At 41.7% G+C, this 57,671-nt stretch carries 49 protein-coding genes, 1 tRNA gene and 1 pseudogene (1 of these 51 running past the window's edge); 29 read left to right on the top strand and 22 right to left on the bottom strand.

Annotated features, from left to right (window positions below):
* Positions 1–112 carry the start of an amino acid ABC transporter ATP-binding protein gene (locus V7K32_RS14785; protein ID WP_334994400.1) on the bottom strand. It extends 644 nt beyond the left edge of the window, so 112 of the gene's 756 nt are visible here — the first part of the coding sequence; the start codon lies at positions 110–112; its stop codon lies off the left edge, out of view.
* A gap of 357 nt (positions 113–469) precedes the next feature.
* On the opposite strand from V7K32_RS14785, the gene V7K32_RS14780 reads away from it, so the two are divergent.
* Positions 470–1,987 (top strand): ABC transporter permease subunit, encoded by a 1,518-nt coding sequence (locus V7K32_RS14780; protein WP_334994398.1) that lies wholly within the window; start codon positions 470–472, stop codon positions 1,985–1,987.
* A gap of 997 nt (positions 1,988–2,984) precedes the next feature.
* On the top strand, positions 2,985–3,869 hold the full coding sequence (locus tag V7K32_RS14775; RefSeq protein ID WP_334994395.1) for a lipid kinase: 885 nt from the start codon (positions 2,985–2,987) through the stop codon (positions 3,867–3,869).
* A 105-nt stretch (positions 3,870–3,974) separates the two neighbouring features.
* Here the strand turns inward: V7K32_RS14775 and V7K32_RS14770 are convergent, their stop codons facing one another.
* Both V7K32_RS14770 and pyrE read right to left on the bottom strand, forming a co-directional pair.
* Complete coding sequence (locus V7K32_RS14770) at positions 3,975–4,184, bottom strand: IS200/IS605 family accessory protein TnpB-related protein (RefSeq protein WP_334994393.1); 210 nt, start codon at positions 4,182–4,184, stop codon at positions 3,975–3,977.
* A gap of 131 nt (positions 4,185–4,315) precedes the next feature.
* The gene (pyrE, locus tag V7K32_RS14765) at positions 4,316–4,939 is read right to left on the bottom strand and encodes an orotate phosphoribosyltransferase (RefSeq protein ID WP_334994391.1); all 624 of its coding nucleotides are present in this window, start codon (positions 4,937–4,939) and stop codon (positions 4,316–4,318) included.
* A gap of 100 nt (positions 4,940–5,039) precedes the next feature.
* Here pyrE and V7K32_RS14760 point away from each other — a divergent pair, with 100 nt between their 5' ends.
* The gene (locus tag V7K32_RS14760) at positions 5,040–5,471 is read left to right on the top strand and encodes a hypothetical protein (RefSeq protein ID WP_334994389.1); all 432 of its coding nucleotides are present in this window, start codon (positions 5,040–5,042) and stop codon (positions 5,469–5,471) included.
* A gap of 322 nt (positions 5,472–5,793) precedes the next feature.
* Here the strand turns inward: V7K32_RS14760 and V7K32_RS14755 are convergent.
* A tRNA-Ile gene (locus V7K32_RS14755) sits at positions 5,794–5,866 on the bottom strand.
* A 297-nt stretch (positions 5,867–6,163) separates the two neighbouring features.
* On the opposite strand from V7K32_RS14755, the gene V7K32_RS14750 reads away from it, so the two are divergent.
* Both V7K32_RS14750 and V7K32_RS14745 read left to right on the top strand, forming a co-directional pair.
* Positions 6,164–6,865: a hypothetical protein gene (locus V7K32_RS14750; protein WP_334994387.1), complete on the top strand. Its 702-nt coding sequence runs from the start codon at positions 6,164–6,166 to the stop codon at positions 6,863–6,865.
* A gap of 118 nt (positions 6,866–6,983) precedes the next feature.
* Positions 6,984–8,381 (top strand): hemolysin family protein, encoded by a 1,398-nt coding sequence (locus tag V7K32_RS14745; RefSeq protein ID WP_334994385.1) that lies wholly within the window; start codon positions 6,984–6,986, stop codon positions 8,379–8,381.
* An 80-nt stretch (positions 8,382–8,461) separates the two neighbouring features.
* Here V7K32_RS14745 and queC read toward each other — a convergent pair whose 3' ends face one another.
* Positions 8,462–9,139, bottom strand: coding sequence for a 7-cyano-7-deazaguanine synthase QueC (queC, locus tag V7K32_RS14740; protein ID WP_334994383.1), 678 nt, complete (start codon positions 9,137–9,139; stop codon positions 8,462–8,464).
* Positions 9,140–9,844: 705 nt separating this feature from the next.
* Here queC and V7K32_RS14735 point away from each other — a divergent pair.
* From V7K32_RS14735 to V7K32_RS14705, 7 genes are all read left to right on the top strand, one after another.
* Positions 9,845–10,927 (top strand): Gfo/Idh/MocA family oxidoreductase, encoded by a 1,083-nt coding sequence (locus V7K32_RS14735; RefSeq protein ID WP_334994381.1) that lies wholly within the window; start codon positions 9,845–9,847, stop codon positions 10,925–10,927.
* 817 nt (positions 10,928–11,744) lie between these two features.
* Positions 11,745–12,368: a DedA family protein gene (locus V7K32_RS14730; RefSeq protein ID WP_334994379.1), complete on the top strand. Its 624-nt coding sequence runs from the start codon at positions 11,745–11,747 to the stop codon at positions 12,366–12,368.
* Positions 12,369–12,608: 240 nt separating this feature from the next.
* A complete protein-coding gene (locus tag V7K32_RS14725) occupies positions 12,609–13,763 on the top strand; it encodes a ParM/StbA family protein (RefSeq protein WP_334882855.1) in 1,155 nt (384 codons plus the stop codon).
* Between the two features lie 5 nt (positions 13,764–13,768).
* The gene (locus V7K32_RS14720; RefSeq protein ID WP_334994376.1) at positions 13,769–14,248 is read left to right on the top strand and encodes a plasmid segregation centromere-binding protein ParR; all 480 of its coding nucleotides are present in this window, start codon (positions 13,769–13,771) and stop codon (positions 14,246–14,248) included.
* Between the two features lie 306 nt (positions 14,249–14,554).
* Positions 14,555–15,277 carry a Uma2 family endonuclease gene (locus tag V7K32_RS14715; protein ID WP_334994374.1) on the top strand — a complete coding sequence of 241 codons (723 nt, stop codon included), beginning with the start codon at positions 14,555–14,557 and terminating at the stop codon, positions 15,275–15,277.
* Positions 15,278–15,347: 70 nt separating this feature from the next.
* A complete protein-coding gene (locus tag V7K32_RS14710; protein ID WP_334994372.1) occupies positions 15,348–15,557 on the top strand; it encodes a type II toxin-antitoxin system HicB family antitoxin in 210 nt (69 codons plus the stop codon).
* Positions 15,554–15,775 (top strand): type II toxin-antitoxin system HicA family toxin, encoded by a 222-nt coding sequence (locus V7K32_RS14705; protein WP_334994370.1) that lies wholly within the window; start codon positions 15,554–15,556, stop codon positions 15,773–15,775. The genes V7K32_RS14710 and V7K32_RS14705 overlap by 4 nt, the downstream gene beginning before the upstream one ends.
* 151 nt (positions 15,776–15,926) lie before the next feature.
* Here the strand turns inward: V7K32_RS14705 and V7K32_RS14700 are convergent, their stop codons facing one another.
* From V7K32_RS14700 to V7K32_RS14690, 3 genes and pseudogenes are all read right to left on the bottom strand, one after another.
* Positions 15,927–16,145: a hypothetical protein gene (locus V7K32_RS14700; protein WP_334994368.1), complete on the bottom strand. Its 219-nt coding sequence runs from the start codon at positions 16,143–16,145 to the stop codon at positions 15,927–15,929.
* 672 nt (positions 16,146–16,817) lie between these two features.
* Entirely contained in the window at positions 16,818–18,503 is a 1,686-nt protein-coding gene (ilvD, locus tag V7K32_RS14695; protein WP_334994366.1) for a dihydroxy-acid dehydratase, read from the bottom strand.
* A gap of 161 nt (positions 18,504–18,664) precedes the next feature.
* Positions 18,665–20,111, bottom strand: a pseudogene (locus tag V7K32_RS14690) (RNA-guided endonuclease InsQ/TnpB family protein).
* 66 nt (positions 20,112–20,177) lie between these two features.
* On the opposite strand from V7K32_RS14690, the gene tnpA reads away from it, so the two are divergent.
* The gene (gene tnpA, locus V7K32_RS14685; protein ID WP_334994364.1) at positions 20,178–20,591 is read left to right on the top strand and encodes an IS200/IS605 family transposase; all 414 of its coding nucleotides are present in this window, start codon (positions 20,178–20,180) and stop codon (positions 20,589–20,591) included.
* 446 nt (positions 20,592–21,037) lie between these two features.
* Here tnpA and V7K32_RS14680 read toward each other — a convergent pair whose 3' ends face one another.
* On the bottom strand, positions 21,038–21,736 hold the full coding sequence (locus V7K32_RS14680; RefSeq protein ID WP_334994362.1) for a calcium-binding protein: 699 nt from the start codon (positions 21,734–21,736) through the stop codon (positions 21,038–21,040).
* Between the two features lie 664 nt (positions 21,737–22,400).
* Positions 22,401–25,520, bottom strand: a complete 3,120-nt coding sequence (locus V7K32_RS14675) for an MFS transporter (protein WP_334994360.1) — start codon at positions 25,518–25,520, stop codon at positions 22,401–22,403.
* 558 nt (positions 25,521–26,078) lie between these two features.
* Here V7K32_RS14675 and V7K32_RS14670 point away from each other — a divergent pair.
* From V7K32_RS14670 to V7K32_RS14655, 4 genes are all read left to right on the top strand, one after another.
* Positions 26,079–27,455: a histidine kinase gene (locus V7K32_RS14670; RefSeq protein WP_334994358.1), complete on the top strand. Its 1,377-nt coding sequence runs from the start codon at positions 26,079–26,081 to the stop codon at positions 27,453–27,455.
* A 148-nt stretch (positions 27,456–27,603) separates the two neighbouring features.
* Positions 27,604–28,065: a BON domain-containing protein gene (locus tag V7K32_RS14665; protein WP_334994356.1), complete on the top strand. Its 462-nt coding sequence runs from the start codon at positions 27,604–27,606 to the stop codon at positions 28,063–28,065.
* Positions 28,066–28,246: 181 nt separating this feature from the next.
* On the top strand, positions 28,247–28,681 hold the full coding sequence (locus V7K32_RS14660) for a CAAD domain-containing protein (RefSeq protein WP_334994354.1): 435 nt from the start codon (positions 28,247–28,249) through the stop codon (positions 28,679–28,681).
* 441 nt (positions 28,682–29,122) lie between these two features.
* The gene (locus V7K32_RS14655; protein ID WP_334994352.1) at positions 29,123–29,530 is read left to right on the top strand and encodes a hypothetical protein; all 408 of its coding nucleotides are present in this window, start codon (positions 29,123–29,125) and stop codon (positions 29,528–29,530) included.
* A 231-nt stretch (positions 29,531–29,761) separates the two neighbouring features.
* On the opposite strand, the gene V7K32_RS14650 is transcribed toward V7K32_RS14655, so the two are convergent.
* Positions 29,762–31,324, bottom strand: coding sequence for a metallophosphoesterase family protein (locus V7K32_RS14650; RefSeq protein ID WP_334994350.1), 1,563 nt, complete (start codon positions 31,322–31,324; stop codon positions 29,762–29,764).
* Between the two features lie 142 nt (positions 31,325–31,466).
* Positions 31,467–32,438 (bottom strand): YegS/Rv2252/BmrU family lipid kinase, encoded by a 972-nt coding sequence (locus V7K32_RS14645; protein ID WP_334994348.1) that lies wholly within the window; start codon positions 32,436–32,438, stop codon positions 31,467–31,469.
* 190 nt (positions 32,439–32,628) lie between these two features.
* On the opposite strand from V7K32_RS14645, the gene V7K32_RS14640 reads away from it, so the two are divergent.
* Complete coding sequence (locus V7K32_RS14640) at positions 32,629–33,075, top strand: lysozyme inhibitor LprI family protein (RefSeq protein WP_334994346.1); 447 nt, start codon at positions 32,629–32,631, stop codon at positions 33,073–33,075.
* Positions 33,076–33,106: 31 nt separating this feature from the next.
* Here the strand turns inward: V7K32_RS14640 and V7K32_RS14635 are convergent, their stop codons facing one another.
* Positions 33,107–33,343 carry a hypothetical protein gene (locus V7K32_RS14635; RefSeq protein WP_334994344.1) on the bottom strand — a complete coding sequence of 79 codons (237 nt, stop codon included), beginning with the start codon at positions 33,341–33,343 and terminating at the stop codon, positions 33,107–33,109.
* Between the two features lie 303 nt (positions 33,344–33,646).
* On the opposite strand from V7K32_RS14635, the gene hemC reads away from it, so the two are divergent.
* The 5 genes from hemC to V7K32_RS14610 all read left to right on the top strand — a co-directional run bounded on the left by hemC (position 33,647) and on the right by V7K32_RS14610 (position 39,399).
* Positions 33,647–34,618 carry a hydroxymethylbilane synthase gene (hemC, locus tag V7K32_RS14630; RefSeq protein WP_334994342.1) on the top strand — a complete coding sequence of 324 codons (972 nt, stop codon included), beginning with the start codon at positions 33,647–33,649 and terminating at the stop codon, positions 34,616–34,618.
* Between the two features lie 241 nt (positions 34,619–34,859).
* Positions 34,860–36,299 carry a glycogen synthase GlgA gene (glgA, locus tag V7K32_RS14625; protein WP_334994340.1) on the top strand — a complete coding sequence of 480 codons (1,440 nt, stop codon included), beginning with the start codon at positions 34,860–34,862 and terminating at the stop codon, positions 36,297–36,299.
* An 803-nt stretch (positions 36,300–37,102) separates the two neighbouring features.
* The gene (locus V7K32_RS14620) at positions 37,103–37,720 is read left to right on the top strand and encodes a phycobiliprotein lyase (protein ID WP_334994443.1); all 618 of its coding nucleotides are present in this window, start codon (positions 37,103–37,105) and stop codon (positions 37,718–37,720) included.
* Entirely contained in the window at positions 37,721–38,275 is a 555-nt protein-coding gene (locus V7K32_RS14615) for a hypothetical protein (RefSeq protein ID WP_334994338.1), read from the top strand.
* Positions 38,276–38,631: 356 nt separating this feature from the next.
* A complete protein-coding gene (locus V7K32_RS14610; protein WP_334994336.1) occupies positions 38,632–39,399 on the top strand; it encodes a phycobilisome rod-core linker polypeptide in 768 nt (255 codons plus the stop codon).
* Positions 39,400–39,558: 159 nt separating this feature from the next.
* On the opposite strand, the gene V7K32_RS14605 is transcribed toward V7K32_RS14610, so the two are convergent.
* From V7K32_RS14605 to V7K32_RS14590, 4 genes are all read right to left on the bottom strand, one after another.
* The gene (locus V7K32_RS14605) at positions 39,559–40,479 is read right to left on the bottom strand and encodes an RluA family pseudouridine synthase (RefSeq protein WP_334994441.1); all 921 of its coding nucleotides are present in this window, start codon (positions 40,477–40,479) and stop codon (positions 39,559–39,561) included.
* 489 nt (positions 40,480–40,968) lie between these two features.
* Positions 40,969–41,619 (bottom strand): Uma2 family endonuclease, encoded by a 651-nt coding sequence (locus tag V7K32_RS14600; RefSeq protein WP_334994334.1) that lies wholly within the window; start codon positions 41,617–41,619, stop codon positions 40,969–40,971.
* A 154-nt stretch (positions 41,620–41,773) separates the two neighbouring features.
* Positions 41,774–42,124 carry a DUF952 domain-containing protein gene (locus V7K32_RS14595; RefSeq protein ID WP_334994332.1) on the bottom strand — a complete coding sequence of 117 codons (351 nt, stop codon included), beginning with the start codon at positions 42,122–42,124 and terminating at the stop codon, positions 41,774–41,776.
* Positions 42,125–42,140: 16 nt separating this feature from the next.
* Entirely contained in the window at positions 42,141–42,521 is a 381-nt protein-coding gene (locus tag V7K32_RS14590; RefSeq protein ID WP_334994330.1) for a KGK domain-containing protein, read from the bottom strand.
* Between the two features lie 406 nt (positions 42,522–42,927).
* Between V7K32_RS14590 and V7K32_RS14585 the strand changes: the two genes are divergently transcribed.
* Positions 42,928–43,137 carry a hypothetical protein gene (locus V7K32_RS14585; protein WP_334994328.1) on the top strand — a complete coding sequence of 70 codons (210 nt, stop codon included), beginning with the start codon at positions 42,928–42,930 and terminating at the stop codon, positions 43,135–43,137.
* Positions 43,138–43,185: 48 nt separating this feature from the next.
* Positions 43,186–43,461, top strand: coding sequence for a hypothetical protein (locus V7K32_RS14580; RefSeq protein WP_334994327.1), 276 nt, complete (start codon positions 43,186–43,188; stop codon positions 43,459–43,461).
* An 89-nt stretch (positions 43,462–43,550) separates the two neighbouring features.
* On the opposite strand, the gene V7K32_RS14575 is transcribed toward V7K32_RS14580, so the two are convergent.
* Positions 43,551–45,065, bottom strand: a complete 1,515-nt coding sequence (locus V7K32_RS14575) for a thioredoxin-like domain-containing protein (RefSeq protein ID WP_334994325.1) — start codon at positions 45,063–45,065, stop codon at positions 43,551–43,553.
* Between the two features lie 547 nt (positions 45,066–45,612).
* Between V7K32_RS14575 and V7K32_RS14570 the strand changes: the two genes are divergently transcribed.
* Positions 45,613–46,527, top strand: coding sequence for a glutaminase (locus V7K32_RS14570; protein ID WP_334994323.1), 915 nt, complete (start codon positions 45,613–45,615; stop codon positions 46,525–46,527).
* Here the strand turns inward: V7K32_RS14570 and V7K32_RS14565 are convergent.
* From V7K32_RS14565 to V7K32_RS14555, 3 genes are all read right to left on the bottom strand, one after another.
* The gene (locus V7K32_RS14565; protein ID WP_334994321.1) at positions 46,492–47,853 is read right to left on the bottom strand and encodes a sensor histidine kinase; all 1,362 of its coding nucleotides are present in this window, start codon (positions 47,851–47,853) and stop codon (positions 46,492–46,494) included. The genes V7K32_RS14570 and V7K32_RS14565 overlap by 36 nt on opposite strands.
* A 72-nt stretch (positions 47,854–47,925) precedes the next feature.
* Positions 47,926–48,309 (bottom strand): hypothetical protein, encoded by a 384-nt coding sequence (locus V7K32_RS14560; protein ID WP_334994319.1) that lies wholly within the window; start codon positions 48,307–48,309, stop codon positions 47,926–47,928.
* 550 nt (positions 48,310–48,859) lie between these two features.
* On the bottom strand, positions 48,860–50,329 hold the full coding sequence (locus V7K32_RS14555) for a hypothetical protein (RefSeq protein ID WP_334994317.1): 1,470 nt from the start codon (positions 50,327–50,329) through the stop codon (positions 48,860–48,862).
* Positions 50,330–50,871: 542 nt separating this feature from the next.
* Between V7K32_RS14555 and psaA the strand changes: the two genes are divergently transcribed.
* The 3 genes from psaA to V7K32_RS14540 all read left to right on the top strand — a co-directional run bounded on the left by psaA (position 50,872) and on the right by V7K32_RS14540 (position 56,204).
* On the top strand, positions 50,872–53,130 hold the full coding sequence (psaA, locus tag V7K32_RS14550; protein ID WP_334994315.1) for a photosystem I core protein PsaA: 2,259 nt from the start codon (positions 50,872–50,874) through the stop codon (positions 53,128–53,130).
* Positions 53,131–53,328: 198 nt separating this feature from the next.
* Positions 53,329–55,560: a photosystem I core protein PsaB gene (psaB, locus tag V7K32_RS14545; protein WP_334994313.1), complete on the top strand. Its 2,232-nt coding sequence runs from the start codon at positions 53,329–53,331 to the stop codon at positions 55,558–55,560.
* Between the two features lie 173 nt (positions 55,561–55,733).
* Positions 55,734–56,204, top strand: coding sequence for an REP-associated tyrosine transposase (locus V7K32_RS14540; protein WP_334994311.1), 471 nt, complete (start codon positions 55,734–55,736; stop codon positions 56,202–56,204).
* 83 nt (positions 56,205–56,287) lie between these two features.
* On the opposite strand, the gene V7K32_RS14535 is transcribed toward V7K32_RS14540, so the two are convergent.
* On the bottom strand, positions 56,288–57,671 hold a 1,384-nt coding region (locus V7K32_RS14535), incomplete at its 5' end, for a tetratricopeptide repeat protein (protein WP_334994309.1).

Here is a 57,671-nt window from a genome sequence, read left to right as displayed (position 1 = left end):
CTGCAACGACTTCTCCCCGGTTGATTTCGCCGGTGATTCCTTTGAGGACTTTTAGGGAACCAAAGTTTTTTTCGATATTGTCAAAAATAATGGCAGGGATAGTATTGTTCATTACTTATGTCAAACTGCTCTACAGTTGATTGTAAGGTTTTTAATGTAGACGTGCAGCAGTCCTAAAAAACGCCTCATAATTAATTTAATTTATTGGCGGGAGATTGGACAGTTGCAAGATATTAGGACTTACGCACTGTACAAATTGACTATGTTGTGAATGAACGAAAATACGTCGTTTCAGGCTTTGATCAATCATCCTTGGATAAATAGCGATCGCCTAAAAAGTGTCGAAAAATTAAGGTTAAATGCCTGAAATTCTTACTCCATATTTGGTTTTTCTTGTCAATGCGTAAGTCCTAGATATATTAAACGAACCGCAGAGGCGCAGAGAGCGCAGAGAAAGAGAGAAAATAATATGGCTAAATTTAGTTTTATCTGTTGGCTGCGCTTATCTCTAGTTATAAGTTTTAGCTGTTTGTTATTGGCTGGTTGTGGGGTGAATCCTAGTGCTGGTAAAACTCTGCGGGTTGCTACTGAACCGGCGTTTCCACCTTTTGAGTTTCAGGGAAAAGGTGGTGAGTTGCAGGGTTTTTCCATTGATTTGATGAATGCGATTGCTTCCTCTGCTAACTTTAAAGCGGATTTTCAAAGTCTGCCTTTTGATGGTATTATCCCAGCTTTGCGAGGCAAAACGGTAGATGCGGCGATTAGTTCAATCACGATTACAGAGGAGAGGGCGAAGACGATTTCTTTTTCCCGTCCTTATTTTAAGGCTGGGTTAGCGATCGCAATTCGCGCGGATAATCAAAATATTACTGGCTTTGACAGTCTCAAAAATAAAAAAATTGCAGTACAAATTGGCACAACCGGGGCTGCAAAGGCTAAGAGTATTCCTGGAGTGCAAATTCGCAGTTTTGATTCAGCGCCTTTAGCCCTGCAAGAATTGCTCAATCGTAATGTAGATGCGGTAATCAATGATGCACCAGTGACTTTATATGCTATCAATACGGGCAATCTTCAGGGAATTAAAATAGTACAGCAATTACTGACGGAGGAGTTTTACGGCATTGCTACAGCTAAAAATTCGCCGAATTTGGCATTAATAAACAACGGTTTGGATAGGGTACTCAAAAATGGTACTTATTCGCAAATTTACCAGAAATGGTTTAAAGCTGAACCACCATCACTACCAGCTAAATCACCATTTGAGAATCAAACTAACACTAACGCGCCTAAAATATTGACCTCAATTAGCGTGATTTTGCAAGCTTTTCCAACTTTATTAAAAGGTGCATTGGTAACGTTGCAATTGACGATACTTTCTGTAGTGTTTGGCTTAATTGGGGGTTCCCTGATTGGTATTGTCCGCCTTTCTCATATTGCACCTGTGCGTTGGGTGGCGAGGGCGTATGTGGACTTTTTCCGGGGAACGCCTTTATTGGTACAAATTTTTATGATTTACTTTGGATTACCTGCAATTTTGCAAGAACTTGGTTTAACATTTAGTTTTGATCGTTTAGTAGCTGGGGTAATTGCCTTAAGTTTGAATAGCGCCGCATACATTGCCGAAGTTGTTCGGGCTGGGATTCAATCAATTGAAACAGGACAAGCAGAAGCAGCACAGTCATTAGGCTTGAGTTCTGTACAAACAATGAGTTATATAATTTTTCCCCAAGCTTTCCGACGGATGATTCCACCTTTAGGTAATGAATTTATTAGTTTGTTGAAAGATACAAGCTTAGTTGCAGTGATTGGTTTTGAAGAATTGTTTCGCAAAGGACAGCTAATTGTTGCCGATAACTATCGTGCTTTTGAAATTTACGCGGCTGTGGCGGTGGTTTATTTATGTTTAACGTTACTTTCTTCACAAGCATTTAGTCGTTTAGAAGTGTGGATGAATCCGGTTAAACGGCATAGAAAGTACGATAACTAATAATTTTCAGTGATTTTTCCGAGTTACTTTAATTAATGAAATGCTCTAATCAATACGCTTGGGTTAAGGTGCAGGGCTATTTCGTTCTAGACATAAACCGCCCATAACTAAAGTTTTGCGGCTCATAGCCCAAGTCTACGCTTAGTGGACTAAAAGCCTTTCTCGTCTTTAGACGAATGAGTGCTATTAGCCTCAGAATTTATTCTGAGGTGGGCTAGATGAGAATGAAATAGCCCTGGGTTAAGGTGTATCTAATAAAATTTTGTCAAAAAACTCCTAGCAGATTCAATTTCTTCGTGAGGCTGCACTAAACTCTTTTAACTTCTTTCTTTCTTTCTTTCTTTCTTTGTATCCTTTGCGTCCTTTGCGGTTCGTTTTTCTTTCTTATACTTAAATATGGTTTAGCGCATCTTCATACATAATTGATATAAGTAGGGTAAGCAGGAGTAGCTCAGGCTCCTTATATAACTTTAGCGAAGACAGCGCAAATTACAAACAATCTTTACCATTAACTAAATAAAGTTAACTAATTGTAAATATTAATAATAATTATCTAAAAAAATGTATTTATATAAATAAACAATATTTTACTTTTAGGCATTAGATTTTTATTATTATAATATTGACATAAATGCTGTATCAAAAATACCTAAATTAAATTATTTAATGAGTAAAAAACCTATTTACAAAGTATTAAGTAAGTGGGTCAAATTAAATATAAAACCTCACCCTGCCTCTGGCTTCCCCCGACAATAATAAGGAGAGGGATTGAGAGTGAGGTTTGCTCTTATTATTTAATTACGCCTACCTACTTAACATACCGACGGTTAATAGAGATAAAATAGAAATTAAAAATTCCTAAGCACAACATAATAATCATTGACTAAATGAATTTTTGATAAGTGCCATAATAAATTCAACACTTTGTGATAGTCAACTTGAAGCAGAATACATGGATGCGGATAATTAGACATATCAACTACAAAAGGTACTACCCATGAGTTCTCGCGCACTGCTGTTAGTAAATCGTCATGCCCGCCAAGGGCAAAAAGGTTTATCGGAAGCGATTGAATATCTGAAGACACTTGGCTTTGATTTAATTGAGGAGTCTACAGAAGACCCCAAACATCTTGCAGAAGTTATACTTCGCTATCAGCATCAAGTTGACTTGGTAATCATTGGTGGAGGAGATGGGACTCTCAATGCCGCAGTAGATGCTTTAGTTGAGACTCAGTTGCCCTTGGGAATCTTGCCTTTAGGAACTGCCAACGACCTAGCAAGGACTTTGGGAATCCCGAATTCCCTCAGCGAAGCTTGCAAAATTATTTCATATAGAAATTTACACCGCATCGACTTAGGTTGGGTGAACGGCAAGCACTTTTTTAACGTTGCCAGTCTGGGATTGAGTGTAAAAATTACCCAGCGACTTACCAAAGAAGTTAAACGCCGTTGGGGAATATTTGCTTATGCCGCTACTGCATTGCAAGTGATTTTGGAAGCTAGACCTTTTACTGCGGAGATTTTAATCAATGGTGAATCAATTAGCGTGAAAACAGTGCAAATTGCTGTGGGTAACGGCCGCTATTACGGCGGCGGTATGGCAGTGGCTGACGATGCGACAATAGATGACCAAAGGCTAGACCTCTATAGCTTGGAGATTAAAGATTGGTGGCAAATTATACTACTACTCCCTGCGATGCGACAAGGGCGACATATACATTGGGAGAGTGTACGCTCTCTTCAAGGTCAAGAAATAGAGGTGCATACTCACAAACCTCGCCCTATCAATACAGATGGTGAAATCACTACCTACACACCTGCTCATTTTCGAGTTATACCTAAAGCTATAACCGTTTTAGTACCCTCAGAAATTAAAAGTTAGGAGTAATTCGATTTTAGATTTTCCTTCAATCCAAAATCCAAAATTCAAAATCTAAAATTGGCAGAGTTAGAAGTTATTCTCTCTTAGGGACTTCCAAGGAATAAATTACTCAACAAAAATCAAGAGTACATATTTAAGCAAACCAGTGATGATTATTTGCGCCGACTTACTTACTTCTTGATAAATTTTCCCTTCCACCTCTGCTTTATATTTCAGCATGGCACAAAACATTCCCCATCCAAGCTGATGAATAGATTTAGCTAGTTTTGATGAGTGCATTATGCCTTTAACGTTGAGATTTTCCACCACAATCACTTGGTTTTCGTTGCTTACGCGTCTCTAATATCGGCTGATTGTCGTCACTCACGCGCAATTCATATCATCACCTCCCTTGCGGGTAGGTGAGAGGCTTCTTGCTGTTTCAGCTAAACCGTATATTTACATGTTCATGAATTTGCAAGTTGTCGGTAGCGTTCCTGAACTTCCTGAATCGAAAACAAAGTTTCAAACTTCAACCCAGCTGACTGATACAGTTCACCTCCTCCTTGCTGTCGGTCTACCAGTGAAATTACTTCATTTACGGTATAACCTGCATCTTTAAGACGCTCAACTGCTTTTAAAGCAGATTGCCCAGTTGTAACCACATCTTCCAAAACTACTACTTTTGCACCTTCTGGTAAAGTGGGGCCTTCTATATAAGCTTTCGTCCCATAACCCTTGGCTTCTTTGCGAATAATCAGCGCTGGTATCGGTCGGTTTTCATAAACAGAAACTACACTCACTGCTGTCACAATTGGGTCAGCCCCCATTGTTAAACCACCTACAGCCTCTGTATCTATAGGTAGCAAAGGAAACAGTAAACGTCCGACTGCCAAAGCACCTTGAGGATGGAGTGTTACTTGTGTCTTGTTTACATAATAAGAACTACGCAACCCAGAAGAGAGGAGAAAATCACCTTCTTGATAAGCAAGTTGGCAAAATAAATCTAGTAGCTTGTGGCGCAAAGTAGTCAAATCAGCAGTGCTTGCCCAAATATCTGAGTGGCTAAGAGTTTCAGTAGGATACGTCATTACAAAACATTAAAAGTTGTGCTACACCAAAGGTTGAACTTATCAGAGTTCTGAAATTAAGCATAAATTAAGATTGCCTAAAAATTGAGGAGTTAGGAACGTGGGTATAAAATTTAAAACCTTTGGTGGTTTATTAATACTGCTTGCTGCTGGTATTGCTTTTCCCTCTGTTGCATCTGCCCAAACGCAAACCCCCAAAACAGAAACTACGAATGATGTATTTGAACGAGCCTATTTTAGTCACGATCGCAATTTCTACGAAAATGGTAGCCTCAAGCGCCAGCTAGACTCACTTCTAGGAGCTGGTTACGGTTTTGGTGGTTCCTTCCCAGAAAATGAAATTGCCCACGATGCTCAGTTGCTTAACACTTTATATCATGATGCCCTGACTCAGCAAGCTGGCAACGATCCATATATTCGGACTCCTGATTTACCAAATCCTTATGACACATCACTAATGATGTATCGGGGTTTGAATAGCAACAAACTCAAAGTGGGAACTGAATTCAAGTTTGAAATACCACCTCGGTAATATTGGGGAGATAAAGAGGTAGGGGGCAGAATAAAAAATTAGCTCTTTCCTCTTTGCTAAGAACACCACGCCGTTCTGCCTCTTTTCAATGCCCAATGCCCTTATACCTCTATTAAGTAGAGCGGCGTGAATAATTTAAGGTTTGTAGTGAATTAGCGCGGTCTTGGGGGTTTCCCCTATGAGCGACTAACGAACGCGTTGGGTGAGGACTTTAGTCCTTTTATGATGGCTAGAGCCGCTCGCTACTAACTAATCTCAAGATTTTTTACAATCTAGTTTGATTTATTCTCACCGACTTACTTACTATTTTTTGATCATTCAGTGCGCCCTGCTGGAATCGAACCAGCCTGAAGACGAATTATGAGTTCGTTGCCTCCCCAATCGGCCAAAGGCGCTTATTTTGTTGGGTTTCGGGTTTATATAAGAGTCTATTACTTCAAATCTTACATCACCCTGATTTGCTAATTTTAGAGTGAGGAAAATACCTCATGCACTGAGTTTAGCCAATTGCGTAATTATATCACAAATTTCCTACTTGTGAATACTCTACGGTAGCTTATCAGATTTTTATACTACATAATTTAATCATAAAATAGTGCAGACTAATATTGATTAAGTTCCTTTAAGGATTGAGGTCAAAAGCTTCACTATTCTTAAATAGACCAGCATTCTATTGTGATAGCTTGTCAGCAATGAAAATAAATTCTACTGTACTTCTTACTTTGGTTTTGTTAATCCTGATGATGGGAGCAGGTTCTGTGAGCGCCCTTTTGGGGTTTGAACTGGGGAGTTCAGCACTTAAAGGGGTTACTACACCAGATGGGCGTCCCATAACCAAATTTGCCAGCAATAAGACAAATAACTCCCAACAGGGAGGGCTAGTGCTATTAAAAGAGGAAGAGATTCTGAAAATTGTTAAGGCGCGAATTGAGGGTAAGACCAAGGCTGCTAAATCGGAAAAGCTAGAGGACGATGATGAAGAAACCAATAGCAGCAAGCAGAAGCCAGAGGAAAAACCCCCAGCAGTGGTTGAAGAAAAACTCCAGCCAGGTTTTCCAGTTACTGCCCAGAGCCAGGGTGTAACCATGTCTGTGCAATCTGTCCGCTACTCTGGTGGTGATTTGCTACTGAAAGTGAAAATGCAGAACAAAGGTAAAGATTCTGTGCGCTTCCTGTATAGTTTTTTAGATGTTACCGATGATAAAGGACGAACCCTGAGTGCTAGTACAGAGAGTTTGCCAACAGAATTGCCTGCAAATGGGCCAGCATTTACAGGTACAGTGAGCATTCCCACAGCTTTACTTGATGATGTCAAGAAAATATCACTTGCTCTTACTGATTATCCCGCTCAAGAATTGAAGCTAGAAGCATTGAATATTCCTGTAGAAAGGTAGATTAGGCAATTTTAGATTTTAGAATTTTAGATTTTAGATTGGGGACTTGGTACTAGGCAATTTACCTAGTCCCTAATACCCAAAACTTAATCCAAAATCCAAAATCCAAAATCCAAAAATGGAGGGCGTGAGTTTTACACGAGCTTTAGTGGTGAGTGGTTTTCCTAATTTAATTTGGACAGATGTGGCGCTACGGTTATTGTCAGTGCTACTGCTTATTGCCATAAATGCCTTTTTTGTGACGGCGGAATTTTCGATGGTGAGCGTGCGGCGATCGCGTATTCACCAGCTAGTTAAGGCTGGGGATGTTCCAGCGATCGCAGTCGAAATGCTACAACGTAGTATTGACAGACTACTATCTACCACCCAGTTAGGTATTACCCTCTCTAGTTTGGCATTGGGATGGATTGGCGAAAGTACGATTGTCGTGCTGGTTAATGCATGGTTAAAATCCTGGCCTTTACCAAGTAGCATGACTACCTTCTTGGCGCATTCTCTATCAATTCCCATTGCCTTTTTCTTGATTGCCTATCTGCAAATTGTGATCGGAGAACTATGTCCCAAATCCTTAGCCATGCTGTACTCAGAACAGCTAGCTAGGTTTTTGGGGCCTTCGGTAAAAGCGATCGTGCGTTTTTTCGGCCCCTTCATCTGGATTCTCAACCAATCAACTCGTTGCTTATTGCGGATTTTTGGTATCCAATACACAGGTCAAGGCTGGAGGCCACCTGTAACTCCCGAAGAATTGCAACTAATTATCTCTACAGAATGGGGATCTACTGGTTTACAGCGTGCGGAGCGAGAATTGCTCAATAATGTCTTTGAGTTTGGGGATGTCATGGCCCAAGATGTGATGATCCCCCGCACCAGTATTATCACGTTGCCAAAAGATGCTAGCTTCCAAACATTACTCAAGGAAATGGCTGCTACTGGTTACTCTCGTTATCCCGTGATTGGTGAATCTTTAGACGATGTTCGCGGCATTGTTTATTTTAAAGATTTAGCACAACCTTTAGCTGTAGGAAAGCTCAGTTTAGAGACACAAATCCAACCTTGGATGCGTCCCGCTCGATTTGTTCCCGAATACACGTCCCTGAGTGAACTTTTGCCCATGATGCAGCAAGAGAAACCAGCTATGGTCATGGTAGTAAATGAATTTGGCTCTACTGTGGGACTAGTGACAATCAAAGATGTCATTGCTGAAATCATTGGCGACGCAAGCGTTCCTGAAAGCAACGACGACTTGCTGATTCAGATATTAGATGAAGATAAATTTTTAGTGCAGGCGCAAATTAATCTCGAAGACCTCAACGAAGTTTTGCATCTGAATTTGCCCGTGACAAGAGAATACCAAACACTAGGGGGTTTTTTGCTGTATCAGTTACAGAAAATTCCGGCCATTGGCGAAAGCTTGCGTTATCAAAATCTCGAATTCACCGTGGTATCAATTGTTGGCCCACGCCTGCATCAAATTCAAGTGCAACGGTTGTTAGAAGAGTTAGGAGTTGAGAGTTAGGAGTTAAGAATTAAAACTCCAAACTCCTAGCTTCTAACTCCTAACTCCTCACTTCTAACTCCTAACTCCTAACTCCTCACTCAAAAAGCATACTCCACTGGATCAACAAGTCCCAATTCGGCAAAAGCTGCTAGCCGCAAGCGACAAGAATCACATATACCGCAGGCGACATCATTACCTGCATAGCAAGACCAAGTTAGCTCCCAAGGAACTCCCAATTGGTTACCCAGTTGGATGATTTCAGTTTTTTTCAGGTTGATTAAGGGTGCAACAATATTAATTGGTTGTCCCTCACGCCCTTGTTTGGTTCCCAGACGAAAAACTTCCTGCATCGCCTGGATATAGTCGGGGCGACAGTCAGGATATCCTGAGTAATCTAAAGCATTGATGCCGATATAGACACGTTCGGCTGCGATCGCTTCGGCAAAACCAAGAGCAAAGCTTAAAAAGATGGTATTACGAGCCGGAACATAAGTTACAGGAATATTTTGAGACATTTCATCCAGCGATCGCTCAAGGGGTAAATCAATGGCATCATCGGTAAGTGCTGAACCGCCCCATTGTCGTAAATCAAAATTAACCACCAGATGTTTTGCGATCGCAGCTTTTTGAGCAACAGTCAGGGCTGACTGTAACTCTCGTCGGTGTCGCTGCTGGTAATCAAAGGAAATAGCATGACATTCACAGCCATCAGCCTTAGCTTTGTATAGAATTGTGGAAGAGTCTAATCCCCCAGATAATAGAATTACAGCTTTCATCTCGGTTGCAAATTTTGGATTTTAAATCGCCAGATTACACTCCAACAAATTGTCAGGAAGCAATGCCAAAGCGACTCCTGAACCCTGTGAGTGATGACAAACAACCCCACACCTTAGATATTTCAAAGAAACAATCTACACTAGTTTCTCTCAAAAAGCGGTGTGATGTCTTCTCTACCAGACCCTACGCGTAGCTTGTTTCTTTGCAGGAGTACGTTTCTACGATGGATACTGCAAATAATCATACAAAAATATTTTCAATTAATCAGTGGTGATCATTTCCAATAGCATTTTTCTTTAAAAAAGCATAAATGTTACTTTTTCATCACTTTGTAATTTTAGTAGTATCAATTAAATATTGATCCCGGAAATTAATTGCCTAAATGCAACAATTAAGTTAAGTCGGAGCAAAAAAAAGCAATTCTTATAAATTTAAATATTTTACAATTAAACCTTACTTAATGTTTTAAAGTTAATAAAAAGACACATATTTATTGGAGAAAGTGCAAAATCCAAAACAAACCCGAACTATCTATACAAAAGATATTTGGATTACGGGAACCGATCGCAAACTTTGAAATTCTTCATAAACATAGGCTCTATGTTACCATCTGGATGGTTTTAGACGGATCGTAACTGGCATTTCGAGTATAAACGCCAACGGCCGTAGCGTCTCTAAATTTGGTGGTTGAGGAGAGAATAATAGTGCAAGATAGCATGTCAGTGGCAGAACCGAATCTATATACACAGCGTAACCAGCCACGACCGATCCGCATAGGCGTGATTGGAGTGGGTAACATGGGACAACATCACGCTCGCGTGCTGAGTTCAATGAAAGATGTTGAACTAGTCGGAGTGGCAGATATTAATGTTGAGCGAGGGCTAGAAACTGCCAGCAAGTACAAAGTGCGTTTTTTTGAAGATTACTGTGACCTGCTACCCCTTGTAGAAGCAGTTTGTGTAGCTGTTCCCACCCGTCTGCACTATGCCGTGGGCATCAACTGTCTGTTAGCGGGAATTCATGTTTTGATTGAAAAACCGATCGCAGCCAGTATTTCTGAGGCAGAGTCTTTAGTAAATGCCGCAGCTGAATCTGGGTGTATCCTGCAAGTGGGTCATATTGAGCGTTTTAACCCAGCTTTTAAAGAACTAAGCCAAGTGCTTAAAACTGAAGAATTGCTGGCGCTAGAAGCCCATAGAATGAGTCCTTACTCAGATCGAGCAAACGATGTTTCGGTTGTGCTGGATTTAATGATCCATGACATCGACCTACTTTTGGAATTAGCTGCTTCCCCAGTCACAAAATTGACTGCTAGCGGTACTCGCGCCCTAGACTCTGGTTATTTAGATTACGTAACTGCCACCTTGGGGTTTGCCAATGGTATTGTTGCTACTCTGACCGCCAGTAAAGTTACCCACCGGAAAATTCGTCGGATTGTCGCCCATTGCAAAAATTCATTCACTGAAGCAGATTTTCTCAAGAATGAAATTTTGATTCACCGACAAACGACTGCCAATTCTCTCACCGACCACCGACAAGTACTTTACAGGCAAGATGGTGTAATTGAAAAAGTCTACACCAGCAATATTCAACCCTTAAGTGCAGAATTAGAGCATTTTGTCAACTGTGTACATGGAGGCAATCAACCCTCAGTAGGCGGCGAACAAGCTCTCAAAGCTCTGAGACTGGCAAGTTTGATTGAGCAGATGGCGCTGGAAGATCGAGTTTTGAATCCATTAGACTGGCAATCAGAACCAAGAGTACAATCATTGACCCCCACAGCCTAGAAGAAGGGATGAGGGGGATGAGGGGGATGAGGGGGATAAGGTAAAATTTTCTCCCTGCTCTTTGGGGCAATCTCACAACCTCAGAACAAAACCCCCTTAGTATGTTTTTAAATTTGCCATCAAATCTTTAGATCCTCCCTAGTCCTTTAAAAAACCGACTAAGGAGGATCTAAAAAATTAGAAAATAAAATCTGCTGGTTGGTTTCATTGATTTTGTCAGGTTCGTAGCGAGCGATAAATCGTTCAATTTCAAGGGCTAGAGCTACTTACGAATTTTGATAAACCTTGCAATTAATGAAATAGCGCCTTAGTGGACTGTCTCATTAATTTTGATTACTTCCTAAGGGACTTCCAAATAAAAAAATGTTCCAAAACTGACGCAAAAACTCTCTCTATTTCTTCTCTCTGCGTTCTCTGTGGCTTTGTGGTTCGTTTATTGGAATAATTTATTTCTTGTCAGTCCCTAAGTAAGTGGGTCAAATTAAATATAAAACTTCACCCTGCCTCCGGCTGACCCCGACAATAATAAGGAGAGGGATTGAGGGTGAGGTTTGATATTATATTTAATTACGCCTACCTACTTAGTAAGCAAATGTGCAAAATCTAAGATTAAAGTCCTTACTACAAACTTTTTTACACCTTAAAATTAATCACATGAACCACTAGCTTCCACTTGTCTTACTCTGTTTATTCATTGCAATATCAACTTTTAGTGTAGCCGAATTACCTTGATACTTGCGGGGATAATTAGCTTTTAAAAAAGCTAAAGCGGAATCTTAGTCACAGGAATAGTACAGCAATTTCAGGAATTGACTTAATGCTCGAATGGATAACTAATACTATTAACTATTTTGGCTATTGGGGAATCGCCCTACTAATGTTCTTAGAGAACCTTTTTCCCCCCATTCCTTCAGAATTGATTATGCCACTGGCTGGATTTACAGCAAGTCCATATCAACCAGGGGGGGCAAAGCTGAATATTATTGGTGTGTTTTTCGCAGGACTTTTGGGTTCTGTATTGGGCGGACTTATTTGGTATTATCCAGGTAAGTTTTTAGGTGAAACCCGTTTGAAAGCTTGGGCTGACAAGTATGGCAAATGGCTGGCTATATCTAGTAAAGATATCACCAAGGCCAAAGAGTGGTTTGACCGACAAGGTAGAAAAGCAGTATTAATTGGCCGCCTTGTGCCAGGAATCCGCACCTTGATTTCTGTTCCCGCAGGTATCAGCAATATGCCCTTGCTGCCATTCTTGTTTTACACAACATTAGGTAGCGCGGCTTGGGTGGGTTTGTTAACATACTCAGGATACATATTGGGTAGTCAGTATGAACTTGTGGACAAGTACCTTGCTCCTGTATCCAAAATCGTACTTGGCGGTTTGGTTCTAGCATTTATTTTCTGGATATTCAAGCGCCAGTTAAGACGTTCTAGAAGATGAAACACGGACGCTTTTGGTTTGAAAGCAGTAAAAGCAGGGGTTACATCTGGCCAAAATTCGCCTACACTATGCCAAATAATACTAGATGTGCGAAGGCATGAGCTTATCGGAGGTATTGCCGAAATTAATTTTTGGCGTATTTCTAGCTACACTTGACGCAACCTAGAATTTATGGTTTCTCGCATTTTTGTAAGATGAGCATGACAACTTTTTACAGTTAAGTTTGAACTAGGAGCTTTCATGACAGACCAACCTTCCGCCGCTACACCCATCAATGCTGCTGCTATACCCATGAATAGAGTGTCAGCATCGACTCCGATCAATGCTGTTAATAATACTCCTCCCAAGACGGGCGCTGTTCCGGGGAAAACCATTCTCAGTGTTGATTTAGGCAGAACTTCCACAAAAACTTGTGTGAGTCGTGAACCCGGTAATGTGGTGTTTGTACCTGCCAACGTCAAGCAGATGTCAATCGAACAAGTCCGCGGCGGTGTTTTTGAAGCTAGGGCTACTGACCCCTTAATGGATTTGTGGCTGGAGTATCAAGGAAATGGATATGCTGTGGGTCAACTAGCAGCCGATTTTGGGGCGAATCTAGGAGTTGGGCAATCTAAGGTAGAGGCTGCACTGGTAAAAGTGTTAGCAAGTGCTGGCTACTTCAAACTTAGAGACGATATCTCAGTCGTACTAGGTCTGCCTTTTCTTTCCTTAGAACAATTTGAAAAAGAAAAAGCCCAGTTGATTAGCCAAGTAGGCGGGCCTCATGTGTTGAACTTCCGAGGCGAATCTATATCGCTGAATGTCAGTAAGGTATGGGTAATGCCAGAAGGCTACGGCAGTCTGCTGTGGTCTGAAGCTCAACCGAAGAAAAGTCCTGGTAGTCCCGATTTTACAAAAATATCGGTGGCGATCGTTGATATTGGACATCAAACCGTCGATCTTTTGATGGTAGATAACTTCCGTTTTGCCAGAGGTGCTTCTAAGAGCGAAGACTTCGGTATGAACAAGTTTTATGAATTGGTGTCCGCCGAAATCGAGGGAGCAGATAGTCAATCTCTAGCTCTGATTTCCGCTGTGAACAAACCCAGAGGTGAACGTTATTACCGTCCTAAAGGCGCTAGCAAGCCCACCAACCTAGATGATTTTCTTCCCAACCTCACGGAGATGTTTTCGCGCGAAATCTGTAGCCGTGTGCTAGCGTGGTTGCCAGAACGTGTTACCGATGTGATTCTGACTGGCGGGGGTGGTGAGTTCTTCTGGGACGACGTTCAACGTCTGCTTAAAGAAGCAAAGATTAATGCTCATTTAGCAGCACCTTCACGACAGGCGAATGCTTTGGGGCAGTATATTTATGGAGAGGCACAATTATCCTCCAATCGCGCTGCTAGGGCATAAAGCTGATGTTCCAATGGTCAAAAAAGGTAGTTAAATCCGTCACGTTCAACCCAGAGCTTGCTGATGAAAGCTTGTTAGCGCAAGTAGAAAGTTATTTGGACAAACAACCAGACAAGACTTTCAGCGACCTCTGTAAAGAAGCCTTATGGCAATCTTTATGTGTACCGGAACCTGTACAACCTGCTCCACATACAGCAGCAACAACACCGATTGAACAGCAAATCGGTGAACTGCAAGGTCAAGTGGCTGGACTTGAGGAACGTTTTTTTGCCAAGGGATCTAATCGTTTGGAGGCGATGGAACACCATCTACTGCAACTTTCTCAACAAGTTGCACAATTGGCGATCATAGTCAATGATCGATCGTTGATTCAGTCTCCAACTCAATTAGAAGTAGTAAATAATACTTCTTATACTGTTGCTACCCCTCCTCAAGAGGTTGACCCCGTAATCAGTCGCCTTAGTCAGTTTCTCGATGATTTTTAAGAAACAATCGCGTTTGTGAGCAGTTTTTGCTCCTCTTAACAATCCTTAATAATATTATCTATTAAGGATTGTTAATGTTTATATTTGTGTAGTTAAGCGATCGCTCATAATAGCGAATCATCACGGCAATCTGAGTTGATCTGTTCTGGTATTCTTGCAATCAATTGGGATTCGTCAACCTATGCCTGATTTTCGAGGTTGCATGAAGAATAATTTATAACCATTTGTAATCTGTACGCCTTACTTCAGCTAGCTATTGACAGATTATCATAGAAATCTAAGGCTTTCTGAGAAAGGCGATCGCTCATGACTACTGAGACAAATCCAGCAGCCATTGTGGAGTGGGAACCCCCCACCCCACCTACAGATTTAATTTTTGATGATGGTGAACCCTTGGAATCAAATCGCCACCGTATTGCCATGAATGTCCTGATTCGGTCATTGCAACAAACTTGGTGCGATCGCAATGATTTCTTCACTGGGGGCAATATGTTTATTTATTACAGCAGCACCCAGGTTCGTAATCGTGATTTCCGAGGGCCAGATTTCTTTGCAGTGCTAAATGTTGACGGCAATAACTCTAGACAGGGTTGGGTAGTCTGGGAAGAAAATGGTCGTTATCCTGATGTAATCGTGGAATTAATGTCACCATCTACGGCAGCAATAGACAAGGGTATTAAGAAAAACCTTTACCAAGAAACTTTCCGTACCTCAGATTATTTTGTCTATGATCCCTTTGATCCTAATTCTTTGCAGGGGTGGCATTTAGATGATAATCAGCAGTATCAGCCTTTAACACCAAATGAGTATGGGTGGCTATGGTGTAAGCGTTTAGGTTTATGGTTAGGGACGAGTGAGGGAACAATAGACAGAGAAACGGCGGTATGGTTGCGATTTTACGATGTGGCTAGCAATTTGGTTTTGTTACCAGAAGAAGCTGCTGTTGCACAAGCAGAAGGGGCTGCTGCACAGGTGGCTCGTTTAGCGGCTAGATTAAGAGAACTAGGGGAAAATCCAGATTTGTTGTGAATTTTGGCTTTTTTGATTCCAGCATTTTTTGTTTGAGATACTCTTAAGACTTATTTTGTAGGAGTAATATATGAAGAGACAAGTAATTATTTATCCAGGAGAAGATGGTTACTGGGTAGCTGAATGTCCGAGTTTACCTGCTTGCATCAGCCAAGGGAAGACCAAAGAAGAAGCTGTTGCCAACATCAAGGAAGCTATAGAATTATATATTGAGGTTTTACAAGAAGAAGGTCGGCCTATTCCAGAAGATCATCTGGAAACTGTTTTGGTTGATGTATGAGCAAATTACCTATCCTTTCTGGTCAAGAGTGCATTAAAGCTTTAAGGAAGGCTAGTTTTTATGTTTTACGACAACGTGGAAGCCACATTATTTTACGTCGAGATGAGGCATCTGCTGAAGTGGTTGTTCCGAATCATCAAGAATTAGATAAAGGAACTTTACGAGCAATTATCAGACAGGTTGGGCTGAGTGTTGATGAATTTATTGAATTGCTATAAGTGAAAAACTGGATGCGATCGCTATTTGGAAATACCAGAATAAGCAAATGCGATCGCTATTTGGAAATATTACAACAAATAAAGCTGCAAAACTAACGTTGAATCCGCACAAAGTGATATTTATCAGTCTCAGGTATTCGTTGAACTTTAATCAAGAAAATGTCATTTGTTGTGCGATCGCCTGATTGTGAAAATTGAATCTTTCCCGTTGCACCATCGACTGAAAAACTGGAGCGGCGTTTAACTCTTTCTGACTGCTAGCTTTGACTTTGAGTTTCTTACCGTTAGCCTCAACTTCCAATTCAATAGTTTTGTTGCCCAAACGATCGCTCAAATATCCCAACACTTTCTTAAAATTAGCTAGGCTCACCTCTGCCTACAACACTCCCACCACAAAAGCACCGAAAGGCTTGGCTTCTTTAGGGATTTCTGTAACTGCTACAAGTTCAGCACTTTCTACATCTAAGTCTCTAATTTCTCGCAGCAGTTTCCGTGTTTCTCGTTCTTGCTCATCTGCATCTAAGTCTGGATTTGAAAGAGTGATGGTTAGTTTGACGTTATAGCAGTCGCCAAAGCCGTTAGGACAGTTCGCGGAAAACGCGTCTTCAACAGCATACTTTGTGATTTTATTGTTGTCCTAAGCTCCCTGTCCGTTGCTATAGATTCAGAACTCATTTTGTACCCTTTTCGGTTTTAGGCAGTTGGCTGTTAACTAAAATTTAGGTTATTTCTCTATTGACATTATAACCTCTATGTGAATTTCCTGAAACTTCTTCGGTATTTTTACAATACAGCACTTCCCGCTATTATGAAGCACAATTTTACCCATATTCCTTTTCTATCCTAACTTTTGAGACTCTGTGCGTACCTCATAGCAGGCGGAAGTGCTGTATATATCCCCATAAATTAAATATGCGTCACCTGAAACCCTTGTAGAGACGTAGCACTCCTACGTCTCTACATTCATTGTCACCAGATGTTTATTAGTTACAAGCCCCCTTTTTGAGGGGGTTCTCTTGGGCGTAAGTCTTATTTAGCTGATTTAAAACAAATCTAAATCTGTCACAGCACCAATACTGCTAGAAGATACCAATTTGGCATATTTCGCCAACACGCCTTTAGTGTAACGCGGAACAGGGGGTTGCCAGTTAGCACGACGACGAGCCAATTCTTCTTCAGATATATTTAACTGCAACAAACGAGCCGGTGCATCAATAGTAATACTATCGCCTTCTTCTACAAGAGCGATCGCACCACCAACTGCTGCTTCTGGGGCAACATGACCAACTACCATGCCATAAGTACCACCAGAAAAGCGCCCGTCGGTAATTAATCCCACCGCATCACCCAAACCAGCGCCGATAATTGCTGAGGTGGGAGCCAACATTTCGCGCATTCCAGGCCCGCCCTTAGGCCCTTCGTACCGGATGATTAGAATATCACCAGCTTGAATCTTACCCGCCAAAATTGCATCTAAAGAAGCTTCTTCCGATTCAAATACCCGTGCGGGGCCGGTAATAACTGGTTTTTTCACGCCGGTAATTTTGGCGACAGCCCCTTCCGTTGCCAAATTACCTCTGAGAATAGCTAAATGTCCTTGGGGATACATCGGATTATTCCAAGTCCGAATCACATCTTGATTGGCGGATGGTTCTTCTGGTATATCTGCCAATATCTCTGCAATTGTTTTGCCAGTGATAGTAATGCTATCACCATGTAACAAGTCATGCACAAGTAGCATCTTCATTACTTGGGGAATGCCACCACCTTTGTGCAAATCTGTAGCTACATATTTACCGCTTGGTTTTAAATCACACAAAACGGGAACACGGGCGCGGATGGTTTCAAAGTCGTCTAGGGTTAATTCTACATTAGCAGCGCGGGCGATCGCTAAGAAATGCAACACTGCATTGGTCGAACCACCTACCGCCATAATCACAGAAATGGCATTCTCTATAGATTTGCGGGTGATAATTTGCCGGGGTAAGATTTGTTTGCGGATAGCTTCGACTAACGCATAAGCTGATTTTTCCGTGCTGTCGCCTTTTTCGGCATCTTCGGCTGCCATTGTCGAAGAATAGGGTAAACTCATCCCCAAGGCTTCAAATGCTGAAGACATGGTGTTAGCTGTGAACATTCCCCCACAGGAACCAGCGCCAGGACAAGCCCGACTTTCAACTTCTAATAATTCCTTTTCGTCAATTTTTCCAGCACTGTATTGACCAACTGCTTCAAAAGAACTCACAACAGTTAAATCGCGTCCGTTGTAGTGACAGGGTTTAATTGTGCCACCGTAAACGAATATTGCAGGGATATTCATCCGGGCGATCGCCAGCATTGCCCCTGGCATATTTTTATCACAACCGCCAATCGCTAGCACACCATCCATACTTTGTCCAGTACAGGCGGTTTCAATGGAATCGGCGATGACTTCCCGCGACACTAGGGAATATTTCATCCCTTCTGTTCCCATTGAAATCCCATCACTGATGGTTATTGTGCCAAACATTTGTGGCATCGCTCCGGCAGATTTTATACTAGCCTCTGCTATGAGCGCCAGTTGATTTATCCCCATATTACAGGGAGTGATTGTACTGTAGCCGTTGGCAATACCCACAATGGCTTTGTTGAAATCTTCATCTTTAAAACCAACTGCCCGCAGCATAGCTCGATTAGGCGATCGCTGCACTCCTTGCGTCACAATTTGGCTTCTTAAATTCTCTGACATTTTTTTTCCTTCCGTGCCTCATCGCTTGTATTGCGATTGTATTACCTGATTTTCTCATGTATACGTGGCGCGATCAAACCTTAGCAAGCATTGGTAATTCTCTATTTCTCAGATGTGCTTCTGTTGCTTTGACATCTCCCCCGGCTAGAAGCCGGAGGATTCTAAACTGATGTTGCTACGGGGTCTAAAAGACCCACTACGCAACGTTTGCGATATGATTTATTTAATCTCTTGAACAAATCAATTCGCTGTGGCACTTGTCAAAGATGCCCTACCCACCTCGGCTAGGTCTAATCCTAGATGTGTGGCTACTTTTCTCATGATGTTGGCGCTGCCATTGCAATCTGCGTTAACAACAAAGCCATCACGACTTTTGTACAATCCTCGTTCTATTCTTTTCCCTGAAGCTTTCCACCCTTGGGGCTTTTCGCCGCTTCGCGGTTCGGTAGTCACTCCTGGGGGAGACCCCAAAGACCGCGCTGCCTCACCGTGCTTGGGTAGGGAGTCGCAATCAAGAAAAGATGCCTTGCTTGTATATGCCTCCTCAGTAATTGTCAAAGTAATACCGTACTCAGGACAGAGTTGCTTTAACCTCTCAATTAATCGGCTAGTCGGAATAACCACGAAGTTTTGATTATTGCGTTTACCCATGTTGGCGTTTTGCTTTTGCCCTGCATTCCATCCAATAATAATGTTGCCTACTCGGTCATTTAGACATTGATTAACAATAAATCTAGCAGCTTTGTTAATCGCATCTCGCATTTGATTATTCCGTTTGCGCTGCACCCTATCAAGGTTGGAGTCCCAGTAAAAATCTGATTTTCCTTGCTTATATTTGGCAACCAAACGAGAATAACCTTGATTCAATGATCTGAGTTTGCGACCATCAATAATTAAACTTTTACCACGGGTTGAAACGCCTGTTACCCAATTAGATCCTCCGTGGTCAAAACTCCACGCTTGTGTGTAATCTAATTTGGGATTGCTTTCTATCGGCTCCTTGCCATCATAAATTACCCAATCAATCCATAATTGCCCGAAGTTTGGACGTACCGTTACTTCCTTAACCCAATCAGAATCAATAAATTTTGGGAGATATAATCTAATCTCAGTCAGTAATTCTGGTTTGCTTTCTTTACTAATTGAAGGCTTAAAGTAACCTTCAAAGAAGCTTAAAGCTTGACGTGGAAATGTAACAGCCGCTAGCCCTCCCCTCTTACGATATTTAGGCAAAGATGGTTTATCGACCTCACCGTTGTAGTAAGCTTTTACCAATCCGTTATAAGCTGTAATCGACTCACCAACCGACTTTAATGTTTGTTGTGCAGATTGAGCCGCCATTGCTTTGTAATGCACATTCGGCTTTTGAATCAAATCTAATTCAGGATAAGTTGTGCTGCATTTATAAGTTTTCCACCCACTACGTAAATCATCACCACGCCAATAAGTAGTAAAAGCATTGCCATTTTCTTGTAGTTTGGCGTAATGAATTTTCTTGGTTTCATACAATGCACAATTTATCAAGCTATTAGCATTCTCACACTGGTTTAGCCAAAAAATTGTTTCTTCATCATTAAATTTAGCTCTAATTGAACAGGTTTTATACACTTGTTTTTACCTCCTATATGTCTTACTATAATTGTTGTCAGAACATAAGCCAACAACATTTATTTAGTGGCTAAACTATCACCATCAGACTACGAATACAGGCGCACGAGTGGCTCAGTTTCATCCCTGAACTACCATTTTGTATTTGTTCCAAAACGGCGAAAAGCCGTGCTAATCAAAGAGGTAGCACAGCGTTTACAAGAGATTATATTGGAGTTAGTTATCGAGCATGGGTGGAAACTTGTCGCTTTAGAGATAATGCCTGATCATGTCCACTGTTTTCTGAATGTTCCGACTCATGAATCACCTGCGGAAGTAGCAAGGTGGATTAAAGGACGAGCATCTCATCATTTAAGACGTGAATTTCCACATCTAAAAAAACTTCCTTCTCTTTGGAGTCCTAGTTATTTTGTGGCTTCTACTGGTGCAGCGAGTACAGAAGTTGTGAGAAAATATATTGAGAATCAAAAAACTAATTAAAACGCGAAAGTGTCCCACGGGGATACTCCCCGGTGGGCGCATTTCGCTAAAATGTCTGATAAATCAGACAGCTAGCTTTCATCCCCCGGCTACAAGTTACATCTTCGGGGGTTCTCAGCATCTTTCCGATAGCGCTTAACCTCACCCCGATAAAGCTGTGCTTTATCTCCCCTCTCCGAACTCACAAAGAGGGGTTGGGGGTGAGATTTAAACCTCATAATAAATAATAAGGAAATTTCTTTTATAACTCTCAGCAGAACCTATCTGAAACGAACTGTATTAAGTTAAAGACTAGTGCATTTTGTCAATTCCCCTAAATACAGAAATCAATTTGCGTAACAATAATAAATATAAAAGGAAGAGGTAAATTCAGCTTACCTCTCCCTACGACTGTTAAATTATTAGAATTCTGCCTCGTGCCTTATTTTCCAGGCAGGTCTATTAAATTAAAGAACAATGTCGCTTGCCACTACTTGTGGTGCGCCTGCCAATCGAATCTCCAAGTTAGCCGATAGATTTCCATCAGTGTTAGCTTGAAGAATACCTCCTGAATAACGAACCTGACCTGCGCCGGTGAATGCGGCAGCCCCAATGAAAGTGAAGGTTTGGTTGCCCCTGATAGTGGAGTTGGCGTCGATATTAGATAGATCGATTACATCACCTGGCAACTTACCGTTTCCAAAAAAGTCAGTGATAACATCCCGTGAAGAACCAGCAGGACTATCTGAAACTGAGTTGAACTGGAAAGTATCGTTACCCGATCCTCCAGTCAGAATATCAGTCCCACTAGCGCCAACGAGGCGATCGTTGCCAGCACCACCGAGAAGGGTATCGTTGCCAGCACCAGCAGTAAGGACATCGTTGCCACCACCGCCAACGAGACTATCCCTACCACTACCACTGGTAAGGACATCGTTGCCAGCACCACCGATAAGGGTATTGTTGCCATTACCAGCAGTAATGACATCGTTGCCACCACCGCCATCGATGCGATCGTTGCCACTACCAGTGACAAAGACATCGTTGCCATTAGTGCCGTTAATCACCTTGTTACCACTACCGCTGACTTGGACAGAGTTGTTAGGAAGACTGACGGTAATGTTGTTGTTGGGAATAATGCCAGTGAGATCGGGAAAGATTGCCATAAATTAGCTTCTCCTGAGTTTAGAGGGTAGAAATTACCTCGTCACTTCACCATCAGAAAACGGTGTTGCTGATTAAGAGTATGAATTTCCTTTACCCCCAAGGTGCAAAGGAAATAGTTTCAAACATTAAACTTTTGAATTTCACACTTTTATTCAACAATGCCGAGAAAATAAGGTAAAGAAATAACGAGTGATAAGAGATAACTGAACCACACTTGACTTGGAACAGATTTTTCTGTTAAGTCCAAAGATTTTAGAAGCACTGTATATGTTGATGAGTTTGGCATCAAAATCGTGCCAAGGGTCATTTCTATATCCTTGTGCTTTATGTATTCAGTGGTTACAAGTACTAGGCTGCTAGGGAACAAGCAGATTTTATAGTACAGAATCGCATAGCTATTTACGATGTTTTTACTGTATTCACAATCACAAGATTATGATATTACCCTCAAGGCTACTTTTTTGGATCTATAAGAAATAATAATTAATCCTCTTTTGTTCCTCTCGCCCACAAAAAAATCTGAAACCTTTGCTTAGATAGGGTTTTGTAATATATGTAGGAAGAATAAAGTCATGATAGTACTCTGGGGGTAGTTTGTTTTATTTATAAAAAAAAGTGGCATTACATTAATTACCACTTTTTATTATAAATTTCTGATGAATTTTAACGAGGTAGAGGTAACCCTGTAACGGCTACTGCTCCGGCGATCGCACTGGCACAGAGCGAAGTCAGTGCTGTCCCCAATAACCACCAAGCAGCATTTGCAACGGTTTTTTTGGTTTCTTCAGCTTGCTTTTTAGCTTGTTGTTGGATCGCTTTCAGACGCTTTTGTGTTTCTTGTTGAATGCGTTCGGCTCGTTGTAGTACGCCATCTCGCGCCGCTTCTATTTGGTCGATTATCCTATTAGCATCCTCTTGGGAAATATCCTCACGAGAACTGATGACAGCAACTAGGGTATCACGATCAAATTGACTGAGGCGATCGCGCAATGCTTCAAATCCGGCTTGGGGATCGTCGAAGACTTTTGCAAAGTCTTGCTTAATACCTTCATAGTTGAGTTCGGAACGATCCAGCGAGTTGAGATAGTTACGAACTTTAGCAAAAACTCCATCAAGCACCGATTGGACTCTTTGCTGGATTTGCTGGAATTGTTCGACAATGGAGGTGCGAACCGACTCAATTTGATCCACAATCCGGTTAGCCTCTTCTTCTGAAATGTCTTCCCGTTGGGATAAGAGCGCCACAATTGTCGAACGATCCAATTTGGAGGCGCGATCGCTTAAACTTCCAATTCCAGCGCGGGGAGAAGACAGCAGCAATTGCAAATCGCGTTTAATTGCTTCTGGGTTGAGTTCTTCTTTGTTAGTGTTACGCAGATATTCTTCCAGATTGGCTTCAAAATCTAAAGCTTGTTGAGCAGTCCGCTTGGCTAAACGTCGTGGCGCTCTCACAATACTAGCGATCGCATCTTGTGCTTGATCGATTATCTGATTAACTTGCTCTTGGCTCAAGTCTCCTCGTTGACTCACGAGTTTAACCAAGGTTTCTCGATCGACATTAGATAAGCGATCGCGCAGTGCTAAGGCTCCTGCTTTGGGATCATCGAGTAATTTTTCCAAATCGCTCTTGATACCTTCGGGATCAAGTTCTTCTAAGTTGGTATTGCGGAGATATTCAGCAACCGCTTTTGTAGTTTTTTCGTACTGTTCTCTGGCTTGCTGCGGTACTTGCAAAATACTATTTCGGACTGCTTCAATCTGATCGAGAGTTTGGTTTATCTGTTCTTCGCTCAAATCTTGACGCTGACTGAGCAATTGTACTAATGTATCCCGATCGAATTGCGATAAGCGCGAAGTCAAAAGGCTAATTCCAGCTTGGGGATCGTCTAACAAAATTCTAAACTCACGTTTAATACTTTCGGGATTGAGTTCATCTTTGTTAGTATTCCGCAAATAATCTTCAACTCTTTGGCGCAGTTCATCTGCTTTAGCTTTTGCTTGTTCTTGCAGTTCTCTTGCACGATTTAAGAAATTATCACGGTTGCTTTCGAGTTGACTAACAATATTATTAGCTTCCTCTTCGCTGATATCTTGACGCTGTTGCAACAATTGTACATAAGTATCGCGGTCGAATTGCCCGAAGCGATCGCTTAAATCTTCAAACCCAGCTTCTGGATCTTCTACCAACTTCTTAAAGTCGCGTTCAATACCTTCAGGGTTGAGTTCTTCTTTCCCCGTCGAACGCAGATAATCTTCAATGCGGCTGCGGAAATCTTGCCCTTTTTCTCGCCCTTGGGCTTGTTTTACAGTTTCTAAAACTTCCGAGCGATCGCTTTCCATTTGTTCGGAAATTTCTTTCACCCTAGCTTCACTGATATCACCTCGTTGCTTCAGCAAATTGGCGAAATATTCTTGATTTATTTCTTCCAATTCCCGTCTCACAGTTGTCGGATCTGCATTAACGTCATAGATGAGTTCTTTAAATTCATCTTTTAAGGTAATGCGGTTAAAATGCCAAGGAAAGGAATTCAATATGTAATCTTCTACATCTGCCTTAATTGTGTTTTCGGGTGATATGGGCAAGCTTGCAGATACTTGCTCAGTTGCTTGTTCTCTAAGCTTTTGTAATTGTTCCGTGATTTGATTGACATCGACATCTTGAATTTTTCCTTTCAGTTTTTGCAACTGATTAGTAATTTTGTTGATATCAATATTGGAAAGGTTGGTCTGATTTAGCACTGCTGGTACAGCCGCACTCAAGCCATATCGAATAGCTTGCTTGATTACACCATTGCCGTTTCCAGCTCCGACTGTAACCAGTTGTTGAAGGCGTTCACCTAATTGCTCTGAATTCAATTCTTCAGGTGTTGCAGACTTAAGTAAATTAATTACTTGTTCTGTGGAATTGCTCGGATTTAAAGCTTGTTGCCAAGCTCCTTCAAATTGGTCAGCTATGCGGTTGATATCTTCTTGAGATAAATCTGTGCGACTGCTAATTAAATCAACAAATGTTTGACGATTTATGTTTTGCAATAAATCGTTATTCGCAACAGATTGCAAATCTGTATCTTTAAGAAGCTGGTCAAATTGGTTACGAATTTCTGCGATATCAAGCTTTGGTAATTGCAGAGAGCCTAAAGAACTTTGCAGTGTATTTCTAATATCTTCGGGATTAAAACCTGAAGTTAATTCTCGTCGGACTGCGGCTGTAATATCTTCAACAGTAGAAACTAACTGTTTTTTCGCAGTATTAGCACTGATACCAGCAGTTGCTGTACCCATCAAAGTTTGAAACCCAGAAGTGACAGTACTAGCGATAGAACCAATAAAAGAACCGACTGCTGATGAACCAAACCAAATTACCAGTGAGAAATAGGTAGCCCAGATTACTACACCGATAATTGAACCTAGAAATTGGCTTTCGATTAAGCTAAGTTTTACCGCTAGAAAACAAGCAATAAATAATGCAATACTAACGGTTAGTAACGCCCAAGCACCAATTTTGGTTTGAACTGAACGAATTTTACTACCCAAACTTTCTGACTCATCATCAGAATCTGAGTCAATTTCCCAAGATGAAATTCCTACAGCGACTGAAAAGTTAGTCAATAATAATTGAAAGGCAAATGCCATTAAAACTCCAGCCACCAATGCTACCAAGAATTTAGGTCCAGAAAAAAGAACTGATGCTTCTTCTGGAGTTAGTGCCTCCTTAGCTATTATTGGCGCTAATCCAAAAGATAGCCAGTTCCATCCCCAACTAGTTAAAACACCTTGAAACATAGTATCTTCTCACTTGCAGTCAATTAAATAACCATTGGTAAAATGATCTATTTATCAATTTACTTACCTGTTAGATAAGCTGACACTTTCTTAGGTAATAAGTTTGCTTGTCAAAAGTCGTATCTTACAAAAAATAAATCTTTTTACTAAAGAAAATAATGTAAAGTTTGGTGATTTTATATTAATTTTTTTGAGAAAATTCTTTCATTTTGTAATAGTAAAAAATGCCACCAAAAGTTTAAATTAATACATAGATAGATATTTTTATTAAAGATTAAATTTAATAGATAGGTTATTAATAGAAATTTAGCTAATTTTAAAATATTAATTTTAGAGATTGTTTTGATAAATTAAATAATCAACATCTAATTTACATCAAGCATAAATTATTTGATTATTTAAATTTGTTCCTATCTTTAGATACAGGCACGTATGTCTAATGATAGAGATAAAATTTCTTCCAAGCGATTGATGAAATATAAACACAAAGATGTATTAATAAGGTGGTTAGGAGCTATAAATTAGTAAATAATTAATTTTTGCTGAGGAGAAAGACTAATGGTTGTAGGTGTACATAAACGTGGTGTAGGTGTATTTTCTCATCGTCGAGATGTTGAACATGCCCTACATGAATTAAAAAAAGTTGGTTTTGACATGAACAGAGTCTCTGTCATCACCCAGGATGGAGACAAAGATGATATTGCTGGGGCTGAAGTACGCGATCGCGTGGGTGATAAATCTGACGAAGGCGCTAAAGTCGGAGCAGCTACAGGTGGCGCTTTGGGCGGATTGACTGGCTTATTAGTCGGTCTTGGTACTTTGGCAATTCCTGGACTCGGGCCAATTATGCTGGCTGGAGCCGCAGCAACAACCTTAGCTACTACTCTGGCTGGCGCTGGTATTGGTGCAGTAGCTGGTAGTTTGCTTGGTGCATTAGTTGGTTTAGGAATTCCCGAAGAACGAGCCAGAGTTTACGACGAACGCGTAAAACGGGGACACTATTTAGTCATCCTAGATGGCACAGATACAGAAATCGCCAGAGCAGAAGCAGTTCTACATCAGAGTGGTGTCGAAGAGTTTGGCATTTATGAGAACCCAGATGCTAAAAGGGTAACTGCTGATTATGTGCCTCCAACTTCTAATATGGCTGATGTTGGCATTTATAACAACCCAGATCCTAGAAATGCAACTGCTGATTATGTCCCTCCAACTTCTAATGTGGCTAATAGTGGTGTTGCAAAACGCGCGATTGGAGTCTTTTCTCATCGCCGAGATGCAGAAGCAGCAATTACAGAATTACGAGATGCAGGTTTTCCCTTAAATACAGTCTCCATCATAGCCAAAGATGCAAAGGGTCAGGGGATCGCTGGTGTAGATGTAGATAAAAATGTCGCTTCAGGTAATAAAGCAGACGATGGTGTAAAAGCTGGAGCAGCTACAGGTGGAGTCGTAGGCGGCTTAACTGGCTTATTAGTTGGTCTGGGAACTTTAGCAATTCCTGGAATCGGGCCTGTGATTGCAGGTGGTGCAGCAGCGACGGCTTTAGCATCAACAGTAGCTGGCGGTGCGATTGGTGCAGCAGCTGGCGGTATTGTTGGCGGACTCGTTGGCTTGGGAATTCCTGAAGACAAGGCGCGAGTTTATAGCGATCGGTTCCAAAGAGGCGACTATTTGGTAATTATCGATGGTACCGAAGCTGAAATTCGCAAAGCTGAACCCATTCTCAATCGTAGAGGCATTCAAGAATTTGCTATTTATGATGGTACTGATTTAGCCGAACATCGCCCAGGTTTAGATCGAGTAACGCATCACGAAACACCAGTTGTGAATAGTGCTCCAGCAGTTGTCAATAGCGATCGCACCAATTATTCAACAGGTCTTCATGGAGACGATCCTGCTGTAGTCATTATTGACCGGCGTGATGAAACACTCTAACTCTAGGTAGTTGTCACTCACACTAATTTGCTTTAATTTAAGGAGCAAGAAGATAAATTTGCTCCTAACTTAAGAAACTTGCTCCTTACTTCTGCCGTGAATATCCACACACTCGACAAGTTTCACTTTCCGATTCAGAATTAAACCTATGCAAAAGCTAACTCCCTTCTTAATTAGTTCACTTTTAATTTTTGGTGTTGCTGCTTGTGATAACGCTTCTAAAACAAGTGAATCTGCACCCAATAATCCTAACGAAGCTCCATCATCACCGACTGCACAAACAACAACAGCTTCTCAACAAGACGCTCAAAGTGATGTTCGCAAAAGACAACTTAATTCTGATATCCGCGCCCGCGAACAGCGCAATAATACAACTGGTGGCGATGCACAAAGAGCTACAGGCGACCTAGCAAGTGAAGTTCGCTCCAAGTTAGAAGCTAACATACCCAAGGGTCAACTAACAGTTGATGCAACAAAAGATGGGATTGTCACTGTCGCAGGAACTGTGAACAATCAGAAGGAGTTAGCTAAAATTGAACCTTTATCTAAACAGATTAAAGGTGTCAAAACTGTAGTTGTTAAAGCAACTGTTATTCCTCCAACAAAATAAAGCAGCTAACAACAAATTCAACTGAGTAGGTAGGCAAAAATAAATTTAGATGCTCCTGCTCAATCTTAGTGGTCAGTTATATTTATTACTGACTACTAAGAATTGACAACTGATGACCTGAATAATTATATTTATTGATGCTCACAGTTATACAAGTTTTTACTTACGGAAAATATAAATTATGGAAACCGAACAACAGCAACGTGAATCCATCAATGCCTCCTTTTCACAAGGTACGCTAGCAATTGAAGGTACAGATACTGCAAACTTGCCAAAGTTACCACCAGCATCTGAACCGGAATCTCAATTGCAGCAAATTAGCAGACAAGTTTCTCAATTTTTGGAACAATTACCCGAATATTTAGGTAGGTTTTTTAGCAACTACAAGCAGGCTCTAACAACAGTTGGTTTGATTTTGGCGGCGATTGTTACAGCCAAGCTAGTATTAGCAGTATTGGATACAATCAATGATATTCCATTACTATCACCGACTTTTGAATTAATTGGAATTAGTTATGGCACCTGGTTTATTTCCCGTTATCTACTGAAGGCTTCAACTCGGCAAGAATTAGCCGATGAAATTCAATCACTGAAGAACCAATTTTTAGGCGAATAAATTTATCAACCATTAACTAGTACACTATGGCGTAAGTTGGTCTAATTTTAACAATTTGCTTAAGCCAACCTTTACTAGCCTTACCAGACTAGTCTGTATCGTTCACTAATTACATATATACAATCTAAATGTTCACATTCCCGACTTCTTAGACAAGTCGGGAATTTTGTATTTTATTTCGGATACAAAACGCACTAGGGACACAATAATATTCATTGCTATCATTGTCAACTTCAGCTACAACGCTTGTTTTAGACGATGAACGGAAATTACATGTATTGAGCCTGACTTGAGATTAGTCTTTTAAATACATCAAAAGATAGAGAGTATAAGATTATATTTAATTTTAAATCACTTCTAAAGATAGTAGATTGAAGATGAAAAACAACCTAATCTAGGCTTTGAGGTTATTTAATAGATTCTTTAATGAGGACATAATTTATGGCTAATGAACCAGTTAATCAAGGTATAGATTCATCTGATAGAGCTGAAGTAGATACATACGATCGCGGCATTATCCCAGCTGAAACAGCTGCTCGGATCGAAAGAGAGGGAAATTTGTACAAAACACTCCCTACAGAAGAAAGGGAGGCAGATGCACCTACCGATGACCAAACCGATCCAGACAGTATACGCACCACTGACGGATATACCGTGGACAAAGAAGGTTTGTTAAACAACTATGCAGTTGAACCGGAAATGTACTACGAAGAACCGGGTGATGCACGCAAACAAGCAGCAGCCGAAGCCGCCCAACGTGTTGAAGAACTCGGAGAAGTTAATCAGGACGAGGAAGGCAAGTTGACCGAAAATAGTGATACACGCGGTAGAGGCCCAGGAATAATTTAATTACAATCATCTCTTTTTGCTGGGTGTAATTACAGGTGAGAAGGCTAAATAAGTGTTTTGTAGAGATGCAATGATTGCGTCTCTACTTGTATTTATGGGCTATGAGACCAATATTTCGAGAAGTACTAGTGGTCTGTCCCATTAATTTTGCAGGGCTGCGAGATCCCCGACTTCTTCAAGAAGTCGGGGATCTGAACACCACCAACCTCTGAAAACTTTTGGGACAGACTGCTAGATAATCAACGGTTCAAGTTCACGATCGTGCCATTGTCGCTGATACCATTCGGCAACCAAGGGATGGATAATGAACTTGGGATGGCCTTCGCCTTTAACGTCAATACGTAAACCTGAGTAAGGTCGTCGCTTCTGAAAACCTTGACCATTGCGACCAATGAACAGATGCGATCGCGCCACTAATCTATTTTCATTTCCAAAAGTCTCCATCAAATCTGCTCCCTCAATCCGTTGGCGGCGCAAACTAAAGCCGCTACCGCCACAAACAATCCAGTGGATATGAGAATCAGCGTGTCCTGTATCCATTGTCTCCAGGTGTTCCAAGCAGTGGGCGTGACCGTTTAATACTAAATCGATCAAAGGACGCCCCTGATTTAGGGAACCTATTTCTTTAGCTACCGCATCCAGCACGCCACGAAGGCGATCGCGAATTATCAGAGTTTGTGCTTGTTGCCATTTTGTCGCTTCAGTTACATAAGGTGGATGATGGAAATAAATCACCCTTCCCCGAACTTCAGAGTTATTCCAAGATTCAATTAATTTTTGCTTGAGCCAGTCTAGTTGTTCAGTGTCAGTCAGGGTTGTTTTATCAGCAGCTAATTGCTTGTCGATATCAACAATAATTTCTTCAATCTGTGACAGCTTGGCGTGGTAGTCGTCTAATTGGTCAGCCTCAATAGGGTTTTCTGGACGAAGCTTGGCTGAGATTTCAATGATTTGTTGCTTTTCTTGCTCTAAATCTTCACGACGTTTTTGTAAAGTTCTGCGATCGGCATCGCCTTGTTTTGTTTTAGGTAGAGGCGGTGGATCGTTAAATGTATTTGAATCCAAGGCAAAGAAATCAATACCGCCATAGCGAAAAGTGTAGTAGCGATTGGGAAGGCGGGTAAAATGCCCAGGTTGATAGCTCAGACAATCACCTGTATCTGTTTTAGCTGTGTAATACTGATTTAAATGATTATTTAACTCTCCTGGAAGCTGAAACGCCTGAAGATAGTCCAGAAATGCTCGTGCGTAGGCTTCACCTGTTCCTGAACCATGCAAGCCTACATCTAGGTCTAAGCGCGATCGCAATAGGCGGCGAATGGGTAATGTTGTCAGAGAAGCCAAGCTCAATAGAATCGGCAAGTTATAGTAATCGTGATTACCCGGTACAGGTAAAATGGGCAGCTTAAAAATCATCTGGTCATAAGCAATCTGTCGGGGATGCTCTCCCCCCAAGAGAAACTCTCGATAAGGCTGGATGAAGTTTTGCTGATAGTATTCACTCGATCCCACTAAATAGATCACATCCCCCGTATGCAGCATAAAACGGGATTCGCTGTGATGGGGCAACATGAGTTCAGCTACCTTTCGCTGGGGGTTGTGTCCCCGGTGTTTGCCGGAACCACTATCACCTACAACTAAAAATGAGAACTCAGAATTGTCTGTTTGTCCATCCTGCAACACCAGCCGAGTTTGGTCGATGTTCCGTTCTGCAATTAACGGATCTTGCCACCGTACCCGTTGATTCATTTTACGAATTTTGTTAGCGATCGCTGGATCAGATACAAGTTTCAATGCAACCTACTCCTGAGTTTTTTACAAGAGATGATCAGGGCGATGAGGGCGATGAGGAGGACAAGGAAGAATTTACTTCCCTATCTCCCTCTACTCGCTCATCTCCCCCTGCCCCCTGCCCCCTGCTCCCTGCTCCCTGCCCTCACTCCTTTGCAGTGTCTTTCATCTCAATAGTCAGATTAGGGAGTCCCTCTAGTTTTTCGGTAGGCTCAACTTCTTCTACTAATGGCACAAAAATCTTCAAACCTGCTGGTACACACTTAATTTCTACTGGTGTTGTGCCTACTATTTCACCATCTAAAACAACCTTTTGCGGTGGCTTAGTTGTAATTTTAAATTCTTTGGCTCGCAGAAAGCCAATATCGTTGCGATCTACAGCGTTACCTGTAGAAGCCGTTTGGAATAGATGAAACGTAGCTGCGATCGCTCCTGCTTTGTTAACTGGAGCTACAATCGTTAAATCTAGTAATCCATCATCATAAATCAGACCGGCTGGCCCTTGAGCTAAAACTGAAGTAGGAGGCGCGGCATTGGCTACTGTAACTGCACAGGCACTAGTCTTAATTATCCGATCTTCTGTTTCAATTTCAACATCAAAGTTTTTTAAGTTTCTCAATTGTTGAATTCCAGCGAAAACGTAGGCCATCATCCCAAAGCGATTTTTAGCGTCCCTGTCTGCCAATTCTACAGTTTCAGCTTCAAAGCCAATACCTGCCAAAAGTACCATTGGCTGATCGTTGCAATAGGCTACGTCTACATGGCGGGTTCCTCCCTGCAAGATTGTCTCACATGCACCTGCGATCGTGTCAGGAATTCCTAAAGCTGTAGCAAAAGCATTTGCTGTGCCTCTAGAAATGATCCCAAATGCAATACCAGTACCCACTACAGCCGCCGCCGCCGCTGAGAGAGTGCCATCTCCCCCCGAAGCAATGATTGCATCTACTCCCCTCGCTACCGCAGCAAAAGCTAGTTCGTCAGCGTCGATTTCTTCAGTTGTAAGATAAATATCTAGGTCAATATCTGGCTCTAATATTGTCCGAATTTCTGCCAGTTCTAAATCTGGGTCACCTTGACCCGCAACTGGATTGAAAATGAGGCAGGCGGAACGATTCATAAAATATAAAAGCTAAACTTAGATCACTAAAATACCAAACTCTTTTTAGCATTCTTGTGAAATTTCGGCTTCCTTCTCAGGGCTGGTTTACCTTATGTAAGAAGTTTAGAAGTCTTCTGCGTCGCAACATACCAATGCTGACGCGTATTTAAGTATCTTTGGTCTCTAATTAAACAATAAACATTTTGCCATGCGTCAATTATTACTAGTTTTAGCAAGTATGCTAACTTTCAGCAGTTTAAATACTCCCACCGTGACAATAGCAGGCACAACCCCTGATTTACGGGAGATGCGCTTAGTTCAAAAGCTCAACTGCAATAATCCTCAAACTCAAATAGCAATTGATGAATGCATAAAGTTGTCTTATCAGAATACAGATAACAAACTGAATCAAGTTTATCAACAATTGCTACCTACGTTAGATAGCTCTAGTAAACAGAAATTGATCGCTTCACAGGTAGCATGGATCAAGTTTAGAGATACCAGTTGTGAGTTTGAAATGAGTAGATATGAGGGAGGAAGTCTTGCCCCAACCATTTATTTTGGTTGTCGAGAAAATTCCAGTAAATTGCGTACCCAACAATTACAAGACTATCTCCAAAACCATATTTTAGGCAATGTAAGATATTGCTTGTAACCCGATTGTTACTCTGCTCGGTAGAAAGAATTTAAATTGTCCAGTTCGGAGCAATTAGCACATCATCTACAGGTTCTCCGTCATCGTCAAACTCAATTTGTTGCCAACGGATAACCGCCACATCTGGAACAATTGACCGACCACCAAAAGTACAAGGCAACTCTGGAAAAGCATAAGCAATTTGCCTCTTTTTTGTGACTTCATTAAATCCTATCAGTGCGATCGCATCCCCATATAGGAATCTTGGGAAGTTGAGTTGATGAAGCAACTTGCAACCCAGGTTGCGATCGCCATCCAACAGTCAAAACTTGACAAACAGCTACAAACACTCAACCTTTTATTATAACACCGCCTTCAACAAGGGACTCAAGAATTAGCTAAAGTCCGCTCACAAGGAGCAATGAAAATCCATTTTCCCCATTCCCCCCTATTATTTTAGATTCCTAAAACCAGCTTTAGGTAAAGAATTGTAATCCAAAATCCCAAATTCAAACCCCAAAATTGGTATGAGTCCCTGACTACGGTAGTCTAGATGAGAGTGAATTTATCGCCTAGTTTGATATTAAGTTTTATGACTTCAGTTGTTTCTAGTCCTCCACGCACTATTCGGATTGGTTCACGCAAAAGCCAACTTGCTCTGGTTCAAACCTACTGGGTACAAGAGCAACTCCAGAAAAGATTCCCTGATATCATTTTTGAAGTCCACACCATGTCTACCCAAGGCGATAAAATCTTGGATGTAGCATTAGCTAAGATTGGCGATAAAGGACTTTTTACTAAAGAACTTGAAGTCGGAATGCTCAATCAAGAGATTGACTTTGCCGTTCATTCTCTCAAGGATCTGCCGACTCACTTACCTGAAGGGTTGACACTAGCAGCAATTACTGAACGGGAAAATCCAGCAGATGCATTAGTGGTGCATGAAAAGCACAAAGATAAACAAATTGATACATTGCCAGAAGGTGCGGTAATCGGTACATCTTCGCTGCGGCGGTTAGCACAGTTACGCCATCACTTCCCCCACTTTAGTTTTAAGGATGTGCGGGGGAACTTAATTACACGCTTGGCAAAACTGGATGCAGGCGAATACGATGCCCTAATTTTGGCAGCAGCAGGATTAGAGAGATTGGGAATGAGCGATCGCGTTCATCAAATTATCCCCAAAGAAATCTCCCTCCACGCCGTGGGACAAGGAGCTTTGGGTATAGAATGCCGGGCTGATGATAGTGAAGTGCTATCTCTACTCAAAGCGATCGAACATCCCGAAACACGCGATCGCTGTCTCGCCGAACGATCTTTTTTACGCTCTCTAGAGGGCGGCTGTCAAGTACCTATTGGCGTAAATACAGAAATATCTGGTGATAATTTGACCTTAACAGGGATAGTCGCCAGTGTCGATGGTCAAAAGTTTGTAAAAGATACCGTCACAGGGATTGCCAATAATGCCGAAGCGTTAGGCACAGAACTAGCACAAGTGTTGCGGGAACAGGGAGCGCAAGAAATTTTATCAGAAATTTTTGCGGTGATTCAACGCGGTTCCTAAAGGACTGACAAATAAAAAAATATCCAACTATTTATTGTGGGGTGAGTGACACGAACGCCTAGTAATCAAAGGCGCTCATGTTACCCACCCCACAAGATTGGATAATTTATTTCTTGTCAGTCCCTAAGCAATTGGGCAAGCCGATGTGATTAGATAAGAATTGATCGCTGTTGCACCAAAGATGTGCCAGACGCGACAAGAGTTAATTTGACAATATAGACTCAGGGAAGCAAAAATTACCATGCGGATTCTATTTGTTGCAGCAGAGGCAGCACCCATTGCCAAAGTAGGAGGAATGGGTGATGTTGTCGGGGCATTACCCAAATTTCTGAGAGAAATGGGGCATGATGTGCGGATATTTTTGCCTTACTATGGCTTCTTGCCAGACAAAATGGAAATTCCTAAAGAACCCATCTGGCGGGGAAATGCGATGTTCCAGGAATTTGCTGTTTATGAAAGCGTTCTGCCTGGTACTGATGTTCCCTTATACTTATTTGGACATCCCGCCTTCCTACCCCGCCACATTTATTCTGGAGATGGTGAAGATTGGCGATTCACATTGTTTGCCAATGGTGCAGCCGAGTTTGCCTGGAATTACTGGAAACCGGAAATTATGCATTGTCACGATTGGCATACGGGGATGATTCCCGTGTGGATGCACCAAGATCCTGATATCAGCACAGTGTTTACCATTCATAATCTTGCTTATCAAGGGCCGTGGCGTTGGTACTTAGAAAAAATTACTTGGTGTCCTTGGTATATGCAAGGACACAACACAATGGCGGCGGCGGTGCAATTTGCTAATAAGGTAAATACAGTTTCGCCCACCTATGCCGAGCAAATCAAGACACCTACTTATGGTGAAACATTAGAAGGTTTGCTGTCTTTTATTAGCGGTAAATTATCTGGGATTATCAACGGAATTGATACTGAAGTTTATAACCCAGAAAATGACAAATACATTGCCCAAACCTTCACTGCTGATAGCCTGGAGAAACGCAAAGCCAACAAAATTGCTTTACAAGAAGAAGTAGGATTAGAAGTTAACTCCAAAGCCTTTTTAATTGGGATTGTGACCCGATTAGTAGAACAAAAAGGCATTGACTTGATATTGCAAATCCTCGAGCGCTTCCTCTCCTATACAGATGCACAGTTGGTACTGTTAGGCACAGGCGATCGCTATTATGAAACTCAGATGTGGCAATTAGCATCCCGCTTTCCCGGACGCATGGCAACTTACTTACTGTATAATGATGCCCTGTCTCGCCGCATCTACGCTGGTACTGATGCTTTCTTAATGCCTAGTCGTTTTGAACCTTGCGGTATCAGCCAAATGATGTCTTTACGCTACGGTTCTGTACCTATTGTCCGCCGCACAGGTGGATTGGTTGACACCGTAAGCCATCACGATCCCGAAAATGCAGCAGGCACCGGTTATTGCTTTGACCGCTATGAACCGCTAGACCTTTTCACCTGTATGATCCGCGCTTGGGAAGGCTTCCGTTTCAAACCACAATGGCAAGAACTACAAAAGCGGGGCATGAGTGAAGATTTTAGTTGGTATCAATCTGCCAAAGAGTACGTGAAGTTGTACAGGTCAATTTACGGTTTGCCAGAAGAAGAGGAGACACCACAACCAGAGTTAGTGTTAAACAAGGCGATCGCTAATAGCAAGTCATAAACCTTTGTACATGTGTAGAGATGTATGCACCTCATTTTTTGAACTCATGATAAGTAAGTGGGTCAAATTAAATATAAAACCTTACCCTCTATCCGGCTTCCCTCTCCAAAGCATCGGAGAGGGATTGAGGGTGAGGTTTTTTGTTATATTTAATTACGTCTACCAACTTAGCATTTTTCAGATTAGCCTAATATCTGAACATGCTAATCATGAGTTTTTTTGTTTCTGAAGTAAGCTTTCCCATAACGTACCATATTTATAAGTGGGTTAAGCGCTGCTTTAAAAGAATGTTTGAAAAGTCCTCTTGTTGGTAACAAAAGGTTTTACATCCCCCCAAATCCCCTTTTTTAAGGGGAACTTTAACTCCGGTTTGCCCTAATTTATCGGGGATTTAGGGGGGATCAACAAGTGCCTAAAATCATAGTTAAACCTCATCTATTTTGAAAACCGTAGTTTTTGCCCTCACCCTAAATCCCTCTCCCAAGAAGGGAGAGGGACAACTTTGCGGCTCCCCTTCTCCCAAATTTGGGAGAAGGGGCTGGGGGATGAGGGTTTTTTATTTTCATCATGGAATATCTACAGTTTTCAAGATGGACGCGGTTTAACTACTTTTATGAACTGCATATAATTGCAATTATATTAAAACGACGTTCTGACATTTTTAATCTTAATTGATTATTTTTTATAATGGTTACACAAGGGAGTGTGTGAAGTATGTCACAATGTTTATATACCAAAAACTATAAAAATAAAAAACCGTAAAACTTCATCCGCAGGAGTAATAAGTAGGAGTTAGAACATTGATAGACGCAATGGACTTTTTTCACCTAAGTGCTGGGAAGTGGCGATCGCAACGTGCAACTCATCACCTGCCCTTTAAGCGCTCAGAAACAGGAGAATCGGATATACAGGTAGAAACTCTGGATGCCAATCATCCAGAAATCATTGAACTGTGCCAGTATCATCAGATTGACCCCAGCCTGTCAGTAGGCGGTTCGCGGGTACAATGGCTAGGCACAATGGCTTGGGATAGAGAAAATGATGAAAACCATCAAGGGAAAACCATATTTGCGATCGTACCTGATGGCGATAACCCAAGAGCTGGTAAATTACTCCGTGAAAGAGGTTACGCCGAAATTATGCCTGTAGTCGGTCTTTTTCACATGGATGATGAAGATGGGCTAGTGTTGACAACCGAATATGAAACAATGAGTTCCATTGAGAGATTCTGGTTCGGTAGCCCAAATATGCGAATGCGAACTAGTACAGTGAAACGGTTTGGCGGCTTTAGCACTGCATCATTTTGTACCGAAACCCGCATTGACACTTCTGTTGAGGCTTCTAACCCAGAAGAAGTAACAGAAAAACAATGGCCCGATGTTCTGGCAAAAAAACAGTTTTATTCAGTTTTGGGCTGGTGAATGATTCTTAAGCAGACCGATGCTTTTACTCGTGGCCGAGATTATCTGCATCAGGTACAGGGGTTTGCCCTAGAACCGGGTATGGTGGATGTGTTCGATAACGTGCGCGATCGCATCCCCATTTGTACTTGGATCGGCAATAATATTAACACCGTTAATGCTCAGATCAACACTTATCTAGAGCTTTGTCATGAGTGCTTTCATCCCCAAGAGCGTCGCCACATCCAAATTTTTGCAGTCCCCATAGCTCAATCCTTCGGCATCGATGGACTGTGCAACATTCTCACAAACCCAATCACTATTCTGGTAGATGTCGGTCGAGTTGCACCTAGAGACTGGTTTGGCATAGTCATCCATGAATACGCCCATGCCCATCTAGGAGACTTTGGTCACAATCAGCGATTTGCTAGCATCCTATCTCATCTATGTTTAGGACTAGGATTGGAACCACCCTACTGGGAGGCAGGGATGCAAGCAACCTTGCGTAGCTGGCCTCACTGTAAGTCAACCATAGATCCCCTGGAATTTTGGATAGGTCAAGGGAGTAGGGAGTAGGGAGATGAGAGACAAGAATTAATAACCATTCCCCATTCCCCATTCCCTACTCCCCATTAATTTCTTTTGCTATATGTTAAAAATTATTGCTTTATTTCAAAAAGGTGAAGCTGAATCTTTTAATCTGAACTATGTGAACAAAGTTTTTTAGGTAGTTATTAGGGTGAAAGCCGCACTCCCTTTATAGATTAGCTATGGGTTGAGTCCAAGAAGCTAATCCTTGTTTTTTGGAATAGTTAAATTAGCCTTAGTTAAGTTTCGTGAAATTTTATCAGAATCTGAAGTTTTGATACAACTACTCCCTTAAAATGTGATCTAAAGTTGTTAACTTTAATTAAGAATATGGAGGCTTTAGAGTGGCAATTCCTCTGTTAACATACGACCCTTCAAGTCAGAACCAGCGTGTAGCTGCATACGAAGTACCGGGTGATGAACAGCCCAGGATTTTTAGTACAGACAATTTGCTTTCTCCGTCAGATTTAGACGTTCTGATTGAAGCAGCATATCGTCAAATTTTCTTTCATGCCTTTGCTGCCGATCGCGAAACATTTTTAGAGTCTCAACTCCGTAATGGACAGATTACAGTGCGGGACTTTATTCGTGGGTTGCTGCTTTCCAATACCTTTAGGAAAAGCTTCTACGACCTCAACAATAATTATCGCTTTGTTGAGCAAGTAATCCAGCGCGCTCTAGGACGCGACCCATACAGTGAGCGGGAAAAAATTGCCTGGTCAATTGTAGTCGCTACCAAGGGTATTAGAGGGTTTGTTGATGAAGTCCTCAACACTGAAGAGTACCTGAGCAGTTTTGGAGACTCTACAGTGCCTTATCAGCGCCGTCGCATACTGCCATCCCGCGCTGAGGGTGAGTTGCCATTCAACATCAAATCTCCGCGATACGAAGCTTACCACCGGGCTAAGTTGGGTTTCCCCCAAATCATTTGGCAGGTAGAAGTACGCAGATTCCTCCCACAAGAGCAAAAGCCCAAGGCAGGCGATCCGGCTCTATTCTTGTCTATGGCACAAAGTGTCAATGCAACTGGCAATCCGCCACAAAGGATCTCGTCATTCAACATCGATATCGAAAAGTCTGTACCTTATCGGCAACTGGCTGGAATTAAATAACGATTTTTGTTCAACGGCTGTCTAGTACATCCATTTGATCATTTTATAGCGTGCATAAGTCTTGGGTTATGTAGGAGTTTCATTTAGGTATAACTAGTGGAACAGACTCTATCCCATGTCTGATGCACGCTAGTTGTTAATGGGTATTGGGCATTGGGCTTAAAGTGTAGTTCGTCTTTTTAACATCTCCAAAAGTTTTGTAAAGTGGCTGGGAGGGTTTGCTGTCACCTCAATCAACTCTCCAGATATGGGATGCTGCAATTTTAGTCGCCAAGCGTGCAGTGCTTGACCGGGTAAATTTACCCCCACTGAATGGCCAGAACTATAAACTCGGTCGCCGACAATGGGATGACCCATTTTGGCACTGTGGACGCGAATTTGATGGGTGCGTCCAGTTTCTAGTTGAAAGTGGATTAAGGTGAAGTTACCGAGGCGTTCTAGTACTTGCCAATGAGTGACGGCGACTCGTCCGCCTTGTTCAACAGTCATAATAGCCATTTTTTTGCGGTCTTGCGGATGGCGACCAATGGGTAAGTCAATTGTACCACTTTCAACTTTTGGCGCACCGTAAACCACGCCCAAGTATTCTCTGCGTGCGGTTTTAGCTTTGAGTTGGGCTTGTAGGTGATGATGGGCAACTTCTGTTTTAGCGATCGCAATCGCCCCCGTTGTATCCTTATCTAATCGATGGACGATTCCTGGACGTTGAACTCCGCCAATTCCTGGTAAATTGGGGCAGTGTGCTAATAGAGCATTTACCAAAGTGCCATCTGGATGACCGGGTGCAGGATGCACAACTAAACCTGCGGGTTTGTTGAGAATGAGTAGTTGGTCGTCTTCGTAGAGGATATCTAAGGGGATATCTTCTGCAAGGAGTTCTAAAGGTTGCGCTTCTGGTATTTCAAGAGTGATGCGATCGCCTAGCTTGACATTGATCTTCTTAGATGTGCAAACTTGATCGTTAAGTTGGACATTGCCCTGTTCGATTAACTGTTGGATGCGCGAACGGGATAAGTCTGGTAATTCTTGGGAAAGGTAACGGTCAAGGCGATCGTTGCCTTTGGTGTTGATGCAGTGTATCCTATCCCTGAAGGGAAGTAAGCTAGACGCTGCATCCTCTAGTGGAGTTGATAAGCGATCGCTATTTTCTTGGATTTGTAAATTAAATTCGGTCACAATTGCTCTAAATTATTAATTCCCCGTTCTTTAAGTAAAGCGCGGAATGCTTTAAAAGAGCGGTTATAAATCCTATCTACTCAAGTAAAACCTTGATTTTACCTTATTCCACAGAGGCAGACAAGAGTTTATGTATCCGCAAATTCTATTGCCTTATACCATTTCCCTGTGAGGCTGCGCCAAATTTTCTTTCTTTCTTTGTTTGTGTCCTTTGCGCCCTTTGCGGTTCGTTTTTCTTTCTTATACTTCAGTCCTAATTATGATTTAGCGCATCTTAAAACAGAATTGATAAGCTGTTCCACAAATAAACTTGCATAATTACGGCGCTCATGTTGCCCACCCCACAAGAGTTATATAAATTTTAGATATGCAAACTAGATGTGGTTTAGCTTATTAGCTGTCTTGTATTTGTTCTCTTACCGATTGTCGAAACACTCTAAGTGCTGAACTCATTCCTGTAGTTCGTGCTATTTCTACAAATCGGGGAATGAGTTCCGTGATAGAAAAAGTGGGAAATGTGGGGCTAATGAGAGACTTCACATATTGTTCACCTTGCAGCAAGCTAATTTCTAGGTTTTTGCTTTCATATCGCCAAATTTCAGGTACTCTCAACGCCTCGTAGGCACTAATTTGGGTTTTAGAGGTGACATCAATTTCAATCGCCAAATCAGGAGGAGGGTTAACACTTAGGTCGATCCTATCTTTCCCAATCATTAGCTTATAGTTTTGAATATAAAAACAATCATTCGGTTCAATACCTGCACTTATATCTTTTCGTTTAAAGGTAGTTGAACCTAAAGATTCCCAATTGAGATCGAGTTCATCTAGCAAGGCTTTCACCAAGTCTCCGATAATTACCTTACATCGCTCATGTTCTGGTAATGGAGCCATAATTTCTAACGTTCCTTGGCTGTATGCTACTCTACACCCGCGATGCTCTCCTAACTCGTTGATAATTGCTTCAAATACTTGCCAACTCACATCTTCCAGGATTATTCTTTGCCCTGGTGGAACTCGAATTTGTTTGAGTTGAAGAGTAACCATAGGATGTTAGTTGTTAAATAATTTTATTTTTACTCAAATTTGACATTAGCGAAAAGGGAATTTTTTCAAATTTGATGTAGCAAACGCCCAAAAAGCGATCGCTTAAATTCTTTTCATCTCTCCTCCTCCGTGTCCTCCGCGCCTCTGCGGTTCGTTATTCTAAATTTCTAACTTCTGGCGGTAACTCAAATAAACCATCTTCCCCAGCTTCAAAATCAATCACCTGATAGACAGCATCAATATTTAATTCACCATAAATATGAGGAAATAATTCGCCTATTTCAGCAGGTTCATAGCGAATTTTAGCTTGGACTTTATCAGAATTAATAAAAAGTAGTACCAATTCTTTTTGATTAGCAAAAAATCTCGTTGCAACGTTGAGTATTTGCGTTGACTTGGAACAATGTATAAAACCTTCACTCTCTAGCGAATCAGCGCGATAGCTACCGAGTATTTTCGCGTCTTCCCATTGTTGGCGTTTGGTAATGTGAAAGATAGTATTCATGTTGTTTTTATCAAGGTTATTTTATCTCAATAGGTTCATTTGGATGAAATTCAAGGCATACATTATTTGGTTTATGGCTATTAGGATATATAATTATTTTAATTTCTAATTTGCCTTTCTGCCAACCTTTACCATCCACTTTAAGAACCTGACAATCTTTGACAGCATTTAGTTTAATTTCACTAAAGGGTATGGACTCGTCTCCAGCAGATATACTGCCAAACAAACTACCAACTGAATCATTATTAATTTGAGTTTTATATGTACAAATTTTCTGACGCCATTTTTTTATAAATTGTCGTATAACTAACTCTCTTAATTTACTTACTTTATAAGTATCATTCTCAAATAAAATGACATCATCTCCACAGTCTAGAAGAATGAATTTATTTTTCATAGCAATATCTATACTGACAATTCAAAGTTGCCAGTCTATAATTTCTACTAAATTTTATCGTGATTTAATTAACAGTACTCTAGTATAAATACTGAATATAAAATGTAAAGAAACAATCTAAGCAGCATCAAGCGATCGCTCAACAATATTTCTAAATAAGTTACGAACAAAAAGATCCCCGACTTCTTAAAGAAGTCGGGGATCTGAGCCTCTCGGTATTGACAGATAAAATAGGATTCCTATAGCTAGACTTTAACCTTTGACTGGCTTGACTTCTTCTTAAAAATTAGAGCTAGTTTAACTTATTGATTTTTATCATTTGTTAATGTTACTCAATTTTTGGGAATTATAATAACGAACCTCTGAAAAGATTAAAGAGGTTTAGATATACAACCAGAGTGCAACCATGAATAAATTTAAATACTTATCTATTGCAGCATTGTTACTTACCATTTCTGCCTGTACACCTTCGCCAGAAGCCAAGTTAGAGCCTTCGTCATCTCAAGCAAATGCCGCCGATACTACTAACATTGAAGCAGTTTCAAAAGCAGTCAACGGCAAACTTAATCGCAAAGGTTGGGAATTTAGCGTCACAGGTGTTAAATATGCAGGATAGAAAATTCAAGGTAAGTACAGGACATACGAAGCAGCTGAAGTTTGGACAGTGGTTTCTGTAACCGTTAAAAACACAAGTGGCAAAAGACAACGAGAGGATGATGCATGGTTCCTTATTGGATTATCGAAATTAGTTGACTCAAAAGGCAACAAATATGATATTAAAGAGATGGAGTTAAAATATGATACTAATTTGCTAAGTAAACCTTTCTCTCAAGGTGAAGCTCGTTCTGTAGATTTCCTATTTGACACTCCTAAAGGTATCAAGGCAGATAAATTTTTAATTTTTGATAAGAATCTTGAATCCATCCCTTTCAAACTTTAACCAGCAATAGCACTATTTAATTTGTTCTCTTTTAAATCTCACGCAAAGGCACAAAGTTTTTCTCTGCACCTTTGCGTGAGGTTATAATTCTATAAAGTAGATGGAATACAAACATCTGGCGCACACAAACCACGAAATTCCAGCGTTGTCACCTCAAAGGTATCCAAATCTACGCAACGAATGGCATGATTATTAGTATCAGCAATATATAAATGTGAACTCCAAACACTCAATCCCGAAGGTTCAAAAAAACGGCTATTCTTACCTTGTCCATCTTGTAAACCAGTAGAACCATCTCCTAAAACTGTTTGACAATTCCCACTGGGACTCACTAATTTAATTTTGTGATTGTAAGTATCTGCTACCCACAGAAAATTTTGAGCATATTCTACTCCTAAACAGTGCTGCAAACGAACTTCTTCACCTTGTCCATCTACATCACCAAAACCAAATAAACCTCCACTACCGCAAACGGTTCGCACTTGATACGGTTCTACAATTCCAACACCACGAATTGAACTAACTTCACTGTCAGCAATATATAATTCATTACCATCGGTGCTGATACCGCTAGGTTGAGCAAAGGCAGATTCGGTAAGTGAACCATCAACACAAGCTTCTGCACCAGTACCAGCATAAGTTTTCACGATGCCAGTTTCTAAATCCATTTGCCAAACTTGATGAGGCCCAGCCATTGCAATAAACAACGTATTTCCCACTTTCACTAAATCCCAAGGAGAATTTAGCGCAGTTTCTAAACCAGCACCGCCATGAGGACGGATATTGCGGCTTTGTTCACCTGTTCCTGCGATCGCTTCCACTACTTGACGCTTTAAATCTACTCGCCGCAGTGTATGATTTTCTGTATCAGCAACATAAAGAATTTGATTTTCGGCATCATAAGCCATTCCCTGTGGTGCAAAAAATTGCGCTTCGTTAAAAGCACCATCAGTTAAGCCAGATTTTCCACTACCAATCAACTGTAAAATTTCCCCATCAAAGCTACTCATAATTAGGCGATGATGTCCAGAGTCAGCGATGAATAAACCCGTTGGAGTAGCTATAACTTTACCAGGAAAAGCTAGGGGTGTGATTAATGGTTGACGCTGTTTTTCTAAAGTCAAGCTAAGTTCTTGGAAGTTAATTGTGCCTTTGTCTTGGTGTTGCTGAATTAACTTTTGAATCAACTCGTCTAAAGTGTCACGATTTCCTTCACCAGAAATCTGGCCAATCACATAACCTTCTGGATCAATAATTATTAATGTAGGCCAAGCACGTACAGCATACTCTTCCCAAACTCGAAAATTGCTATCAACTAAAACTGGATGTTCAATGTCGTAACGTAGGATAGCTTGACGAATATTTTCTGTTTCTTTTTCGTTGTCAAATTTGGCGGAGTGAATGCCGATAACGGTAAGACTATCTTTATATTTTTGTTCTAAATATTTCAGGTTTGGCAGAATATGCAGACAATTGATGCAACAATATGTCCAAAAATCTAAAATTACGACTCTACCCTTGAGTTGTTTAATAGACAAGGGTTTATCAGTGTTGAGCCAAGAGTCATTTTGTGGTAATTCTGGCGCTCTGACACGGGGAATCATATTAATTCGTAATTCGTAATTAAGAGGATGCTTGAAAAGTCCCAAACTATACTATAAACGCCGCTTCCATTTCTCTCTCCTACTGCGCTACCTTGTACACACAAGTCTCTCGCAATTTACGGTTTATCGAATAGCCCAAAGAAACCTCACCCTGGTTCTGCTACGCAAAACCTGTCCGTTTCCTTAGCAAGGAGAGGGATGTCCGCCAGGACAGGGTGAGGTTTTTGTTTTGGGTAATTCGACGATCTTTGTGTACACCGTAGCCTAGAGGGAGAGAGGCTTTGAAACCCCCATTTACTTATAGGGAGGGGGCTACGCTATGAATTTACGAAATCATCTACCCTAGCTGTAAGCGACTCATCCGGTTTCATTCAACCAGTATTCTTGAAAACAATCTAACTGCGATCGCTGTATGCTTTCTTAAATTAAGTTTCATAAATTTTTTATCCTTAATTTCGTGTTTACTAAGATATTAAAAAGCTTTGATAAGCTTCAGAATATACTGTTAGTTACTATCTAATAAATGAACTTTTAGAAAATTTACACTTTGAAAAGACTTGACAAACTAACCACTATAGACATATCAGCGTGGGTACAACTAGCTAAAATTCAGGCGAAACAGGGACGAGTTAACGATCGCATTCCGCAATTAGCTTTGGCTAATCCTGGTTGGTTTGCAGTTCACATCTGCTGTAAATCAGGAAAAACTATCAGCCTTGGGGATACAGCTTGTGTTTTCCCGCTAATGAGCGCTATTAAGGCATTTTCCTTACTTTATCTGCTAGAACATTTTGGCGCAGAAACGGTTTTTGGCTGGGTTGGGGTGGAACCATCGGATGCACCCTTCAATTCTTTAGAACAATTAGTTAGCGATCGCGGACACCCCCGTAACCCTATGATTAATAGTGGGGCAATTAGCCTGTCTGATAAGTTACCAGGAAGGGACGCAAGCGATCGCACTTTGTTATTTTGTCAATGGCTCAACCAATTAGCAGGTTGTCAACTATATTTAGATGAGGTAATGCTGGCTTCAGTGCGATTAACCCGCTCAACAGCCAATCAAGCGATCGCAAACTATCTTACCGAAATAGGTCATCTAGAAAATTTGGAAACAGCACTTGACACTTATAACCAAATATGCTGTATTTCTGGACTAGTTGAAGATTTAGCTCTGTTAGGAAAATTCCTAGCTTGTGAAAATGGCTGTTTATTGGCACAAAATCGCCGAATTGTCAACGCTGTGATGTTAACTTGTGGACTGTATGAAGCTTCAGCCGAGTTTGCAGTTAGGATTGGTCTACCGATGAAATCAGGCATTGGTGGTGGACTTGTAGCAATAGTATCAGGTGAGGGAGCGATCGCTTGTTATAGTCCTGGGTTGGATAATATCGGAAATCCAGTAGGGGGGCTTGTGTTTGTTGAGGCTTTAGCGCAACAGTTGCAGTTGAGCATCTTTGGGTAAATGCTGCTTTTGAATGGGGAGAGAAATCATAAATTCTGTACCACTACCCACCTCAGATTTGCAAGTTAATCGTCCTCCATGTTTTTCGACTACAATCTGATGACTAATGGAAAGTCCCATACCAGTACCAACACCTGTTGCTTTGGTGGTAAAGAACATCTCAAAAATTTTCTCTTGAGTATCAGGAGCAATACCAGAAGCGTTATCAGCAATGCGGACAACTACCCAGTTTTTGTCTTGAAGTTCAGTAGCGATCGTAATTCGTGGTTTGTCTTGAAAATTTTGGTGTTCCTCCAAAGCATCTAGCGCATTGTTGAGAATATTCATGAACACTTGGTAAAGCGAACTAGAAAAACCTTCAATACTAGGAATATCACCATATAAGCGCTCAATTATAATGTCTTTTTTGATGCGGTTATTGAGGATAAGTAGAGTACTTTCAATGCATTCGTGCAAATCAACTGGATGGGATTCTGCTTCATCTATACGAGAGAAGTTTTTTAAACTCAAGACAATTTGGCGCACACGATCAGCGCCGAACTTCATTGACTGCAAAAGTTTGGGTAAATCTTCTTCGATAAATTCTGCATCAATTTCGGTGGCGTGGGCTTGTACGCTTAGAGGTAGAATAGGTATTTCTTGACGATAAGTTTTTAACAATGCTAATAAATCGTCTACATATTCAATAGCAGGATCTAAATTGCCGTAAATAAAATTTACTGGATTATTAATTTCGTGGGCAATCCCAGCTACCATTCGTCCTAAACTAGACATTTTCTCACTTTGCAGTAATTGGGTTTCTTGCATTTGCTGCTGAGATAAAGTAGCTGCTTGCTGTTCTGCCAGTAGCGATTTAACTCTGTACAAAAGTTGGTTAAATGCAGTAGCAAGTATCCCAATTTCATCTGTAGTCATTACCGGTGCTTGCAGGTCAAAATTAGATTCTTTAATGACTTGTTGCGCCACATTCGTCAGCACTTCAACAGGATGGGTAATGGTTCGACTCGTTAATAAAGCTAAAATACTAGCAATTCCTATTGACAACAAAATGCTAGCAACAATGATTTGAATTCGGATTTGGGCTGCTGTCTTGAAAGTTATCGTCGCTGCGTGTAATTCTTCATAAGAGGCATTAATGATATTGACTAGTTCATCAGAGATTTCATCAAAATCGAGTGCTAACTGACTATTGGTAAACTTTAACAGTCGTCGTTGAGCGATCGCAATTTTATTGTCAGTTAGAGGAGATAAATCAAGTTGCTCGATCAAATCGGCAAGTTGCTGGATATAAGTTTGGGTTATAAGTTCATAAGTTTTTAGAAGCACGGGAATATTATCCGTGTGCTTTTGGTTCCTATAATCGGCAGTTTTTATATAGGTTTCGAGTTCCAGCCAAACCTACTTAATTTCAGGTGTATGTACATTAGTAATATGGGCATATTCTTCTTTGTACAGCTTTGGATTTGACACTAATGGAATAAGTTGCTGTTGGTGCGTCCGGGTTTGAAGGATACTTGTCTGGAGACGATAAAGCAAATTGAGTTCCTTAAAGGCATTTTGTTGCTGCTCCAACGCCTCTTGTTGATAATGATCTCCTAAGATTAGCCCAATTGTGGTTCCGACAATTCCCACACCGAGAGCAAAAGCATAGCCAAATTTAATTTTGTTACCAACACTCAGATTATTAGTAATTTTTGACAACCAGCTTTTTTGGCTCGATTGAACCACGGGGATATGGTCGGAAACTGACGAAGAATCTGAACCTTGAGTCTGAAAAGCCATATTAATCCTAAGTAAGCAAGAAGAGTCAATCCTTACTTAGAATTCCCTAATTATTCAGTAAAATAGAGAGCGTCATTAAGAAAAAGCGAACTTGTACTGACTTGTACTGAGCATAGCCGAAGTAGCGAAGTCGAAGTATTGCGAATTGGTTTAAGGTAGGGCTATTTCGTTCTAAACAGAAACCGCCCAGAACTGAAGTTCTTTGGCTTTTAGCTAAAGTCCGTTAAAACGGACTATAACATGAGTCTTACTCGTCTAAAGACGAGTTTAGGACTTACGCACTGTACAAACGAAACCTCTTGTGTATTGACGTAAATAGGTCGTTTTAGCCTTTTACAAACCACCTGCGATCGCCAAAAAGTGGTTGAAAAATCTAGTCAAAAGCGTTGAAAAGCATATTTGCTATTTTGGTCTTTCTGTCAATGCGTAAGTCCTAGAGTTTCGCTATTAGACTCAGAATTCATTCTGAGGCAACCTAGATGAGAATGATCTAACCCTGGCTTTTAGGAGGGCTAACAATGGCTCTATTTTTCTCTTTCCTCAAGATTTTTTATGGCTGTTGCACTTGTTTTTTGGGGAATTTAGCCGATGGAGGTGTTACCGTTACGTCTGGCTGTGATTCGGGTTGACTTTCTGCTGGAGGCACAATTATTTCTGGTGCTGGAGACTGAATAATCTCTGGCAGTGTGGGTGGCAAACTAGGAGATGGTGCAACTGGTGTTTGTGGGGTAGGTATCTTGCCACCCTGACGGTTAAAAAATCCGCCAAGTTTAGATTTTTTTTGCCCAGGTGTAACTTTTTCCGGTAACGGTGTTGATTCAGGAGTTGGTGTTACCTCTGGCTGTGGCTTTGCTATCGGAGACTCAATTATTTCTGGTGGTGTCGGGGACAAGGTGGGAGATGGTACAGCCGTTGGAATTTCTAATTTTGGTTGTTCTGGCTGTATTTTGGATTCTTCGGGAAATTCCGTTTCTGGAATCGGCTGTTTTTCTACTTTGGGTTGTATTTGGGGTGTTTTTTCAATAGAAGGCGTAGGTGTGGGTTTAGGTAGAAGTTTATAATTCGGGTCTACAATAGAGCGCACCTCATCTGCTGTCAGTTCTCCTCTGACAATTCTCGACAAAGTATCTTTACCCTTGGGCTGGTAGTCAATCAATCTAACTGTAGTATTAAAGGCATTTTTGAGAGAATTTCCCTGATTATCGAGAAATTCCAGTTTTACCCAGTTTTTACCAGGTTTAAAGCCTTTAAGATAAACTGCTTGCCAGCGATCGAAAATAAAGCTTTCACCATTAATTGTCGAGCGGATACGCCAATCACTGAATTCGTCGTTAGGGTTTTCCTTGCCGACGAGGTGTAGAGGCGCGTTAGTTAGGTAAAAGTCCAGTAAGATTGGTTCTGCTCCGTAGCTACTTTGAGGGCGGCTGTAAGTTAGCAGGGGTAACTTGATATCTGGATTGTTGTCGTCGCTTTTGGTGAAGACGTGAAATGTTGTTTGGGCATAAGCGCCTTCATTTTTAAAGCTTTCATGCCAAGGACGGGAGGCGAAGACCCGCAGGGTATGAGTCCCTGGAGACAAGTCTGGTAAAACTAAGGGCTGATTCAGGTCGTAAACAGGGATATAAGGTTGGTTATCCAGAATTACATGTAGATGGGGACCTAGTTGTAATTGTGAATCCTTAAATATTGGTAAATCCTTAACCTGAAAACTGACTGTGGCTTTGTTGTCTTGGAGAACTTGATCGGCTTGGGGAGTAACAATTGTCACTTGTGGCTGATAAACTTCCAAAATTGTCCGCAGTTCTTGGATAACAGATGGTGGGGAAACTTCGGAAAATTGCTTTGAAATTTGAGAAATCTGTGGAGGGTTTTCTCTATAGTCAGTAGATACTTCTTGGCTACTCACTTTCTCGCCACAACTGGTCAAGCTTAATACCAGCACCAATGTCATCACCCACCTGAAAATCGGGAACCTCTCAGGGAGGAGCTTCTCTAACACTCTTTTCTGCCACGAGTTCATGCGTTGCACCCAGTGATCCTCTTCGAGAATTTACAGATTATTTTGGCTCAAACTGTCCATCTGGGACTATAGCCCAAAAGATGAAATCTGCCTCAAATCCGATAATTTTTCTTGTGTATCTCCGAAAATTTTAAAACAAGTCATATTCCTTACAGCTTTTTACTTACAACAATGGAAATATGACACAAATGTTCATGAGCAATAGCAGCCAAAGCTGGAACATCGGCTCTTACAGCCAAACTATAAAATTTGCAAATTGTTATTCTTTGTAAATTAAATGGATAATCTATTGACTTTTGGACAAAGGCTTTGAAGTTAAAAGGCAGTTAAGGCAGGAATTCCAGCAATATTTCAGCAAGTTTGAATTATTGTTAAAATATCTCCAACTATCTCCAACAAAGTACAAGTTAAGACTCTATAATTCAACGAGAAACAACAATCCACATCGGTCTTCATCGCGGCTTCAGCAAAATGGAATTTGCGGTAATGGTTAAGTTTGTGGTATTCATGATTCCTCATTCCTTATCAAGAGAGGAGGTCGAATGACAATAAGTCCTCCAGAGCGAGAGGAAAAAAAGGCAAGAGTAATCGTCGATAACGATCCAGTTCCAACCTCATTCGAGAAATGGGCGCAACCTGGACACTTTGACAGATCCTTAGCCAGAGGTCCCAAAACCACCACATGGATTTGGAACCTGCACGCACTCGCCCATGATTTTGATACACATACAAGCGATTTAGAAGACATATCCCGCAAGATATTCTCAGCCCACTTCGGCCACTTAGCCGTAATAATGGTTTGGTTGAGCGGGATGATTTTCCACGGCGCGAAGTTTTCTAACTACGAAGCTTGGTTAAGCGATCCGTTGAACGTTAGACCAAGTGCTCAGGTTGTTTGGCCCATTGTGGGACAAGACATTTTAAACGGTGATGTTGGCGGTGGTTTCCACGGTATTCAAATCACCTCTGGTTTGTTCCAAGTATGGCGTGGCTGGGGTATCACAAACTCCTTTCAGCTTTACGTGACTGCGATCGGTGGCTTGGTATTAGCAGGCTTATTACTATTTGCCGGCTGGTTCCATTACCACAAACGCGCTCCCAAACTGGAATGGTTCCAGAATGTGGAGTCAATGCTGAATCACCACTTGCAAATATTGCTAGGTTGTGGTTCCTTGGGATGGGCAGGTCACATAATCCACGTATCCGCACCGACCAACAAGCTTTTGGATGCAGGCGTTGCTCTTAAAGACATACCCTTGCCCCACGAGTTCATCTTGAACAAAGACTTGTTGACCGAGCTGTATCCCAGCTTTGCTGCTGGTTTAGCACCTTTCTTCACCTTGAACTGGGGTCAGTATGCTGACTTCCTAACCTTCAAGGGCGGTCTAAACCCAGTAACAGGCGGCTTGTGGATGACTGACATTGCTCATCACCACTTAGCGATCGCAGTTATCTTTATCATTGCTGGTCACCAGTACCGTACCAACTGGGGTATTGGTCACAGCATTAAAGAGATCCTGGAAAACCATAAAGGTCCTTTCACTGGTGAAGGCCACAAAGGTCTCTACGAAAACCTGACCACATCCTGGCACGCTCAGTTGGCTACTAACCTGGCCTTCTTGGGTTCTCTGACCATCATCGTCGCGCATCACATGTACGCGATGCCTCCTTATCCATATTTGGCAACTGATTATGCGACACAGTTGTGCATTTTCACCCACCACATGTGGATTGGTGCATTCTGTATAGTCGGCGGTGCGGCTCACGCTGCCATATTCATGGTGCGGGATTACGATCCAGTTGTGAACCAAAACAACTTACTGGATCGGGTGCTTCGTCACCGAGATGCGATTATTTCTCACCTTAACTGGGTGTGTATCTTCCTCGGCTTCCATAGCTTTGGACTTTACATCCACAACGATACAATGCGTGCCTTGGGGCGTCCCCAAGACATGTTCTCTGATACTGCAATACAATTGCAGCCAGTGTTTGCCCAGTGGGTACAAAACATCCACACCCTAGCTCCTGGTGGCACTGCTCCCAATGCGCTAGAACCCGTTAGCTATGCTTTCGGCGGTGGAATCTTGGCTGTAGGCGGTAAAGTAGCGATGATGCCCATTGCTTTGGGTACGGCGGACTTCTTAATCCACCATATTCACGCATTCCAAATACACGTTACTGTCCTAATTCTGCTCAAAGGTGTACTGTTTGCCCGTAGCTCTCGTCTGGTTCCAGACAAAGCAAACCTGGGCTTCCGCTTCCCCTGCGACGGTCCTGGTCGTGGCGGTACTTGTCAAGTATCTGGTTGGGATCATGTGTTCCTCGGACTTTTCTGGATGTACAACACAATATCCATTGCAATTTTCCACTTCAGCTGGAAGATGCAATCAGATGTCTGGGGAACCGTAGATGCAGATGGTGCTGTGACTCACATCACTGGTGGTAACTTTGCCCAAAGCGCCATCACCATCAACGGTTGGTTGAGGGACTTCTTGTGGGCGCAAGCTACACAAGTCATCAATTCCTACGGCAGTGCGCTGTCTGCATACGGTCTACTCTTCTTAGGCGCTCACTTTGTCTGGGCATTCAGCTTGATGTTCCTGTTCAGTGGTCGCGGCTACTGGCAAGAACTGATTGAGTCCATTGTTTGGGCGCATAACAAACTGAAGGTAGCACCAGCAATTCAGCCTCGCGCTCTGAGTATTATTCAGGGTCGGGCTGTAGGGGTAGCTCACTACCTCTTAGGAGGAATTGCCACAACTTGGGCGTTCTTCCATGCACATATCCTTTCAGTAGGGTAGCAATCAGCTTTCTACAAGTTAGGAGTTAGGAGTTAGGGGTTAGGAATGAAGTTAGGAGTTAGCGGTTAAGAATTAGAAATAAAAATTCTCAACTCATAACTGACAACTCATAAATCTCAACTCATAACTCACAACTCATAACTTCTAACTATCCCAGCTGGTATTTGATGGCTAAAGGTCAGAGGATTTATTAAACCTATGGCGACGAAATTTCCGAAATTTAGCCAGGATCTCGCACAGGACCCGACGACTCGTCGGATATGGTATGCGATCGCTACAGGCAACGATTTTGAAACCCATGATGGCATGACGGAAGAAAATCTTTACCAAAAGATTTTCGCAACTCACTTCGGTCACTTGGCAATCATCTTCCTGTGGGCATCCAGCCTCCTGTTCCACGTAGCCTGGCAAGGTAACTTTGAACAGTGGATTAAAGATCCCCTTCACATCCGTCCTATCGCCCACGCGATTTGGGACCCCCACTTTGGTAAACCAGCGATCGAAGCTTTTACCCAAGCTGGCGCTAGCAATCCGGTAAATATTGCTTACTCTGGTGTTTACCACTGGTGGTACACCATTGGTATGCGGACTAACAGTGAACTGTACACAGGTTCAGTATTCCTGTTGTTGTTCGCAGCTGTACTCTTGTTTGCTGGCTGGCTGCACTTGCAACCCAAGTACCGTCCTAGCTTGGCATGGTTTAAGAGTGCTGAACATCGCCTAAACCACCACTTAGCAGGTTTGTTTGGTGTTAGTTCTTTGGCTTGGGCTGGTCACTTAATTCACGTTGCTATCCCCGAAGCTCGCGGACAGCACGTAGGTTGGGATAACTTCCTCAACACCCCACCCCACCCAGCAGGTTTGGCACCTTTCTTCACCGGTAACTGGGGCGTTTACGCTCAAAACCCTGACACTCCTGGGCATATATTCAGCACATCTCAAGGTGCAGGTACTGCAATTCTGACTTTCTTGGGTGGTTTCCATCCCCAGACAGAATCTTTGTGGCTGACTGATATAGCTCATCACCATTTGGCGATCGCAGTTATCTTTATCGTCGCCGGTCACCAATACCGGACTAACTTCGGAATTGGTCACAGCATTAAAGAAATGCTGAACTCCAAATCCGGTTTAGTACCTGGTAGCAAAAGTGAAGGTCAGTTTAACCTGCCTCACCAAGGGTTGTACGACACCTATAACAATTCACTGCACTTCCAGTTGGGTATTCACCTAGCGGCTCTAGGAACCATCACCTCTTTGGTGGCACAGCACATGTACGCCATGCCTCCTTATGCATTTATTGCTAAGGACTACACAACTCAGGCAGCGCTGTACACGCACCATCAATACATTGCTGGTTTCCTGATCCTTGGTGCTTTTGCTCACGGAGCTATATTCTGGGTACGTGATTACGACCCCGAACAAAACAAGGGCAACGTCCTTGAGCGCGTGTTGCAGCACAAAGAAGCGATTATCTCCCACCTTAGCTGGGTATCTCTTTTCTTAGGCTTCCACACCCTCAGCTTGTACGTCCACAACGATGTAGTGGTTGCTTTCGGTACTCCTGAAAAGCAAATCTTGATTGAGCCTGTGTTTGCTCAATTCGTTCAAGCTGCTCATGGTAAAGTACTGTACGGCTTAGACACCTTGTTGTCTAACCCAGATAGTATTGCCAATACAGCATGGCCTAACTACGCTAACGTTTGGTTACCAGGCTGGTTAGATGCCATCAATGCTGGTACTAACTCCCTGTTCTTGACAATTGGCCCTGGCGACTTCTTGGTACACCATGCGATCGCTTTGGGTCTGCACACCACCACCTTGATCTTGGTCAAAGGTGCTTTGGATGCCCGTGGTTCTAAGCTGATGCCCGATAAAAAGGACTTCGGTTATGCCTTCCCTTGCGACGGCCCCGGTCGTGGCGGTACTTGCGACATCTCAGCATGGGATTCTTTCTACCTCGCTACATTCTGGATGCTCAATACCCTTGGTTGGGTTACCTTCTACTGGCATTGGAAGCATCTAGGTATTTGGCAAGGCAACGTAGCTCAGTTCAATGAGAACTCTACATACCTCATGGGCTGGTTCCGCGATTACCTCTGGGCTAACTCTGCTCAGTTGATTAACGGTTACAACCCCTACGGCGTGAATAACTTGTCTGTCTGGGCTTGGATGTTCTTGTTTGGACACCTAGTTTGGGCTACTGGCTTCATGTTCTTAATCTCCTGGAGAGGTTACTGGCAAGAGTTGATTGAAACCCTTGTTTGGGCGCACGAACGGACTCCTCTAGCTAACCTAGTTCGCTGGAAAGATAAGCCCGTGGCTCTGTCTATCGTTCAAGGTCGTGTAGTTGGTCTAGCTCACTTCACTGTTGGCTATGTCTTGACTTACGCTGCATTCTTGATTGCTTCTACTGCTGGTAAGTTTGGTTAATTCGACTGCTAGTTTTGTAGGTAAGTAATAAAAATCCCCTGCCGCAAGGTGGGGGATTTTTTGTGGGTTTTGGGTGGGAAGATGGGAAAAATAAAGAAGGGGCGGGCAAGATGCCCACCCCACAAGAAAAATAAATTATAAATAGTTTTTTATTCTGAAGTTTTTTATTCTGAATGCAAGAGCCAAAGTTGAAAATTTTTCGGAGAAGATTACCGCACTGGGAGTTAGATGGGGCGGTTTATTTCATTACTTTTAATACTTGGGAAAAGTTAGAACTGAGTCTACAAGCTAGAGAAATAGTTTTTAATTCTTGTTTATTTTTTGATAAAAACAGATATCAAATATTTGTCTTTGTAGTTATGACAAATCATGTGCATCTTCTGATTCAGCCATTACTTAAGTCGGAAAATGAGTTTTGGTCATTGAGTAGCATTATGAAAAGTATTAAAGGTTATAGCGCTAAACAAATTCCCAAAGTCATGAAACATATAGGAACAGTTTGGCAAGATGAAAGATATGACCGGATTGTTAGGAATGACCAAGAGTTTCAACAATATTGGGAATATATCAGACAAAATCCTGTAAAAGCAGGACTGTCATCAAGCCCAGAAAATTACCCCTTCTTTTGGCAACTCCCTGAATAATCTCACTCATCACTTCCCTCTTCTCTTGTGGGGTGGGCATCTTGCCCGCCCCTTTGTAGCCTTAAGTGTCAGTCTATAATTGACTATTGAAACAATTTAATTCTCTCTATTGCCTCGGCATATTTCTTTGTATCCCCTTGTTCTAAATGAAGGTTAGCAGCAAGCTGCCAATCTTTAATTGCAGCTTGCTTATCTCCTAAGTCATAGCGAACCCAAGCTCGATTATCGTAGGCATCAGAATTTTTTGCGTTTAACTGAATCGCTTTATTATAGTCTTGTAAAGCTCCCTGTTTATCACCTAAATTGGAGCGAACATTACCTCGATTGTTATAAGCAACATCAAATTTAGGCTCAAGCTTAATTGCTATGTTGTAGTCTTGTAATGCTCCTTGATTATCACCTAAATCTGCACGAACATCAGCTCGCCCTTTATAAATAGTGAATGGAGGAGTTAATTGTTTATTACCAATAACTAACATTGAGTTTGAAGTTCTAAGCTGAATTGCTGTGTTGTAATCTTGTAAAGCTCCCTGTTTATCACCATATTTATTCCGAAAAAACCCTCTACTACTATAGGTATCACCATCTTGAGGTGGATAAAATTTATAAAATTGGTTTATGTCTTGTAAAGCACCTTGGTTATCGCCAATTTCATGGCGAAGCTCCGCCCGACCAATCACTATCACGGAATTTTTAGGGTCAAGTTCAATTGCTTTATTGTAGTCTTGTAAAGCACCCTGTTTATCCCCTAATTCACTCCTAAATATAGCGCGGCTTGTGTAAGCAGATGCCTCTTTAGGGTCAAGTTCAATTGCTTTATTGTAGTCTTGTAAAGCACCCTGTTTATCCCCTAATTCACTCCTAAATATAGCGCGACTTGTGTAAGCAGATGCCTTTTTAGGGTCAAGCTCAATTAGTTTACTGTAGTCTTGTAAAGCACCCTTTTTATCCCCTAATTCAGTCTGTAAATTAGCGCGACTTGTGTAAGCATATCCAGTTTTAGGGTCAAGCTCAATTGCTTTATTATAGTCTTGCAAAGCACCCTGTTTGTCACCTAATGCACTCCGCAATTCAGCGCGACTTGTGTAAGCAGATGCCTTTTTAGGGTCAAGCTCAATTGCTTTACTGTAGTCTTGCAAAGCACCCTGTTTATCCCCTAATATAATCCGGGATCGAGCGCGATAGTCGTAAGCCAAAACACTTTTAGGGTCAATCTGAATTGCTTGGTTCGAGTGTTGTAACTGTGCTTTTTGATCGCTAGTCGATAAAATAAACCTTAATAGATAGTTATCCTTATCATTAGGGTTAATTTGAATCGCTTTTTTGTAATCTTCTATGACCCCTGATTCATCGCCTAACTTATCACGAACTTCACCCGGATTTCTCACAAAGCTTGAAGAAATAGGGGTCAAAAACTGCCAAAATGTATATTGCAAAAGAATTCCAGCAGTTTGAAGTATGACCCCA

The sequence above is a fragment of the Nostoc sp. genome (genome assembly GCF_036917635.1).
GTDB lineage: Bacteria > Cyanobacteriota > Cyanobacteriia > Cyanobacteriales > Nostocaceae > Nostoc.
Note: the sequence above shows the minus strand (reverse complement) of the source record. Positions and strands in the feature narration are given on the sequence as shown.

Coding starts and splice junctions, on each gene's coding strand:
- V7K32_RS14750 (WP_334994387.1), top strand. CDS start 6,164: ATGAAAATAAATTCTACTGTACTTCTTACTTTGGTTTTGTTAATCCTG.
- V7K32_RS14575 (WP_334994325.1), bottom strand. CDS start 45,065: ATGATTCCCCGTGTCAGAGCGCCAGAATTACCACAAAATGACTCTTGG.
- V7K32_RS14670 (WP_334994358.1), top strand. CDS start 26,079: ATGGTTGTAGGTGTACATAAACGTGGTGTAGGTGTATTTTCTCATCGT.
- V7K32_RS14775 (WP_334994395.1), top strand. CDS start 2,985: ATGAGTTCTCGCGCACTGCTGTTAGTAAATCGTCATGCCCGCCAAGGG.
- V7K32_RS14655 (WP_334994352.1), top strand. CDS start 29,123: ATGGCTAATGAACCAGTTAATCAAGGTATAGATTCATCTGATAGAGCT.
- V7K32_RS14745 (WP_334994385.1), top strand. CDS start 6,984: ATGGAGGGCGTGAGTTTTACACGAGCTTTAGTGGTGAGTGGTTTTCCT.
- V7K32_RS14710 (WP_334994372.1), top strand. CDS start 15,348: ATGAAGAGACAAGTAATTATTTATCCAGGAGAAGATGGTTACTGGGTA.
- V7K32_RS14730 (WP_334994379.1), top strand. CDS start 11,745: ATGCTCGAATGGATAACTAATACTATTAACTATTTTGGCTATTGGGGA.
- V7K32_RS14645 (WP_334994348.1), bottom strand. CDS start 32,438: ATGAATCGTTCCGCCTGCCTCATTTTCAATCCAGTTGCGGGTCAAGGT.
- V7K32_RS14705 (WP_334994370.1), top strand. CDS start 15,554: ATGAGCAAATTACCTATCCTTTCTGGTCAAGAGTGCATTAAAGCTTTA.
- V7K32_RS14595 (WP_334994332.1), bottom strand. CDS start 42,124: ATGAATACTATCTTTCACATTACCAAACGCCAACAATGGGAAGACGCG.
- psaB (WP_334994313.1), top strand. CDS start 53,329: ATGGCGACGAAATTTCCGAAATTTAGCCAGGATCTCGCACAGGACCCG.
- hemC (WP_334994342.1), top strand. CDS start 33,647: ATGACTTCAGTTGTTTCTAGTCCTCCACGCACTATTCGGATTGGTTCA.
- V7K32_RS14780 (WP_334994398.1), top strand. CDS start 470: ATGGCTAAATTTAGTTTTATCTGTTGGCTGCGCTTATCTCTAGTTATA.
- V7K32_RS14675 (WP_334994360.1), bottom strand. CDS start 25,520: ATGTTTCAAGGTGTTTTAACTAGTTGGGGATGGAACTGGCTATCTTTT.
- queC (WP_334994383.1), bottom strand. CDS start 9,139: ATGAAAGCTGTAATTCTATTATCTGGGGGATTAGACTCTTCCACAATT.
- V7K32_RS14715 (WP_334994374.1), top strand. CDS start 14,555: ATGACTACTGAGACAAATCCAGCAGCCATTGTGGAGTGGGAACCCCCC.
- V7K32_RS14590 (WP_334994330.1), bottom strand. CDS start 42,521: ATGAAAAATAAATTCATTCTTCTAGACTGTGGAGATGATGTCATTTTA.
- V7K32_RS14725 (WP_334882855.1), top strand. CDS start 12,609: ATGACAGACCAACCTTCCGCCGCTACACCCATCAATGCTGCTGCTATA.
- psaA (WP_334994315.1), top strand. CDS start 50,872: ATGACAATAAGTCCTCCAGAGCGAGAGGAAAAAAAGGCAAGAGTAATC.
- V7K32_RS14680 (WP_334994362.1), bottom strand. CDS start 21,736: ATGGCAATCTTTCCCGATCTCACTGGCATTATTCCCAACAACAACATT.
- V7K32_RS14665 (WP_334994356.1), top strand. CDS start 27,604: ATGCAAAAGCTAACTCCCTTCTTAATTAGTTCACTTTTAATTTTTGGT.
- V7K32_RS14600 (WP_334994334.1), bottom strand. CDS start 41,619: ATGGTTACTCTTCAACTCAAACAAATTCGAGTTCCACCAGGGCAAAGA.
- V7K32_RS14555 (WP_334994317.1), bottom strand. CDS start 50,329: ATGAACTCGTGGCAGAAAAGAGTGTTAGAGAAGCTCCTCCCTGAGAGG.
- V7K32_RS14640 (WP_334994346.1), top strand. CDS start 32,629: ATGCGTCAATTATTACTAGTTTTAGCAAGTATGCTAACTTTCAGCAGT.
- V7K32_RS14720 (WP_334994376.1), top strand. CDS start 13,769: ATGTTCCAATGGTCAAAAAAGGTAGTTAAATCCGTCACGTTCAACCCA.
- ilvD (WP_334994366.1), bottom strand. CDS start 18,503: ATGTCAGAGAATTTAAGAAGCCAAATTGTGACGCAAGGAGTGCAGCGA.
- V7K32_RS14615 (WP_334994338.1), top strand. CDS start 37,721: ATGATTCTTAAGCAGACCGATGCTTTTACTCGTGGCCGAGATTATCTG.
- V7K32_RS14660 (WP_334994354.1), top strand. CDS start 28,247: ATGGAAACCGAACAACAGCAACGTGAATCCATCAATGCCTCCTTTTCA.
- glgA (WP_334994340.1), top strand. CDS start 34,860: ATGCGGATTCTATTTGTTGCAGCAGAGGCAGCACCCATTGCCAAAGTA.
- V7K32_RS14585 (WP_334994328.1), top strand. CDS start 42,928: ATGAATAAATTTAAATACTTATCTATTGCAGCATTGTTACTTACCATT.
- V7K32_RS14540 (WP_334994311.1), top strand. CDS start 55,734: ATGCAAGAGCCAAAGTTGAAAATTTTTCGGAGAAGATTACCGCACTGG.
- V7K32_RS14560 (WP_334994319.1), bottom strand. CDS start 48,309: ATGGCTTTTCAGACTCAAGGTTCAGATTCTTCGTCAGTTTCCGACCAT.
- pyrE (WP_334994391.1), bottom strand. CDS start 4,939: ATGACGTATCCTACTGAAACTCTTAGCCACTCAGATATTTGGGCAAGC.